This window comes from Legionella sp. PATHC039, assembly GCF_026191275.1.
Lineage (GTDB): Bacteria > Pseudomonadota > Gammaproteobacteria > Legionellales > Legionellaceae > Legionella > Legionella pneumophila.
In genome coordinates, this window is the sequence record NZ_JAPHOP010000001.1 from 1 (window position 1) to 57,671 (window position 57,671).

The window sequence follows — 57,671 nt, forward strand, 5'->3', positions numbered from 1 at the left end:
CTGGTACCATAAGCCTGGTAGCTGATGAGGACAATTTGCCAAGAGGCAATAATGACACAGCTTCAGGAGATGCTGCTCAAAGCAATTTAACTGGTACATTGCCTGTTAATTTTGGTGCTGATGGTGCAGGTAGCATTGATTTTCAAGGTATGCATGGTCTGAGTGCTGTCATAGGGAATGATAACATTACTTACAACTGGAATGCTTCTACGAATACGTTGACAGCCTATCGAACAGGAGGAGCCTTAGGGGTTAACGATGTGTTTAAAATAGTAGTTAATCCGACAACAGGTCAGTATACTTTTACTCTGCTGGCTGCTATTAATCATCATGCTGTTGCTGATAATACCGAAGGATTGGTTGATCCATTTGTGAATCTTAATTATCGAGTTATTGATGGCGATGGGGATAGTGCAATTGGAACTCTAAAAGTAACGATTGATGACGATGTACCTAAAGCAATTACACCTAAAGAAGGTTTTGTAAGCAATAAGGCTGGTGTTGTTAAAGTATTTAATTTGGATTTGGATAGCAATATTGGAAATAATGTAGGTGCAGATCAGCCAGGTTCAATTCGGTTCATTAATGTGGTTGATGGTCAACAAGCGCAAGGAATTATTGATGGTGAGTTGGTTAATCTTACGACAGTTAATGGCCAGTTAATTAAGTTATACATATCAAATGATGGAATGATCATTACGGGCTCAACAGCTACAAGTGAGGCCGCTGTTAATTCAGGCAATACCGTATTCAAGGTCACTATGCTTCCAGACAATGATTACAACCTGGCAAATGACAAGTACAGTGTTGAAATGTTTGGAAAAATAGGTGTTATCAATACGGTTAATTTTAGTGATCTCACAGGAGACAGTCCTGCTGGAAATGTAAATTTCAAGATCATTTCTGATCAAGATTTTCCAGGTTACGAGATAATGATTACTCCCAAAGATCGAGTTAACCCAGTTGATACTAGTGGCGGTACGGTAAATAGTTCCAGCTCTGACATTGGTATTAGTAATCAATGGATTGATCAGGGTAGTGGGGACTCTGAAATATTGCGTCTTGATTATGGTCAGTTTGCTATTATCAATAATAACTTCGATATTGAAAAGCATTTCACAGTCAATGGGGCAAGCTTTGAGATACACCAAATTCAAGGTACTCCATCCAATAGAGCCAGTATCAATGTGAAAGCCTTTGATGCAGATGATGATAATCAATTAAACGATGATCCTCTGGATGCAATTACAAGAATTGTTATCTTTACCTCAAGCGGTGGAGTTGAGACTGTAATAGCGGATGTTACTTCTGATGCATCATTGGGTGGTATGACATTTGATTTTCAGGGTGCAAATGGGGTAAATATTATAGGTTTGGATGACGGATATCGTGTAAGAGCTTATACAAATGATGGATATAATCGGTTGGAAGTTGACAATATATCAAGTACCCCATTTTCTATTGGAGGGCTAGGAATACAATCTCTTATTGATACGGAGAAAGAAGTTAAAATGAATTATGATGTCCGACTCACTGACAGTGACGGCGACAGTGTAGATTCCAGTCTTGAAATTAATATTGTTCCCTCCTTGTTTAAAGTTGGGGAGAATATAAATGACACTTCTAATTCCAATGTGTCTCATAATGTAGGAGGAGATGTTGGTGTTATTGATGGAGGTCTTGGGGCTGATGTGCTGGTTGGAGATGTTGGCGGTGTTGATGTTAGCGAAAAAAGCTATAATTTGATTCTTATACTGGATACTTCAGGAAGTATGACAGCACAGATACCTTTTGGTGATAGTGGTTCAATTCAACGCATACAAGCATTAAAAAATTCTGTGAATGAACTTATAGATCATTTATCTGAAAGTAATGCACTAAACATTCGTGTTCATATAGTCCAATTCAATACACACGCTTCAACGGTAGGAACCTTTAATTTGATTCAAAATGGTTCTGTACAAGCAACTCAGGTGAATAATGCTCATAGTGGTGTTAACAATTTAACTGCAGGTGGTGGTACTAACTATGAAGCAGCTTTCATACAGGCTTTGAATTGGGTAAATAACAATGGACCGCTAGCTGCAAGCGACCTTGTCAATCAAGTGTTTTTCTTGTCCGATGGAGTACCTACTTATCACTATGCTGGCAATGGAACCACTACATTGGGCGGCAGCGGTTCCAGCGCCTCTTTTGATACTATTTTTCAACCATTGGGAAGTAGCAGCACTGGTGGCTCATCAGCTGATACTCAGAGTGAAGTGGCTCAACTTGAAGCGAGTTTTGGGCAAATACAGGCTGTTGGAATTAATCTTAATCCTAACACTATAGTATATAATCCTGCAGGCACTGCTAATGATCTGACGGCAGTTCAAATTTTGGATAAAATGGAAGGAAGCAACCCTTCAAGCCTAAGTGATAATATCAGCACCGCTGAACAATTAACAAATGTTTTAGCGGACTTATCGCCAATTAATGAACTAAAAGATGCTGGTGGTGATGTTATCGCTGGAAATGAGGAAGATGATATTCTTTTCGGAGATACGCTAAATACTGATAAATTGGCTGTGGATTCAGGACTCAATTTGTTTGATTTCCCTAAAGGTTCTGGTTGGGCTGTATTTGAAGAATTAGAGGCCAATCATGGATGGAGCAGGCAAGATACCTTAGATTATATAACGAATCATGCAGATGAACTTGGTATGGAAACAGTACTTTCTACTGGTGATACTCGTTCTGGTGGGCATGATACAATCAGTGGAGGCCAGGGAAATGATCGAATTTATGGTCAGGAAGGGAATGATGTCATAGATGCCGGTTCTGGGGATGATGTCATTGTGGGTGGAACCGGTAATGACACGCTAACTGGCGGATCAGGAGCTGATCAATTCGTGTTTTTCAGGGGACATGGAAGTAATAATGCAGGAACAGCTCCAACTGATATTATTACAGATTTTGAAGTGAATATCGATAAGATCGTCATTAATGCTAATAATATTATCGGCGTGTCAGTTTCTAATCCTGTAAGTAATCCTGATTTGAGTAAGACATATACTATTACAGTAAATTATTCTGATGCACCTAGCATTGAACACTTTAAGATGACATTATCCAATGGGGCTTTATTGAATGACTCTGGAAAGACTCATTTGAACGGTGTCGTTATAAGCGGCGGCACTGCTACAATTGATGGGACAATCGTTGGCGCGGTTTTGTATTTGGATCTGAATGCCAATAATCAGGAGGATGAAGGTGAGCGACTTGGTATTACCAATCAATATGGTCATGTGGAATGGGTCGTTGATCTCTCTAAATTCGATGTCAACGGTGATGGTCAGTATGTTATAGGCGAGGCTCGTGCTGTTCAAACCGGTGGTTTTGATATAGATACAGGTCTTAGCTATGAAATAAATCTTTACGGGCCAGTAGGTTCAGCAGTTATATCGCCCTTGACAAGCCTCTTGCAAGCGCAGCTAGAAGCCGGTATGGATTATGATACAGCTAATGCTGCCTTGGTTGCTCACTTAGGGTTACCAGAGGGAACACAAATTATTAGTTTCAATCCGATTACTGGTAGTGGTGAAGTCCTAGCTCAAAACGCAGGTGTAATGACAGCTGCCATTCAGTTTGCTGAAATAGCCGCAATACACTATTCAACCGATGAAGGTCATGTATCATTCGCTGTCTTTGAGGCAATTAGCAAGGCATTGCTTGAACTTCCTGAAGGGGTAGTCGCTGATTTTGGCGATGAGGGTTTCTTGCAGTCCATTGCAAATTATCTGGGATTAGATGCTCTGGTTACATCTGATATGATTGACTATATGGCAACCAGCCAGAAAGCGTTAGAGGCCAGTATTTTGACTCTTGCGCCCGGAGAAGATGCTCTGACGGCCATCAGCAAGATACAGCATGTGACCCAAGGTATATATGCCCAAGCTATTGAACTGGCATTGATAGGGTATTTGCCATTAGATGCTCTTAAAAACATGAGTGCTGTTCTTAAGGCTTATGCTGATGGAGATATTACGGATGAACAACTCAACTCCTTTGAAGACAAGCTTTCTGCTGTGATTGTGAATTGGGAAGATAACAATGTTACAGACACATCTCATCAGGCTACATTGCAAACAGAGCGAACTGTTGATGACTCCTCAGTCAAATCAGAGGTGAATCATGAAATGGCGCAAGAAGTTAATGCTGTGATTAATGATTTTATGGATGAGCATAATATTTCTCTGTACTATTATGATCAACAGGCTCAAATGGCCCAAGAAACACAAGAAGAACAGCCATTAGAGGCCCAGGCTGAAGAGACGGTCATGCATGACGACGTTGTTCAAGATCTGTTGCTTGATGATCATAGCCTTACCATGTTAGCTAATAATCCCGAATTGAATGGTGGTAATGGCAATGATGTTCTGCATGGAACTACCGGAAACGATTTTATAAGAGGCGGTCAAGGAAATGATACGATGACAGGTGGTGGCGGTGTTGATACCTTTTTCTGGTTAAGTGGCGACGATGATGGTGGTGTGGATACTATTACCGATTTCAAAGCAAATCCTGTTGATCAATCATCAGATGCCAGCGTCCTTAACTTAAGTGATTTGCTATCTGATGCGGATCTGGAAACCAATAGTTTGGATAATTATCTGAATGTTTCTACCACAGAAGAGGGTGACACAGCCATTAAAGTAGATCCTAATGGCAATGGAAATTTTGACGCTCCAGCGCAAACGATTATATTAGAAGACGTTGATTTAACAGCTGTTTTCGCTACCAACAATTCGCATGATATTGTGAATCAAATGATTGCTAATGGAAACTTGATAGTAGAACAGTAAGATGAACTCATTGCATTGGTGAATATGAAATTCACCAATGTTTTATGAGTTGGAAAATATTCTCGCGACATTTTTCTCTCTGCTATATACTCATGCGTTCATTCGATAATAAGCCTTACAATTCATTTCACGTTATTAAAATGATGAAAAAAGGCAAAAAACCCTATGGAGCAGTATCATGTCTAATCCTTATATCTTGGTTTTATACTATTCCCGCACTGGCTCAACGGCACAATTAGCTCAATATATTGCTCGTGGGGTGGAAAGTGTGTCTGGGCTTGAAGCCAGGTTACGCACTGTACCTCCTGTATCTACCACTTGCGAAGCGGTGGATAAGCCGGTTCCCGATGCTGGTGCAATTTATGTTTCCTTGGATGATTTGCGTCATTGTCATGGGTTGGCTTTAGGCAGTCCTACTCGCTTTGGTAATATGGCTGCTCCAATGAAGTATTTTTGGGATGGAACTACTTCTTTGTGGCTGGGTGGAGATCTGGTGAACAAGCCTGCTTGTGTGTTTTCTTCTTCAGCCAGTATGCATGGTGGACAGGAGACTACCTTAATCTCCATGATGATTCCTTTGTTGCATCATGGCATGATTTTATTGGGTGTTCCTTATACTGAACCCGCCCTAACCAGTACGCAGTCTGGTGGTACGCCTTATGGTGTAACCCATGTGGCTGGTGGTGATAATGAGAATCCATTAAGCCAGGATGAGATCACATTGGCTAAAGCGATGGGGGAAAGACTGGGACGTGTAGCAATGGGACTGAAGGTTTGAGAGGGTTTTGCGGTTTTGGAATGATGATGTCTTATTGAGAACTGAAGATGTGCTTGAGAGTATTGTCAGATGTTTAGAAGAATCATAAATTTGGTAGGATTAATATTTAACCGTTCAGTAATGACAGCGGAGTAGCCTAAGTAATGAAAGTAATTAGTTTTAACGCCAATGGCATACGCTCTTCTGCCCGTAATGGATTTTATGATTGGCTTGCAGGGCAGGATGTTGATTTTGTATGTATTCAGGAAACGAAATCGCAAGTAGAGCAATTAATCCCGGAAGAACTTTATTTTCCAAGGGATTATTTTTGTGATTATTTTGATGCTGAAAAGAAGGGCTACAGTGGGGTTGCCATTTATTCAAAATATAAACCCGTGCGTATTGTGAAGGGGTTGGGGTTTGATTATTGTGATAAAGAAGGGCGTTATATCCAATTTGATTATCCTAAATTAAGTGTGGTTTCTCTTTATTTGCCCTCTGGAACAAGTGGTGAAGAGCGACAAGAAGTGAAATATGCTTTTCTGGAGCAATTTGCCAGACACTTGATGAATTTAAAAAATGAGGGAAGAGAGTTAATTATTTGTGGTGATTACAACATCGCGCATAAAAAGATAGATCTAAAAAATTGGCGAGGAAACCAGAAAAACTCGGGATTTTTACCCGAAGAACGCGCCTGGATGGATGAGTTATTTGGTTCGATGGGGTTTGTAGATGCCTTTAGGGTACATAATCAGGAAGAAGAGCAATATACCTGGTGGTCTTATCGAGCTAGAGCCTGGGAAAAGAATGTCGGGTGGCGGATTGATTATCAGGTGATTACGCCTGGTCTGACTGAATATGTCGCGGACAGCCGAATTTTTCGCGAAGCACGTTTTTCGGATCATGCCCCTTTAATGATTGAATACAAGGGAGACTGGTGTGTTTAAACTCGCTAGCTGGAATGTTAATTCATTAAAAGTCCGTCTGGAACAGGTTTTGCAATGGCTTGAGTCTTCACAAGTTGATGTGCTTGCCATGCAGGAGACTAAACTGACTGATGAGAACTTTCCTGTTGCTTCATTTACAGACAAAGGGTACCACGTCATTTTTTCAGGTCAGAAAACTTATAACGGAGTGGCCATTATTAGTCGATATCCTATGACAGATATTCAAACCGATATTCCAGAATTGGAAGATCCCCAGCGGCGTATCCTGGCTGCTACGGTAAAAGGAATCAGATTGATTAATCTTTATGTGCCCAATGGTGGAGAACTGACTTCAGACAAGTACCAATATAAACTGGATTGGTTAAACAAAGTAACTCGTTTCATTCAACATCAGTTAAGCATTTATTCTAAAGTAGCAGTTGTGGGTGATTTTAATATTGCGCCTGAAGATAGGGATGTCCATGATCCAGTTGAGTGGGAGGGTTATGTTTTGGTCAGCCCTGCTGAAAGGCAAGCATTCATGAAGATACTTGAATTGGGTTTACATGACAGTTTCCGTAACTTTGCTCAGGAAGAAAAGGCGTTTAGCTGGTGGGATTATAGAGCCGCAGCATTCCGACGTAATCGTGGTTTGCGCATTGATCATGTGCTATTGAGCCATGAATTAAACGCTTTATGCCGACAATCCAAAATCGATAAAGAACCAAGAAAAGCAGAGAGGCCTTCCGATCATGCGCCGGTTTGGGTTGAGTTAGAATTATAAATGTCTGAGGTGTTTGAGAAAAAATTGCTTTATGAGATCATTTCTGCTATTGTTTTGACTCATTTGTGTAGAGTATGGTGCTTGGCAATAGTGTCCAGGTGGCGATACTTATTTGAAACTAGAAGAGAGTGGTATTATGAAAGCATCAGTTCATCCTGATTATCAAACAGTTAAAGTAACATGCAGCTGTGGTGAAGTATTTGAAACTCGTTCTACTTTGTGTAAAGATTTGAACATAGAAGTTTGTTCAATGTGCCATCCTTTTTATACAGGAAAACAAAAGTTGGTTGATACTGGTGGCCGTGTTCAGAAATTCCGTGACAGGTATAATATGCGTACTGGGCAAGCCAAATCAAAAGAATAATATTTTAATTTTTGAGTTTTTAACAAAGGCACAAATTTTTTGTGCCTTTTCTCTAAGAGAGGATTAAAAATTCAAATTTTTGATATGATGTTTTCACCGCGTGATCTGAAATAGAGAGTATGCACTTTGGATAATGAAGTAATAAAGCAGCGGGCATTGGATTATCATGAGTTCCCTGTTCCAGGGAAACTCTCTGTTCATCTTACAAAATCGACTAATTCCCAGGACGATTTGTCTTTGGCCTATACACCTGGTGTTGCTGCTCCAGTTTTAGCCATAGCTGAAGCGCCCGAAAATGCTTATCGTTTTACCAGCAAAGGCAATCTGGTTGCGGTGATGACCAATGGCACTGCAGTGTTAGGTTTGGGAAATCTTGGGCCTTTAGCGAGTAAGCCTGTGATGGAAGGCAAAGCGGTATTATTTAAACGATTTGCCGATCTTGATGTCTTTGATATAGAAATCGATGCAGAGGATCCTCAGTCTTTTATTGCTACTGCAAAACGCATTGCCCCAACTTTTGGTGGCATAAATCTTGAAGACATCAAAGCTCCGGAGTGTTTTGAAATAGAACAAGCTTTGATTGAGCAGTTAAATATTCCTGTATTCCATGATGATCAGCATGGTACTGCGATTGTAGTTGCAGCTGGTTTGTTAAATGCTTTGGAACTACAGAACAAGAAATTAAGTGACATTAAAATTGTCTGCATGGGTGCTGGAGCTGCTGGTATTGCTTCTATGCGACTCCTTGTGGCATTAGGGGCCCCAAAAAGTAATATGCTTCTTCTGGACACGAAGGGAGTTATTCATTCAGGCCGCGAGGATTTAAATCCTTATAAGTTTGCTTTTGCCAGAAATACATCCTGTCGTACACTTGAAGATGCTTTGGTCGATGCCGATGTGTTTATTGGCGTTGCAAGGCCAGATTTGCTGAATGCGCATTTATTAAGTTTGATGGCGCCCAATCCAGTGATTTTTGCTTTATCTAACCCTGATCCTGAAATCAAACCTGAATTGGCTCATAGTGTACGTAAAGATCTGGTGATGGCAACAGGACGAAGTGATTATCCTAATCAAGTTAATAATGTATTATGTTTTCCTTATATTTTTCGTGGTGCGCTAGATGTTCGTGCCACTTGCATTAACCAGGCCATGCAAATTGCAGCTGTTGAAGCCATTCGTCAATTGGTGCACGAGCCTGTTCCTCTGGTAGTGAAGGACAATTACCCAGGAGTTGTGAATTGGGATTTTGGACCTGACTATATTATTCCAAAGCCTATCGATCCTCGCTTAAAAGAGAGGGTTCCTGCTGCTGTAGCGAAAGCTGCAATAGCCAGTGGCGCGAGTCAATTTAATAATTTATAAGGTAATAAATTCACCTTGTAGAAGTAAGCAGTTTAGGTCTTAATAGCGTTTAAACGAAGGATATCTTGGAAAATTCTGTAAAGCCACCAGCTGGTTTGCAGAGAGATTGCAAGATGAGCTTTTATGCGCTTACAAGATATGCTGGGATGCAGAAATGGGAACTAAGACAGGATTTAAAAATACTTGACTAATTGTTAAGGAGATAATTTTGCATACTGAAAACCGAACTAACTATGCAATGATAGGATGGCTACTTTGTGGGCTGGGAGCAATATTTTATAGTTATGAGTATTTGTTACGCATCGCACCAAGCGTAATGGAAAACGCGTTAAGGACTCATTTTAATTTATCGGCGTCTGGTTTTGGCTTCCTTTCTTCCATTTATTATCTAGCCTATGTTCCTATGCAATTGCCAGTTGGGGTTTTATTGGACAGGTATGGGCCGAAAAGACTACTAACAATGGCTTGCTTGGTATGTGTTATTGGAACGTATATGTTTACGGGGACAACTATTTTTTGGGTAGCTGCAACAGGTCGTTTTTTAGTTGGATTTGGATCTGCTTTCGCCTTCGTCGGTGTTTTAAAGATCGCAACTCTTTGGCTGCCTGAAAATCGATTGGCTATGATCTCTGGTATGACGTCGGCACTAGGCCCCATCGGTGCTATGCTGGGCGATAACTTTCTGGAATTATTCATCGTTAAGATGGGTTGGGTTAAGACACTTAACATGACCGCAGCTTTTGGTATTGTATTGACTTTAGTTTTGTGGGTTGGGATCAGGGACAGGAAGGGACAGCACAGGCAAAGCGGTACAGTTCCCACTCTTAAGAAGGGGTTAGTCGATCTGGGAATTATTATTACCAGCCGACAGATATGGGTTAATGGAATGTATGGTTGTCTGGTTTATCTGCCAACTACGGTTTTTGCAGAGTTGTGGGGTATTCCCTATTTACACCATGCCCATGGTTTAACTACCCAAGCGGCAGGATTAGCTAACTCTGTACTATTTTTGGGATTTATTATTGGTGCTCCAATAATGGGATATATTTCGGATCGTTTGTATCGACGTAAATTCCCAATGCTAATTGGGGCTAGCGGCGCTGCAATTGTCATGATGATGATTTTATATTTGCCAGGATTAAATGAATCCAATATTCAGGCTTTAATGTTTTTATTAGGATTACTTTATAGCGCCCAAGCTATAGTTTTTGCTGTGGGCAGAGAGCTGAGCCCTGGTGAGGCAGCGGGAACAGCAATGGCGGTGACTAATATGATAGTCATGCTTGGTGCAATGTTTTTGCAGCCGTTGGTAGGGCATTTATTAGACTTCAGCTTATCAACTCATTTAACTGATACCACTGGTATTGTTGTGGATAACATGAGTAAACTATATACCGTAGATGATTATCAGTTTGCCTTATCCATTATTCCATTAGGTATATTGATAGCGGCCATTTTAACTTTCTTTCTAAAAGAAACTCATGCAAAAGCACCTAAATAATATGACTACTAAAAAACAACTTTCATATGGCGTCCTGGTTTGTTTTATCGGGGCTGTTTTTTACTGTTATGAATTTATTCTCAGAATTGTTCCGGGAGCTTTACAAACAGAGCTAAGTACAGCTTTGGGACATATTTCTGCTACCACCTTTGGACAAATTTCAGCCCTGTATTATTTTGCATATTCACCTATGCAAATGCCTGTAGGGATGTTAATGGATCGCTATGGGCCGAGACGACTTTTGACTTTTGCCTGTTTGTGTTGTGCCTTGGGCTCGTGGATGTTTACTCTGACCTGGTCAATTGTGCTGGTTGGAATTGGTCGATTCCTGGTGGGATTTGGCTCATCCTTTGCTTTTGTTGGTGTCTTATCTCTGGCTTTGCATTGGCTGCCACGTCGTTATTTTTCTTTAGTGGCTGGTTTGATTACTACGCTAGGTATGCTAGGACTGGTTTATGGCGAAATCAAAATAACTGAATGGTCAGAGGTCATAGGCTGGGATCATGTCTTAATGCACATTGCGATGATTGGTTCTGCGCTGTGTATCTTAACTTTCTTTGTTGTTAGAGATGGCCCAGAAGGATATCAACCCAACAAATATCCTTGGCCCGAGTTTTTTCATAATGTGCTTAAGGTACTGACGTCCCATGAAGTGTGGCTTATTGGGTTTGTTGGAGCCTGCCTTTATACTTCATTATCAGTATTTGGAGAGTTGTGGGGTAAAACCTATTTGGAGCAAGCACATCATTTAACCAAAGTAGAAGCCGCAAAAACTGTTTCTGCTGTTTTTCTTGGGTGGGCGGTAGGAGCCCCCTTGGCTGGGTACATATCCGACATTACCCGCAGACGATTGTTGCCTTTGGTGATTGGTGCGATAGTTTCATTAATATGCATTAGTTTTGTTTTGTATTGCCCTGGCCTATCCTATCTTACCTTGAACATATTGCTATTCTTGTATGGTGTTTTCAGTGCAACTGAAATTATAGTTTTTATTATGGCTAAGGAATGTAGTGGAGCCAAATTATCAGGAACGGTTTTTGCAGTAACCAATATGATTATTTCTTTGGCTGGTGCTATTTTTCAACCGCTCGTAGGGAAGTTACTGGATACATTTGGCGACAGCGGTATAGTGGCAGGGGAACATATCTATACGGTTGATGATTATCAAGTGGCTCTTTCGATATTACCTATTTCATTACTTTTGGTAACTATTCTGGCTTTCTTTATTAAAGACAAAGACCATTCCAATAACTCTTAATCTTGTGATAAAGACTCTTTTTTGTCTTTGTCAAGATGGACAGTTGAATACTGCGACTAGCTCTTTAACCGGCAGTCGCATCTCACTTCTGCAGCTTATCCAGCGAGATACATAGAAACTCTTTATTTGTGCTTTTTTATAATGATGTCGCGTAAATTCAGTATCATGATTCGATATGATGACAGGAATCCCTTTGGAGGCTGTTTCCTGGGCCAATTCAGCCAACTCAATTTGATCTTCTAAAGAAAATAATTTTTGGTTATAGGGTAATGTTTGATTGTTTTCGGTCAGTGGCACATAGGGTGGGTCACAGTAAATGACATCACCGGGTTCAGCTAAGGCAAAAGTGTTTCTAAAATCGCCGTGAATGAACTGTGCTGAAAGGCATTTTTTATAAAACAGCATCATTTCCTTACGTGGAAAATAAGGTTTTTCGTAAAGTCCAAAAGGGACATTATATTTTCCTTTTGAATTGTATCGGCACAAACCATTATATCCATGCCGATTAAGATAGAGAAAAACCGCTGATTTTTGATTTGAATCCATTAAATTATTAAATTCTCTTCGCAATTCATAATATTTTTCTTTGCAATTGGCTTCGGGGGTAAAGTATTGCTGGCAATAGTCTATAAAGGATTCACCATCCAATTGTAGAATTCTATAAATATTAACCAAATCAGAATTGCTTTCAGCCAGTAGGTAAGATGAATAGCTGGTGTTCATAAACACCACGCCTGAACCTGCAAATGGCTCTATTAAACGCTGGCCAGTGGGTAAAGAAGAGATAATTTCATTTAAACAATTGTACTTACTTCCTGCCCATTTCAGAAAAGGTCTGATTTTTACCATAACTTATAAAATCAATATTTTAGGATGAAGTATCTCTTATTTTCAGGATAAAGAACAGGATAATTAATACATGATCGCAATGATAAGCAAACCAATGGCGATAAATCCTATAAGGCTTAAAGCTGGATTTCCTCCAGGAATCAAATGAGTTTCTGATGGAGATTGGCTACAGGTTTGTCTTCCTTTCCATGCCATGATAGAAGGTAATAACAGCAGTAAAATGACACAACAAACCCCGGCATAACTTAATGCATGCAGGTAGATACCCGGGTTAAACAACACCACGGCCAGTGGAGGGATAAAAGTGAGAGCCAGCGTATACTTGCCTTGATTACCAGATTTTTTAAGCTTTAATCCATCAGCAAGAAAATCAAATAATCCTAATGAAACTCCCAGAAATGCAGTAACCATACAGATAGAAGTGAAAAACCCAAAAAATCCACTGATCCACTGGCTGCTTACCGATTGACTAAGTGCTTCAGTGAGGCCGCTGGTTGCATGATCTGAGTTCATTAGGGACAATAAACCATTTTCTCCGTCGCGTGAGATAACGCCCATAATCACTGCATCCCAGACTATGTAGCAGAATAATGGGATAAGAGAACCAAACAAAATAACTCGACGTAAGCTACGTATATCATCGTTAAAATAATCACGTAAGCTCGGCACGATGGATGCAAATCCAAAAGAGGTGACCAAGATCATGAGAGTGCCAGTAAAGGCTTTCGCTGAGCCGCCTGTTAATCCTGCTGTGGATACATGGGGACTGATAATGATAACCAATAAAATATAGACGCCCAGTTTGCCAAACATAAGTCCACGATTAACGTAGTCTACAGAGCGTATACCACTATATACAATAAGGCTGAACATGGCAGTAAATATTACAGACGTTATCCAATTCGGTAAATCAATGTGGGCCTTATGCAGCAGACTGCTAAATACATCACTTCCACCTGAAATATAAGCCGCCAGGAGGGTATAAAGAAGAAGAAGGTAGGTTATCCAGGCAATTACCTGACCTGGCAGACCCAAGGTTGATTTCGCCATTGAAATCATGTTGCTTCCTGCCGGGAGTCGCAGATTTACCTCAAGAATTAATAAAGCTCCAGCGGTCATCACCAACCAGCAAAAAAACAGGAAAAATAATGAGTTAGTAAATCCCACCTCGGCTGTAGAAACAGGTAGCGCTAGCATCCCACCACCAATCGAAGTGCCTACTATGAGTAATATACCACCAATTAATTTTGAATTGATCACGAAGTATAACCCAAAAAACAGTACAAATACAGAACAAAATGATACTTTGTTCCTCAAAAAAAGTCAACTTCCTTATTGTAGACCTCAATCATTTTCTTTTCGCAAATGACCTGGCGTTCAATTTATACATCCTGTTTATCAGGTTTTAATGTTTTATTGCTATCAAAGTAAAAATAACGCCAGTAATAACATTAATCATTTTTATTTAAAAAGCGCAATAAATTCATGTGCCAATAAGACTACAGAAATAATAATCACTGCGAACTGTGATATTTTACCTCCTGGAACCCAAAAGGGTGATTTGTAACGCTTTCTGCCAAAATAACACATTAGGGCTGGCAATAATAGTAGTAATATGATGCAAAATATACCGGCGTAGCGCAGAGCATAAATATAAGCCCCTGGATAATAAATGACGATTAGTAAAGGCGGCAAAAAAGTCAAAACAAATAAGCCAATCCCATGGCGGCCTCGCTCTCGCAATTTTAAGCCATCAGCAAGAAAACTAAATAAACAAAGTGATACACCTAAGAAGGCAGTTAACATGCAAATGGAGGTAAAAAAATTAAAGAGGGCACTGATTATGGTATTTTCAACTTTATCAGTTAACAAACTGGCTAACGCGCTGGTTGTACGCGGATTTTGCATTAGACTTTCAAGTCCGCTAGTGCCTGCTGAAGGGAGTGAACCAATAATTACGGCATCCCAGGCTATGTAACATATCAAAGGTATTAATGATCCAATAAAAATGACTTTTTTTAATGTCTTAATGTCATCATCAAAATAATCTCTCAGATTTGGCACGATAATAGCAAAACCAAAGGAAGTAATTAAAATCATAATTGCGCCACCAATTTGTCGATAATCACCATGTTGAAAATAGTGAAATTCGATGTGTGGGGCAATCAGGATAACAAGTATGCAGTAAACGGCTAATTTACCGAACATGAGAGCGCGGTTAGCAACATCGACGGAATGGATGCCACCATATACCACCAGGCCAAAAATTAAAGTAAATAACGAACTTGCCTGCCAATCACTGAGATGCCAATTGACTTTGGACAATAGACTGTTCAATACATCAGCGCCACCGGAAATATAAGCGGAAAGCAAGGTATACAATAAGAAAAGGTAACTAATCCAGGCAGTAAGTAACCCATAATCGCCCAGAGTTGCCTTGGCCATGGAAACCATGTGTTTTCCTCTGGACAAATAGAGATTTGCTTCCAGGATGAAAAAGGCACCAAAGGTCATAAAAGCCCAGCAGATAAGAAGAAACAGAGAAGATTGCCAAAAACCGGTTGCTGCATTAGCTACTGGTAGAGCCAACATCCCTCCACCAATGGAGGTACCAACTATCAATAAGATGCCGCCTATAAATCTCGAACGCATTAATAAACCTTTATTTTACATAAGCCATTTGTGGTTGTGGAGGTTGAGCCGGGCTTGTAAACCACTGGATCTCGATTCTTCTGTTCTGAGCGCTTCCATGAATAATAGCATTGTCAGAAATTGCATTCTTATCTCCATAGCCTTCTGCTTTTAGTCTTTTGGCTGCAATACCATTAGCCCAGAGAAAAGTCATCATTGTTTCAGCTTGCGCTTGAGAAAGTTTTCTCTTATGGCTGCGTGATCCGACATTATCAGTAAATCCGGCAACATAAATCGTACTTTGAGGATAAAAATTTAACAGCCTGATGACATTGTTTAGGCCAGGATAGCATATTTCATTAAGGCGAGGGCTGCTAAACATGAAATATTTGTCTGTAGGAATAATTAATGTTCTTGTATCTCCATATTCAACATACTGAATATCCTGCTTTTGCAGATCTCTGATGATTTTGCGTTTGCTGTCACGGTAGATACTCGCAACCAGACCTACGGTACCACCAGCCGCTGCCCCAATAAGAGTTCCTGAAGCAGTACCACTGGCTATTACCCCAGCTACAGCACCAATCCCTGTATCTACTCCTACTCTCTTAACAGCTCGTCTATCGGGTTGAAAGTTGTTATAAGGGGGATGAAAGCAGCCCGCAAGAAAGCAAATCATTAATCCATAACCAAGGATTCGTGTTTTGGCTAATTTGCGTGACATATCCACTCCTTTAATCAATGATTTAATCATTATTAAGCATCTCATTAAATTTCGCAATCTAACACTTTATATTTTTACAGGACGTATAAAAAATAATTTTCTTCGTCTATAATTGAAATAGTCAAGGAAGAAACAGAGTGATGCACTGTGAAAGGAAATTCAGTGTGCTCACTAGCCCAAATGCAAGGAGCGGTATGCCTGGCTCATTACCCGGGTTACCGAAAAAGCTATGAAAATTCCAGTCCAACTCAAAAATATAGGCGGTAATATCCCAGAAAATGATATTGCTTTGCAAGTTTCTTATTTTATTAAATCTCAAAATGACGAATTGCTTCCCCAAAGTGACGCTTATATTGCTCCAGCTTCAGGCAAGATTGATGTCAGCTTTGCAAATAATCTCGCGCGAAATAAGGATGTTTTCTTTGCTGTAATCAATAATGCAGACAAGAAAATAATTTTGCTGAATGTTAAGGATGATAATTTGGTTTGATATGGGCATCCAGAATCAGGTAATGCAACTCTATGTTTATATGAGATACACCCTTTAGGGGTAAAGTGTCTGTGTAAATTTGGCTCCATTCCCTAACGGCCCTAGCTCTGATTATTAACCAGTATCAACTTGCTCTATGTCCCCGATTTAAAACTATTTTAAAATAATAAATTATGGCATTATGACTTTCTATTTATGCTCAATTGATAAGAACAGAACTTACGAAAAAAACCAAGGTCCAGGCAAAAAATGTTTGTAATGAGGGAGTTTAGATAGACTAAATGACCGCATTGAAAACATTTTTAACGAAGAGATTGGAGTTTTTTGTAATTCTTAAAAAAAATATAATGCGAACAAAGGGTTAGTACGCCAAGGAATTCATGGAGAACTATATGAGTAAAAAAGCGATAGCAATAAGTATCGTGATCGCACTTTTTTTCATCACAGCAATTTGGTTTGCGTACAGCTTTGTTAAACAGGAAGAAAATCAAAATTGGCTTACTCTTTACGGAAATATTGATATACGTGACGTTTCATTATCCTTTCGTGTCTCGGGGCGTATCCTGTCTATGGACGTTGATGAAGGTGCTCATGTTAAGAAGGGGCAAGTACTCGCCAGGCTTGATAAAGACACTTTTATAGCCAATCTGGAAATGGCGAAAGCCCAATTGGAACAAGCCATTGCCAGTCAAAAAAATGCAAGCAGAACTTATAAAAGACGTGAGCAATTAGTTGATGACGGGGCTGTTTCAAAAGCCCTTTTTGATGATGCCGTTGCGATGAAAGACTCGAGTAGTGCCGAAGTTTCTGTGGCTAAAGCGAATCTTGAGAAAGCTCAAATATCATTGAACGATACGGAAATTCATGCCCCGACTCACGGGACGATACTGACCAGAATTCAGGAGCCAGGGGCTATTGTGAATGTCGCGGAACCAGTTTATACCCTGGCTATTGATAATCCGGTATGGGTAAGGACTTATATTGATGAACCTTTTTTAGGTAGAATTTATCCTGGACAGGATGCTTTGGTTTACACGGATTCCAATCCGGAAAAGCCCTACAAAGGTCATATTGGCTTTATTTCCCCGCAGGCAGAATTCACACCAAAAATTGTTGAAACCACTCAATTGAGAACGGATCTTGTCTATCGTATAAGAGTCGTTATTGATCAACCGGATAATGGATTAAGGCAAGGAATGCCTGTTACTGTGAAAATCCATTTAAAAGCGAATTCATAGTAATGAATAGTTCAAAACCACTAGTCAGTATTAACGGAGTCAGCAAATGTTTTCCTGGAAACACTGATCCGGCATTAGATAATGTTTCTGCAACAATTTTTGAAGGGCAAATCACGGGTTTAGTTGGACCGGATGGGGCTGGGAAATCAACTCTTATGCGTCTTATATGCAGCCTGATGATGCCTACGCAAGGAACAATTACAGTAGATAGTCTCAATACCCGGACTGACTCGGAAAAAATTCATGCGATTACTGGCTATATGCCACAAAAATTTGGTTTGTATGAAGATTTGACCATTATAGAAAACTTGAGGCTCTATGCTGAACTTAGAAATCTGCATGGCGAGAAACGTGAAGAGCAATTTAGAACATTACTTAAATTTACAGCACTGGAGCCTTTTCAGAAACGTCTGGCTGGTAATCTCTCAGGGGGAATGAAGCAAAAATTGGGGCTGGCTTGTGCCTTAATGGGTGAGCCTAAGCTGTTGTTACTTGATGAGCCGAGTGTTGGCGTTGACCCAATATCCAGAAGGGAGTTGTGGACTATGGTTCAGGGGCTGCTTGGAAGGGGTATGGGCGTTGTTTGGTCAACTGCTTATCTTGATGAAGCTGAAAAGTGTGACCAAATTCTTTTACTCAATGCCGGCAAACCAATATACCATGGAAAACCGGGAGATTTTTTGCAAAAAACCAAAGACCGGACTTTTCTAATTTGCGGTGTCTCCTTGCTAAATCGTCGCCAAGCTCTGATGAATGCCCTTAATACCCCTGAGGTCATTGATGGTGTCATCCAGGGTAAGAATATTCGTATTGTCATTAGTGATAAAAAAATAAAGCCAACTTTGGATGGTATAACTCGGGAACCCGGAGTTCATTTTCAAGAAGTTGAATCGCGTTTTGAAGATGCTTTTATTGACAGTCTGAAAACTAAAATAAGTGGTCGCTCTTTGTTAGCCGAGCATATTACTGAAAAACCTCATAGTGACAAGCCTATCATCGAGGCTCGCAAGTTAACCAAACGTTTTGGCAGTTTTACTGCCGTTTCGAATAATGAATTTACAATCAAACGCGGTGAAATTTTTGGTTTATTAGGCCCTAACGGAGCCGGTAAATCAACCACATTTAAAATGATGTGTGGTTTATTGCAACCCACACAAGGACAAGCATTTGTAATGGGACTCGATCTAAAGACTTCATCCTCTGAAGCAAGAAGCCGTATTGGGTATATGGCTCAGAAATTTTCACTATACAGTCATTTGGATGCCTTGCAGAACATGCGCTTTTTTTCTGGTCTCTATGGGTTATCCGGAAAAAGGCAGGAAGCACAGATCAACAGCATGATTGAAATTTTTGATCTTAAAAAGCACTTAAAGCAAAATTCGGGTGATCTTCCATTAGGATTTAAACAACGTCTCGCTCTGGCTTGTGCCGTAATGCATGAGCCTGATGTGTTATTTCTTGATGAGCCGACTTCGGGGGTTGATCCATTGACCCGACGTGAGTTTTGGACACATATTAATGGTATGGTGAATAAAGGTGTGACGGTGATGGTAACCACTCATTTTATGGATGAAGCGGAATATTGCGATCGTATCGCTCTTATTTACAGGGGGAAAAATATTGCCACAGGAACACCTGATGACTTAAAGGATAAAGTACGTAACTCCACATTACCCAATCCCACTTTAGAAGACGCGTTTATCGAGTTAATCCGATTGGATGAGTTGAGTGAGCCGGTACATTAACACAGGGAGAATAGTGGTTGAATATTCGCTATCTAAAGGCTTTGGTCATTAAGGAAACTCTGCAAATTATCCGTGATCCAAGTACTATATTAATTGCCTTTGTATTGCCTTTAATTTTGCTTTTTATTTTCGGTTATGGTGTTAACCTGGACACTGATCAAGTCAAGTTTGGCCTGGCTTTAGAGAGTTATGATTCGTCGACTGTCAGTCTCTCTCAATCTTTTAGCAGTTCCCGATTTTTGGATGTATCCATTTCAACCAACAGACAAGAATTTCGTTATGGCTTGGTTAATGGGATAATTCGTGGTTTTATTGATATCCCTCAACGGTTTACTGCCAATAGCCTGAGTGGAAATCCCAAGCCAACTCTGCAAACTATAGTTGATGGCTCTTATCCGCAGGTTGCAGGTTTTGCAGAAAATTATGCGCTTGGCGCTTTGCAAACTTGGATTAGCTCTCAGGCTTATGAACATGGCCAACTAACGGTTAAGTCTGGTATTAATCTGGAGCCGAGATATTGGTACAACCAGGAGCTGAAAAGCAGGAATTTTCTTATTCCTGGCTCAATAGTTATTGTTATGACTTTGATTGGAACATTGCTCACCTCATTGGTCATAGCTCGTGAGTGGGAAAGAGGAACGATGGAAGCGATGATGGCAACGCCAATCTCTATTGTTGACATCATCTTGGGAAAATTAATCCCCTATTTTGTGTTAGGGATGGGCTCCATGTTTTTATGTACTATTATTGCAACATTGTATTATGGGGTGCCTTTCCAAGGCACTCTTTTGGCATTGACATTAGTTTCCGCTGTTTTTTTAGTTGCTGCTTTGGGACAGGGATTATTAATTTCCACCCTTGCAAAAGATCAGTTTGTGGCTTCGCAATTGGCTTTAATGTCTGCGTTTTTGCCTTCATTTATTCTTTCCGGGTTTATTTTTGAAATCAATTCGATGCCAAAATGGATACAATTACTCACTCATTTGTTTGCAGCACGTTATTTTGTGACAAGTCTGCAAACCTTGTTTTTAACGGGTAACATTTGGTCTCTTTTGATTCGTTGCCTTTTTGCGATTGCACTGATTGGATTTGCATTCTTTTTTATTACCGCGCATAAAACCAGAAAAAGGCTTGATTAATGGCAAAATTATCTCCAACAACAAGAATTTTTGCTCTTGTCATTAAAGAAATATTGACTTTATTCAAAGATCCCAAGGGGCGAATTGTATTGATAGCTCCTCCTCTCCTCCAGTTATTGATTTTTTCTTTTGCAGCGACGATGGAAATCAAAAATATTTCTATAGGCATTTTAAATCAGGATTCTGGAAAGCATGGTTATGAAGTGATTCAACGCTTTATAGGCTCACCAACTTTTTCAAAGGTGTTTTTTATTCAAAAACAATCCGATATCAAACCTATCATTGATAACCAGGAAGCAATGGTTGTAATGACCATCCCTCAAGATTTTTCTCGTAAAATCGAGTCGCATTCACAAGCGAATATTCAGTTAATTTTGGATGGCCGACGTTCCAACGCAACGCAAATTGTAAATGGTTATATAAGCAGTATTATTGAAAATTATGATCAGGAAATTCAAAAAACGAGTGGTTCAATCATGACCCCTCCGGTTATGGTGACTCGTAGTTGGTTTAACGAAAATTTACTTTATCTTTGGTTTACCGTTCCTTCATTAATTTGCATATTATCCATGCTGATTTCTCTTGTGGTTACCGCTTTATCGGTAGCCAGAGAAAGAGAATTGGGAACTTTTGATCAATTATTAGTGTCACCTCTTACCCCCTATGAAATTCTTATCGGCAAGACTATTCCTGCCATTATTATTGGGCTGGCAGAAGGTTTTTTGATGTGGATTGCTGCGGTTTGGCTATTTGCTGTTCCTTTTTATGGTTCTCCGTTACTGATGATTTATATTTTGTTTATTTTTATTATGTCAACGGTGGGTGTTGGCTTATTCATTTCTTCTATGTGTAAAACCCAGCAGCAAGCTATTTTGGGCGTATTTATCTACATGGTGCCTGTTGTGACGCTTTCCGGTTACGCTTCGCCAGTTGAAAACATGCCAGAGTGGCTTCAGGATTTAACATGGTTTAATCCATTAAAATTCACCTTAATTGCAGTAATTGGCATTTTTTTAAAAGGTATGTCGGCTTTAGAGGTTTTTATCACAACGTGGCCACTTCTATTGGTAGGGGCTGTTACATTATTTATTGCGGGCTGGTTTTTTAAACAGCGTATGGAGTAAGAAACAGTATGGACAGAAAATTAGTGCTACTATTCAGTATTTCTTTTTTATTTGGCTGTACTGTCGGCCCTAATTATCAACGCCCCGACATCAAAATTCAGGAAAAATGGCCAACAAGCAAAGTAGAGAAAAAAATTTCCAGTAGTGCCCCTGTTCATTTAACCTGGTGGAAGGCATTTCATGATCCATTGCTTGATCGATACATTAGCGAGGCAGCTACTAATAACCTTGATATCAAAGCAGCAGAAGCTCGTATCCGCCAAGCCCGCGCAATCAAACAAATTTCCCTTGCCAATTTTTATCCGCAGATCAATGGATCAGCAAGTGCTAATTCCTTGCAAATCAGTAAGGGTACGTTGGAGGGGATTTTTGCAAACTCTCCAACATATACTCTAATTGATAGAAATCAATGGATATATAATTTGGGTTTTGATGCACAATGGGAGTTGGATTTATTTGGTAAAACAAGAAGAAAAGTTGAAGCAAGCAAAGCAAGCCTAGAAGAGGCTTATGAATCACGCCGTACCATTTTGCTATCTACGATAGCCGAGATCGCAAGAAGTTATATAGAATTGAGAGGCGCACAACAGTTGTATGGTATTGCGCAAAAAAATGTGGAATTGCAAAGAAAAACGTTGGCTCTTGTCCGCCAACGCTATAAAGCAGGTGTTAGCGGCGAAGTCGATGTTTCTTTGGCCGAAGGCCAGTTAAAAAATACAGAATCTGTTTTACCCAATTATATTACCCAAATACAGGTAAATGCTTATCAAATTGCCGTTATGCTGGGTAAAGATCCGCAAACAATTCTCAAAGATATTGCAAAAATTCAATCTTTACCCAAACCACCGCAAAAAGTACCTATGGGATTACGTTCAGATATTCTGCGCCAACGCCCAGACATAAGAGCAACAGAGAGGCAATTGGCGTCTGCCGTAGCTGAAATTGGTGTGGCAGTTGCTGATTTTTTCCCGCAATTTAATCTTTCTGTTTCCAATCTTGCTTTTCAGAGCACTTCTGTTGATACGTTATTTCAATCCAGCAGTGGATTTTGGCTCATGGGTCCACAAGTCAGTTTACCCATATTTCATGGTGGCCAGATTAGAGCTAATGTTGAGAGTAAGAAGGCGGTTGCTCAGCAAGCAGCAATACAATACAAAAAAATAATCCTCCAGGCATTGCAAGAGGCTCAAAGTGCTCTTGTCCGCTATAGCCAATCGCTCGATACAAACCATAGCTTACGCGCTGCCATTATTGCTAACAAGCGAGCCGTGCAATTTGCCAAGAAACGATTTCAATACGGTGAGGATGATTATTTATCACTACTGCAATCAGAGGCTGCTCTTCTGAATGCCGAGACTCAAGAAGTTAATTCGGAGGTTTCTTCATTGACTGCGTTGATTAGTCTATATAAAGCGCTTGGCGGAGGTTGGGAAAACTTTGAGGCTTAAACATCCGCGCATGCTACCATGAAAATATCTCTTACAAAGGTGTTAGAAACCGATTCATATCAGGCTGTTGGTTTAAACGGTACTGATAAACAATATAAAAGGCCATTACATTTTTTAGATAATTTCGTGTTTCTTGCCAGGGAAGTGTTTCAATCCAGATATCTATTTCTTTGGGTGGGTGATTTTTAAGCCAATAGACTACTTGTCTGGGACCGGCGTTGTAAGCGGCGGCAACAAGAACCGGGTGGTTGCTGAAGCGCTTGGTTAAGTGCTGTAAATAAGCAATCCCTATATTGATATTCTTTTGAGATAAAAACAATTGTTTATGATCCGAATACGGTATTTTGCTGGTTTTGGAAACAGCGCTGGCTGTTTGTGGCATGACTTGCATTAGCCCTTTAGCCCCAGCAAAGGATGTTACATCTTCTCTAAAACCACTTTCCTGACGAATAATGGCATATACAAGCTCAGGCGGGATGGCGTATTTTGACGCATATACTTTTATTGTGTCTTTGTAGGCCAATGGAAATCTTAATACTAATTGATTATTGAGTGTGTCATTATTGCTTAAGTAAACTGATTTTCCGTGCCACTTTAGTTCGGTTGCTATCCAATAGACCAGAGCACTTGCTTCTTCTTTGGGTAATTCACTAATGAAGTCATTTAATAACCTTGATGCTTGCAGTAGCTGTTTGGAGTTGTAAAAATTTTTAACTTGCTCTATGACAGGTTGATAGGGTTTGAGAATCTCTGTGTTGGTTGTTGGTTTTTCATTGTCAAAGCTGGGCCTTTTTTTCAGGCGTTTGCTGGCTAGAAAACCATAATAATGTCTGTTTTTAGCTAGTGGCTCATAAATTTTAATCGCCTCTGCTTTTTTCCTTTGTTCTTCCAGGGAGCGGGCCAACCAATATTGCCAGCAAGGCATCTCTTTATTTGGTGAGTTGTTAATTAATTTCTCAACTTGTTTCCAGTTTTTATTTTTCAGAGCAAAGCGGATTTGCCAGTCGACTAATACATCGGTGTAGTACTCAGGTTTGATTTTGGCAAACCATTCCTGAGCATCGGCATGATTTCTCATGGCCTTGTATAATGCCAAATGTGCAAGAAAATCTTGTTTTTGTCGCTCATTTAACATGACGTTGGTTTTTTTCTCTTGCCATAATTTCACGGCTTTATCCATGTTAATGGATACTAATCTTTTTAATCCATAAAGATAGAAATAATCGTTCAATTTGCCAGGATTCAACTTGGAAATATTGGAAGGATTCTCATATACACTGGTTAAGTTTTTTATTTCTGTGTCGTGAGGTGTTTTGTATTGTTTTAACAGGTAACGAGCGAGGAGAACATTACGTTTGTCTAGTGCAAGTGTTATGCGTTGCGTAATGAATTTCTGATCAAAATTATCCTGTTTTAACAATAAAGCAAATAGGGTATTGCATGCTTGTGGTCTGGATTCTCCTGTTAACCAGATTGGAATAGAGCCTGCAATAGCCTCCTTGTATAATCCTAAATTAAATTTGGCAATTTGTGCAAAGCATCTGAGGTTTATGTCGTTTGTGGGTTGATAATACTTATTATAATTTGCCCAATCCTTTATCCTGGCCAGTTCATATAGCCATTTATCTCGTAATTTATTAGCAAGCGGCGTGCTTTCTTTTACAAATTCCAAAAATTCTGGTGAAGGATTAATGGGCAGGTGTTCATACCATGCGAGATAGCGATTAAATCTGTCCATGTAGGCTTGTCCAGATAAAGCAAACAAGTTGAAAGAACAGAGAAGCCCACATAAAAAAATTAATAATCTTTTCATAATTCCTCTTAATAAGGCTTGAGGGCAATTATTTGGCACTTTTAAATGCTTGCTAATTGTTCACGCATACGTTTAATGGTTTCACTATAATTACTGCTATTGAATATAGCAGAACCTGCAACAAATTGGTTAGCTCCGGCATGTGCTAATGAAGCAATATTCTGGGGGGTGACTCCACCATCAACACATAGATCGAGATTTGGGTGCTGTTGCCGAATTTTAGAGAGCTTGGGTATAACCTCCCGGATAAGTTTTTGACCGCCAAATCCTGGGTTAACTGTCATGACCAAAACAAATTTTAGATTATGGGCACACCAGGTTAATGTGTCGATTGGCGTAGCTGGGTTGAGCACTAAACCCGCTTCACATCCAAGGTTATTGATTAACTGCAAACTCCTGTCTAAATGAATAGTAGCATCTGGATGAATACTGATACGTTTCGCACCTGCTTTGGCAAATGCTTCGATTAGAGTATCAACCGGGGTAGTCATCAAATGGACATCAATCGGCAAATTTGGAAATTTTTTGATTAAAGCGTCACAGAAAGCGGGGCCAAAAGTCAGGTTGGGTACATAATGGTTATCCATGACATCAAAATGAATAAAATCAGCGCCGGCTTTCATAACGGCATCTACTTCCTCTCCTAAACGGGTCATGTCCGCTGACAGTAAAGAGGGTAAAATTTGGAATGTCATGATTTAGTAATTCAACGGTTTGCTTTTACATATAATAAGCTGACTTTGGTAAACATTCCAGCATTACGATTTGGATTCATATCGAGTTTTATTGATTTAATCCTGAATTTAGACTGGAGCAAATCAAGATAACAAAATTCCATCCTCTCTGATTCGTTAGAGAGAGGATGGTATAGAATGCTTGATGTTTCGAGCTATGGAGTTTAAAGATTCAATTAATTGTCTAATTTCAAATAAAATCGTCTGATTAAATAATCAATTGATAATTTCCCTGGCCCGGTACATAAAAGCATTAAAATCATGATTCCCCATTGCATGTGATCGTTAAGACCAACGGCACCATCCGGTGTCCATAGGAATTGATAAGAGAAAACAGCAAATAAGTTAAATAGAAAAAGTCCAAATAAAACGAGCCTGGATCCAAGCCCTAATGTAATCAATACAGGAAAGCCCAGTTCACAAGCTGTTCCCAGATACGCGGCAAAGGTAGGCGACATAACGGGAACCATGTATTCGTTTTGGAATAAAGAAAGAGTAGCCTGCCAATTACTGATTTTGGTTAAGCCAGATAGAAAAAAAACCTGGGCAAGATAAAGGCGGGTTAAAAGGATAAAAATTGGGGCAAGTAAATCAAAAATTTTATCAGCCAGCAGATAGGTTTTTGCTATAAGTGCTTTCATATAGCCTCCAGTGAAAAATGATTAATCCATTGATAACGAAGGGCCTTGGTTAGAGTGTCACCAATTTTTTCCTCGCTAATCCATTTACTTAATTCTGTTACCACTTTTTGCCATGGTGTCTGGTTTCCAGAGGATAAGAGTTCCAGAAAAATATATTCCTCCTCAATAATTAGCATAATACAAGGTAAATCATTATGCTGATAAATAACAACTTTTTCAGGACAACCTGATATTTGTATTTGTTTATCCTGCTGAAAATAGTTCATAGCCCAAATTTGGTAAATAGGATACTCAGAACAGAGAATTTTTAAATTGGGCGTCAGATGAAAACATAAAGATTGAAAGCTAATCTCATCTATGCCCGAAAAAGACTCAAAATCAAAAGGTTTAACAGGGGAAAGAAGCTTTAAGGTGTGCCAGTGCCATTCAATAGCGCATAACTGCTGCAAATAAGGCAGCTCTTTAGCAGGTTCAAAATTCGCAATAAATTGAGGAAGGCTATCTCCGTACTGATTAATGTCATATTGAGTGGATTCGCAATTATTGATATAGCGATGCAATAAGGCGTACCAGAAGTTTTCCCCGACCAAACGCATACAGAGAGGAAAAGTTGATTTCAAATGATTAAATAAAGTAGCATGGTGGCTTTCCATGTAGACACTAATACCATCAAAATTGGATCGAGCGAGCCTGTTTTTTAAGGGGCTTGCTAGTGCCTCCTCTTTGAATTGTGCTATCCATTCCTTTTGAATTGTTTCAAGCAGAGTATTACGCATAATGATTCATACTCCTTTCTGCCACACGCTTTATTATGGTTTTTGCTTTACACATTTCGTCATACAGGAGTGAAAAATCTGGCAAGTCATTATCCCACTCGATAACTGTTGGCGTGTTTATAAAGAGATTTTGAGCCTTTTCATAAAGTTGCCAAACGTCTTGGTATACTTTATCACTATGACTATCCAGCAAATATCCCTCTTGTTTTGAAAATCCCCCAAGATGCATCTGCCATACGTTTTTGGTCTTCATCGAATGAAGATACTTATCCGGGTCATCACCATGATTATACCAATTCACGTATAAATTATTGATATCCAATAAGATACCACAACCTGTAGTAGTGCTTAACTCATTGAGAAACTCGGCTTCAGATAATGTATTTTGTCGATAAGTGACGTACCTTGATACGTTCTCGTACATTATTGGCTGGTTTAGGTATTCCTGAATGCGGTTTGTTTTTTCAATAATGAATGAGAGCGTTTCTTCAGTATAGGGAAACGGTATCAATTCATGGGTAAAAAATTGATTGGCATGGGTCCAGCATAAATGATCTGATATTAGCTTGGAGTTTAAACAATGAGCCAAATCTTTTATTTGCTGCAAATATTGATAATCAGGTTCAGAGGATGTAGCGATAGATAAGCCAACGCTGTGTAAACTCACTGGATAAAATTCTGCAATCTTGAGCAATTGTTTAAATTGAACTCCTGATTGTTTCATGTAGTTATCAGCCAGGACTTCAAAATAATCAACTGTGGGCTGTTCCTTTAAAATATCGTCGATGTGTTCAAGCCGCAATCCAATGCCTGAACATCCAGAATAAGGCGCGGCTTGATCGATAGAATGATTTGAATACATTCTAATTAGCTTTTAACTGTGCCGTTAACCAGCTTTTCACAAGTACCTTTGGGCAGATAAATCCAGTCAGTTGTTGAACCATCTGTTTTAGATTGGCCAGCACAGGCATGTTGAGCTGTACCACAATCATTTTTTCCAGCTTTGGCCACGCCTTGGCATTTTTCCATATCATTTGGAGTATCTGCATTAGCAGGTATGGTAGCCATTGAAAGTCCAGCAGCCATCACGGCAGCCATTGTTATTTTAGAAATATTATTCATGATACCTATCCTTTGTTATATGTGATTAATCCATATGTTATTTAATAAACCCCTTGCCTAACCGGGCTCTTTCATTGTATTCCTGCATGCAAACACAGCTCCTCAAAATGCTTGTTTCTTGCTCTAAAAAATTAATCAGGTTAGGCAAGAGGTCTAATAAAATAACGTAGTTAGTATAGTACCATTTTTCGATTTGTGACAGGACATCAACTTATTTCTCAAAGATGGAAAAATATTTAACATGGTTTGTTTTTATTCCAAATAGGATAGAAAACATTTCTTGCATCTTTGCCTTATACTTAATAAATCACAGCAAAAGGAACAGGAGTATTGTATCATGGCAAAGGATATCAAAATAATTAATCTTGCTTTACAAGGAGGTGGTGCTCATGGTGCCCTTGCCTGGGGTATTATTGACAGACTTCTTGAAGATGGTCGTATTAATTTTGATGCCATTTCTGCAACGAGTGCTGGTGCTATGAATGCTGCCGTACTTGCCTATGGATTTGCAACCGGCGGAAAGGAGGGGGCTCGAGAAGCTCTGCATCAATTTTGGAAAATGGTGAGCGATGCCGGGCAGATATACAATCCACTTAAAAAAACTCCTTTGGAAGAACTATTGGGCATAGGGATTGAAAATTCAATGTCCTTTTTTATATTTGATTTGATGACCAAAATTCTTTCCCCCTATCAATTTAATCCCTTAAACTTTAACCCACTTAAGGAAATATTAGAGAAAATTGTTGATTTTGAAAAAATTAAATCCTGTAAAAGCATTAAAATATTTATCTCAGCTACTAATGTTCGCACAGGTAAAATTAATGTATTTGATAATAAGAAAATTTCTGCTGATGCGGTTATGGCCTCTGCTTGCCTGCCTTTCATGTTTCAGGCAGTGAATATTGGCGAGGATTATTTTTGGGATGGTGGTTATATGGGGAATCCAGCTATTTTCCCTCTGATTTATAATTCCGAGTGCAGGGATATTTTAATTCTTCATATCAATCCTATTTATCGAGAGCATGTCCCGGATACTGCAGCCGAAATTCTAAATCGAGTGAATGAGATCAGTTTTAATTCTTCATTAATGCGGGAAATGCGGGCAATCGCTTTTGTTACCAAATTGATAGACAGTGGTTGGATTAAGGATGAATACAAAAACAATCTCAGGAAACTTTATTTACATGCCATTCGCGCAGATGTATCAATGGAATCCGCCTCAGTAGCCAGTAAGCTTAACCCCGAGTGGTCTTTTATTAGTCATCTTTATGAAGAGGGGCGCAAAAAGGGAGAAGAATGGTTGAAGAGTAATTTTAAACATCTTGGAAAAGTGACCACTATTGATCTGGATGAATATTTATAATTTTATTATCAGAATGATAGTCCACAACATAATTTGAAATTTACAGCTATAATTAAATCCAAAGTTATTAGAAATACAAAGATATTTTAACAACTTTATTGAAAGGGATTTTGATATGCAGCAAGAAGATCAGGCACAGATACCTCAAAACAGTCGTTCGTTTTCAAGAAACACCGCGAGGTGTTTTGACACTTTTATGGACACTGTTGACTTTCTTGGCCGGATTGGATGGCCTGTTATTGATTTGGCATTTCGAATATGGATAGCCCAGCAATTATTAGTTTCCGCAATACTTCTAACAAACCACTGGGATACTGCTGTTTATCTAGCTAAAAATGAATATCCGGTTCCATGGCTATCACCTGAATGGGAAGCTTTGTTAGGCATATTGGCGCAGTTTGTAGGGGGGATTTCCCTGCTTTTGGGTTTGTTTACCCGATGCGGAGCGGCAGTTATTGTTGGATTCGCTGTCATGACTCAAGTCTATTACCAGCCTATCGATCTTAATTTGCTTTGGATTGCATTAATGTTGGGTTATGTGTTGCGAGGCCCTGGTCCATTTTCTCTTGATAATTTATTTGAGCATGGGTTTAGTCGCAGCCCTTTGCCGTTTGCCATGTTGATTGTGACATTTGTAGATAGGACAAGAGAGTTTTTTTCAAGTTTGTATTTATTTTCTTTACGTATGTGGTTAATGATTTCACTTTTACTCATCAATCAACACATACAACTGATTTCTTCTGATGCGCTGCCGCTATTGATGCCATGGTTGCCATTAAATTCAGCTTCTATCGTTTTTAACAATGTTTCACTATTCATGGCTATTTTTTTGGGACTTGGTTTAGCGACTCGAGTTGTTGCAATTTTTGGATTAATAGCTGTTCTTTTGAGTTTTACGCCCGGAGTAGCCGGTTTTTATTTATACTGGATGGTGGTGATGGCTATTTTATTTATTTCAGGTCCAGGGATCTTGTCATTGGATCATTTGATCTTTCATGCTTTGAAGAAACATTATCCTCAGCTTTCTGGAAAACCGGCATTTAGCCTGGATGGTTTGCCCCGAGTAGTTATTATAGGCGCAGGTTTTGGGGGGATTGCTTGTGCAAAGGCGCTACGTCATATGCCAGTCAAGATTACTTTGATTGATAGACACAATTATCATCTTTTTCAACCTTTTTTATACCAGATTGCTACTGGAAGTTTATCGCCAGCCGATATTGCAATTTCGATTCGCTCTATATTTTTGGAACAATTTAATGCGGAAATATTATTGGGTAATGTAACAGATATTAATAAAGAGGAACGCCTTGTCATAGCTGATAATTTCACAATTCCATATGATTATCTGGTCATCGCTACAGGAGCAACGCACAGTTATTTTGGAAAGGACAGTTGGGCCCCCTATGCTCCCGGGTTAAAAACAATTAACGATGGAACTTCTGTTCGTAGCCGTATAATAAAGTCGTTTGAACTGGCCGAGATCGCTGAAAGTGATGAAGAACGCAAGCAATTTTTAAATTTTGTGATTGTAGGTGCCGGGCCTACTGGAGTGGAACTTGCAGGAGCCATAGCAGAACTGGCTCGATTTGGGATAGTAAAGGAGTTTCGTCATTTTGACCCAGCATCAGCAAATATTATTCTGGTTCAGGCAGCACCGCGGATTTTGCCTACCTTTTCAGAACAAATATCGCAAAAAGCGCAACGCTATTTGGAAAGCATGGGGGTTAAAGTTTTAGTGAATAGTATGGTTGAGCAAATTGATAGCGATGGTGTGATTATTAATAAGGAAAGAATTTATTCAAAATCAGTTTTTTGGGCAGCAGGTGTTGCTGCTTCCCCTGCATCAAAATGGCTTCAGCTCGAAGCTGATCCGGCCGGTCGCGTGAAAGTGAATGATGATCTCACCGTAGCCGGTTATTCTAATATTTTTGTTATTGGGGATACGGCTGCTTCGAATGCCTGGAATGGTAAGCCAGTGCCTGGTATTGCCCCTGCTGCAAAACAAGGTGGTGCCTATGTAGCTAAAGTCATATCGAAAAGAGTTTATAATAACAATTCAAGATATAAACCATTTAAATACATTCATTACGGTAGTTTGGCTACAGTGGGTCGTAAAGCGGCTGTTGCAGAATTTGATCGTTTTAAAATCAGTGGGGAATTAGCGTGGTGGTTTTGGGGAGGTGTCCATGTCTTTTTCCTGGTTGGCTCTCGAAATCGTTTAAGTGTCATTTTAAATTGGCTTTGGTCTTATTACACTTTTCGTGCCAACAATTTGCTGATTACCGATGATTCATTGAACAAAAAAAATAAATCTGGGACGAGTGAGGTTTAGGTCTCATTGAAGATAATAGGGAAATACAAAGGGAGTGATTAATGGACAAGAATCTTTCAGCAAACTCTTTACAAGGCGTTATCGATAATGAATTTAATATGCCAGCTCCACGTTGGCTAAATACTTACCCGGCTGGCCCATATCGATTTATTAATCGTGAATTTTTTATTATTGCTTATGAAACCGATCCAGATCTTTTGCAAGCTATTTTACCTCCTGATATGGAGTTATTGGAGCCGGTAGTCAAATTTGAATTTATACGCATGCCTGATTCAACAGGATTTGGTGATTATACCGAGTCAGGGCAAGTGGTTCCGGTGAGATATAAAGGAGAAGAGGGCGGATTCACCATTTCAATGTTTCTCGATTGCCATGCCCCTATTGCTGGTGGCCGAGAAATTTGGGGTTTCCCAAAGAAGCTAGCCAAACCCAAATTGTTTGTTGAAGAGGACACGCTCATTGGCATTCTCAAATATGGAAGTATTGATATTGCCATCGCAACTATGGGATATAAACATCGTCCGCTGGACGCGGAAAAGGTATTGGAATCCGTTAAAAAGCCTGTATTTTTACTTAAAAACATTCCTAATGTAGATGGAACTCCTTTAGTGAATCAGTTGACCAAAACCTATTTGACTGATATTACAGTGAAAGGAGCATGGACCGGGCCAGGTAGCTTGGAGCTTCATCCTCATGCACTGGCTCCTATCTCTAATCTTTATATTAATAAAATTGTATCCGTTTCACATTTTATTACTGATTTGACTTTACCGTATGGCGAAGTGGTAGCAGATTATTTGGCCTAGAATAAAAAGCGATTCCTAAAATAGTGGAAAGTCATATGAATAAACGTCCGATACAAAACACGGCCGTCATAGCAGCTGCTTTGGGAGCTGCTCTTGCTTCTATATATACCTATACAGATTGGCTTTCATCAGATGAAATCACGGTAAAAAGAGAGCGTTGCTATAATGTGGCGAGAGCGGGCAAAAATGATTGCGCTACTTCCCAGCATTCTTGTGCTGCGCAATCAACGGCCGATCGTGACCCTGAAGCATTTATCATGTTACCTAAAGGGTTATGCGAACGCATAGTGGGGGGAAGGAGTGGATAGTTACTCTAAGTTACCGCTTCGCATCAGGAAAGAGATAGAAGCCCAACAATACACTGGTGAACTATTGGTTGCCGGTGTGCAGTTGGGTGTCATTGTATTATTAAGCATTATCAATATATTTTCTTCAGCTGGCTATTCGCCTGGTGCGCCGGTGCAGTCTTCATCTCTAGGCTTATGGCTATTTGCTATTTTGATATTACTAAGGCTGTGGTTTGTCTATACTAATCAATTAAATCCAGTATTCTTGGGATTTTTTATCGTTGCCGAAATGGCTTTGTTATTATTTATTATTTGGACTTATTATTTGCAGTTCGAAACCACACCTACCATTAATCTTAAAAATCCGCATATTAACTATGTTTATGTTTTAATTGCTTTGCGTGCGCTTCGATTTGAACCAGTATGGGTAATTCTCTCTGGCTTCACTGCGGCTCTTGGCTGGGGAATTATTGCCTGGCAAACTTTATCCAGTTCAGGTATGAATGTTATTACATGGGATTATGTGACATTCGCATCAACTCGGAGTGTCTATTTGGGAGCTGTATTTGATGTCATATTGTCCGTTTTACTGGTTACTACCATCATTGCCCTGGTGTTGATGCGAGCGAAACACACTCTGTTTCAAGCAGTGGAACAAACTAGCGCTGCAAAAGATTTATCACGGTTTTTTGATACAAGTGTGGTCGAAAAGATAACAACATCTGAAAAGTCATTACAAGCTGGATATGGTGAGCTTCGTCAGGCTGCAATTATGTTTATTGATATGCGAGGATTTACCAAAGCATCGGTGAAACTGTCTCCCAGTGAATTAATCGGACTGTTAGCGGAATACCAACGTTTACTGGTTCCGATTATTCAAAAGAATAATGGCAGCATTGATAAGTTCATGGGAGATGGTATTTTGGCAAGTTTTGGCGCTGTGACCCCTTCCAATACTTATGCGGCAGATGCATTAAGGACTGTGGATGAAATTGTCGCATCGGTAGACGTATGGAGTGAAAATCGCCGTAAAGAAGAACAGATAGTGGTTGGTGTAGGAATTGGTCTTGCTTCAGGTGAAGTGGTTGTTGGTGTCATTGGTTATGAAAATCGTTTGGAATATACCGTAATTGGGGAAGCTGCCAATTTGGCTGCGAAGCTTGAAAAACATAATAAAGAAGAAAAGACCCAAGCTTTGACCACCCGGGATACATTTCTAGAAGCGATGAAGCAAGGTTATGAGAACAAGATACCTAAAAAGGAATTGAATGCAAGAAATGTAGGTGGTGTGGGAGAAGCATTGGATTTAGTGGTTTTGGCAAAATAACGTGCTCTTATCATCACTGTCATTCAGGACAGTTGTTAGTGTGGCTCATATGATAATTGGAATTAATAAAACAATCTTCTAATAGTTCATTCCTTAGTAAAAATTGTAATGCAGTGAGCAAATCAAAATCAGGGTTATTTTCCAGAACATTTTCGTAGGCGCTCCCTAGTGAGATTCCTGCTTTTATATGGCATAAGAATTGAAACAAGTCTTCAATAATCCAATGAGTAATTATTTGATCATTTTGACGAGATATCACTACGTAACTTGGTATTTGTTGAAAATCAATGGAATCTGTTTCCTGGGGATTTTCTATCAGGTCAAAAATACTTTTTAAGTAATAAGAGGATGAGTATAAAAACACGGAAGGATTAAATAGCAAAATTAATTTTTCTACTCGCTCATTTAAGTGGTTTTGCAGTATTCTGGGATAAAAAACAGGATAATCCCGCGAGCAATAGCTTAAATGCTTTAACCATTCTATTTCTGCGATATCTTTCAAATAAAGAAGATGGCTAACGGTTGGATTATTTTTTAAAAACAGAGGAAATTTTTCGCCCCAATCATCCAAACAATTAGTTGTTGGCAAATTATTTTTATCCTGGATAAAGTGTAATGCCAAACCATCCGCACATCCTTTGCCAACCAATTTCCAAATGGCTGGAAAAGTAATTTCGAGTGAATGACGCAGATTCTGCAAAATGGTATTACGATAAATGTCGAAACGGAATTCATTAGTAATTTCGTTAGGGCAAAAGTACTCAAAAATGGCAGTATCTTGTTGATTGAATAACGTGTTTAGAAAAGATTCCTGTATTTGTTTAATTGTAGGCATAACAGGTAGATTTCCTGGCTTCATTTAATAAAATATCTAACGAGGGGATTTCTGTATCCCATTCTAACAACGTGGGAACAAGACCTGTATAATTTATTGCATATCGATACAAATCCCATACCTCGGGACACACATAATTATTATGTGTGTCTATCTGCAAGAAATTCGTATTGTCCTGATAGACAATGGAATGGCCGGCCAAATGAATTTCTTGTACTGCTTCATGCGGGATTCTTTGGATATATTGATAAGGATCTTGTTTGTTATTAGAACAGGAAACATAGATATTATTTATATCCAATAAGAGCCTGGCTTCAGTACTCTTGATTATTTCTGCTAAAAAATCGGGCTCTGAATACGATGAAGTCTGATATTCCAAATAAGAAGAGGGGTTTTCTATTAATAAGGTTCTCTTTAAATAATTTTGTACTTTATCAATATTATTGCTAATAATAGTTAAACTTTCCTCGTTATAGGGAATAGGTAATAAATCGGGTAAATAGGTGTTTCCGATGGTGCTCCAGGATAAATGATCAGAGAGCAAAGCTGGTTGAAAGCGGTCAATGAGAGTTTTAATGCGATTTAAATGCGCTATACAGACTCCCTCAGCAGACCCTAAAGATAGCCCGATTCCATGAAAGCTCAGTGGATAATGTTGGCTTATAGAATCTAGAAGCTCTAGTAAAGGCCCACCCTCGGCTAAGAAATTTTCTGTATGTACTTCCAGCCAATCAATATCAGGCTTTTCCTCTAATATTTGGGCATAATGTGGCGCTCTTAGGCCAATACCTGTCATAGCACCATTTATGATTTTATGCATGATATTTTTTTATCCGATTTGAAGTTGTATTGAGCGAGTAAAAAACTATGCCAAAGATTTAATGATATATTAATGTACTCTTGAGAAGTTTCGAACGCAATGGTCTTGGAGAAAGCTATTTTCAATGGGTATTTTAAACCATTAATGTTTTTAATTCAGTGTAAAAATTAACCGCAATATTGAGTATTTAATCACTTTATGAGATAATATTTATTTATTTCACAACTTGCAATTTTGAAAATTGCCTCCATGTTGTAGAAGTAACAACAGTCTTACTCATGTTTTTAGGGAGTGTCTTATGAGTCAAAATTGGCCTACCAGAGATAAAGATTTGCAAACGGCGCGAGTCATAATGGAAGAGTATGCTAATGAACGTGATAGTGATTCATTAGGTCTTTTTGAGATTGTCGTTGATCAAAATGAAAAACGCATGAATTTCCGTTTATCTGGTTGGGTAGTTATTTTGGCAAAACATTTTACTTCTTTATATGGAGTTAGTCAGGGTGATTACGTTACCAGGCAGGTGATTAGTCGCTGCATTACTCAAGGTCAAACTCTGCATTAAAAGCTAGAGATGAGCCATTCAATTGGAATGGCCGTATTGGGTTTATATTGAAAGAAAATAATCCTTCGAAATGCCCACATAGTCATCTATGCTTTGCTTTTTCATGATTATTTTCATCCAACCTGGACTCAGATCCAACCCTTACAGGATAGTTAAATATCAGGGTGCTGGCTTATTAAGCCTTAAAATAATTATTCAGCTATTGATGAATGACTAAGAGCAATTTTTGTAGCAATTGCCCTAACCATAGCAAGCTTAAAAATTCATCATGTATTTATTGTAAATTTCCTTGTATTTGTCAGAACGCTGGTATTCTACCAAGGCGTCATTTAGAGATTTGAGTAATTGGGAGTTTTCCCGATTGACTGCAATCCCCAAACCATAACCAATCAACATGGGACTGCCAGTCACCAAAAGTCTCCCAGATGAATTGGCTGACCAGTATAAAGCAGCAGGATTATCCATTAGAACAAAATCAATTTCATTTGTACTCAATGCCTCGAGCATTTCTTCAGTTCTGTCAAATTCCACTATGACGGGATCTATTATCCCCATCCTTCTGATTTCCTGGCTAAATACAGTATTTTGTTCCACACCGATTCGTTTACCTTTTAAGAGTATTAAACTAAACGGTTGATGAGTATCGTGTATCTTATTTGTAAGAAACCTGGAGTAACTCAATAAATAGGGCATGCTGAAATTTATCAAATTTGCGCGTTCTGAAGTAATAGACATGGCGCTGATCGCTGCATCAATTTGTTTGTCAATCAGAGCAGGAATTAGTTGTCTGAATCGCATGACTCGAAAATTACATTGGCGTTTCATTATCTTACACAGTTCTGTCATGGTAGCGATATCATAGCCAAAAAGCTCATTATTTGTTCCTTGCATAATAAAGGGAGGGTAAAAGCCTCCTACACCTACTATTAAAGGTATAGGCTCGTTTTGAGCGTGGAGAGGTGAAACTAGAAAAAAGAAAGAAAGCAATAATCCCTGAATAAATTTCATTGGTATCTTCACTAAAATATTATTAGAGTCTTTTATAAGAGTATAACGTCCAATAGGAGTTTTAAAGTATTAAATGTAAAATTAATTGATTAATCCTATGATATGTTTAGGTTTTTATATTAAGAATAGTATATTTTATGTCTCCACAAAGCGATATTGAAACATTGATTTCTACAAAATCCTGGTTAATTGAAAAATACGTTGCTCCTTTGCACCATCCATTGAAAGAAAGTGCCGAAAAGTTGATATTGGTAAGTGACTATGTCTGCAGACAAATTAGATTATTGGTCTCTCTTTTAGAAAGTGATTCCTGCTGTTCCTTATGGTCTCGCGAAAGCTATTTTTATGCCATTCAGCAAATCAGCCTGCAATTATCTCAAGCCCAGTATACGCAGGAATTGCGTCGGTTTCGCCATACCCATTTTTTGCGGTTGTTATTACTTGAAATAGCCGGTTTGGCTTCTACTCAAGAGGTTATGCAATCTTGGTCTGATCTGGCAGACTCTATCATCTTGCATACTTTAAAATATATTGGATTTACCGTGTTGAGTCGTTACGGGGTTCCCAGAAACAGTGAGGGTAGAGAGATTCAATTGTATGCTCTTGCCATGGGGAAACTTGGGGGAAGAGAACTTAATTATTCGTCCGATATTGATTTGATTTTTGCCTTCAATGAAGTTGGCTGCACTGATGGTGAGGAGCAGATTACCAATCAGCATTATTTTAGCAAGATGGTGCAAACTTTTGTTCATTTATTACAGAGTGTGACGCCTGATGGTTTTGTATTTAGAGTGGATTTAAGATTACGACCTAATGGAGATAGTGGTCCATTGGTTTCCAGTTTTGCAGCTATGGAAACCTATTACCAGGAACAGGGACGTGATTGGGAACGTTATGCCATGGTTAAAGCGCGAGTTATTGCTGAGTCTTTGAATGAACCATTTCCATGGTTTGAGCGTTTAATCATCCCGTTTGTTTACAGGAGGTATGTGGACTTTGGAGTGATAGAGTCCTTGCGAGGGATGAAGGCAATGATCGAGCGTGAGGTGCAACTTAACCCCTTATTGAATGATATTAAACGAGGCCGGGGTGGTATTAGGGAAATAGAGTTTATTATTCAGAATGTTCAATTAATTCGCGGAGGCAGATTACCTCAATTGCAAGTTCAAAATGCCATGTTAGCACTGGCTGTGATAAAAAAGGAGAAATTACTACCCAGGTGTGATGCTTTAAAACAAGCGTATCTTTTTTTGAGAAAATTGGAAAATGTTCTACAGAGTTTGAACGATCAACAAACCCATTCTCTACCTGAAGACCAGTTAAAAAAAGCGCAGATAGTTTATGCCATGGGATTCACTGACTGGGAACAATTTTTCAATAAATTACAACAATATCAACGAATTGTTAGTAATTTCTTTCATTCCATTCTTGGCAAGGTTGATGATTATGAAGACGAAAAGAGATTGTTAAACAATCAATTATTTAGCCTTTGGCAAGGTCATGTTGAAAGTAATATGGCAGTGAATTTATTGATTAGTTTAGGGTATGAAAATGCACAACATTGTTACCAAATGCTCCATGCTTTTCGACATGGACCACGGTGCAGAAGATTATCACAGGGCGCTCGCATTCGCCTTGATCGTTTTATGGTTTTATTACTTACAGAATTGACTTACTGCCCTAAAACGGATGAGGTTTTATTACAAGTAATTCATTTGCTTGAAAATATTGTGGGGCGAAGCGCTTACCTGGCTTTACTCACTGAAAACCCCCATGCGCTAAGAGAATTATTATTTTGGTTTGTGAATAGTCCTTTTATTTCTTCCCTGTTTGTTAGCCAACCTTTTTTGTTGGAAATCTTGTTGGAGCAGGAAAAGGATTGGCATCCTGATTCATTATCCCAAATGGAACAGACAATAGTTGAAAAATTAGAGCATACTAATGATGTGGAAGTGCATGAGGAAATCCTGCGTCAGTTTAAATTAACGAATTGGATGGTGGCTGCCAGAGCGGAATTGTATGGATTATGTGACGCTGTGCGCATTGGGAAATTTCTATCTGATGTGGCGCAAGTCATTGTCAGTCAAGTTTTAATTATTGCAAGCAAACAGTTATGTGGCCGTCACCCTGAAATAGCTGAAATTCAATCGCGATTTGCCATTATTGCTTATGGAAAACTGGGCAGTCGAGAGATGAGTTATGCGTCTGATCTCGATTTGGTCTTTTTACATTCTGCCAAACCATCTGAAGAAGCTTTAGTGACCCGATTAACACAAAAAATATTGCATATGCTGACTACTCGTACTCAAATGGGGGTTTTGTATCACGTTGATACTCGTTTAAGACCCTCTGGTGCTGCAGGCTTGTTAGTCAGTCATGTGGATGCTTTTGTTGAGTATCAAAAAACACAAGCTTGGACATGGGAACATCAAGCTTTGTTAAAGGCGAGGATATTATCGGGAAATTCAAAAATCAAAAATCAGTTTTCCCAACTAAAAAAATCAGTCCTGTTGCTAGAGAGAGATAGTAAATTATTGCAAAGGGACGTATTAACCATGCGATCTAAAATCGATCAATTTCAAGAGTCAGATGAAGTAAAGCTAGCTCGGGGCGGATTATTGGATCTGGAATTTTTGGTTCAATTTCTTATATTGAATCTTAGGGATCCCAAATTTTCAAGTTATACCAATACACTAAACCAACTTAAGCATTTGTTTTTATCGAATGTATTAACGAAATCTCAATTCACAACTTTAAAGAAAGCTTATAAGTATTTTCATTATTTGATGCATCAGAAAATTGTGCAGCCAGATGTTATTAATGATGACGAAATGCAAAACGCAGTGTCTTCAGTTTGCAAAGATCTTTATCGGTATTAGATGGTGTTTAGACAGCACTCCCTTGAAAATGAATCCTACAGACTTGCAACCCACCCAATCTCGTCGTTAAAAAATGTTTTTAATTCAGTGATTTAGTTTATCTAAACTCCCTCATTAAAAACATTTTTTGCCTTGACCTTGGGGTTTTCGTAAGTCTGTCCTAATATCATTTAGGATAATTCATAGCCCTGCGCGTAATATACTCTGGCACATGGCAATCCATTTTACTTTCAGTTACTCTGTAATTTTTAGGGAATTTTTATACTGTTATGTATGCTAATTATTATGATATGTATCAAAAAAAAGGAATTTTCAGTGATGAATTTTTTGGACAGTTTTTAAGAACTCTTGGTAAATGTTATGTGCAGTGTGCTGATGTTGGTGAATGTTATGCAACCTTGTCCAAAATCACTGATAAAGATGGGGACAGTTGGTATAAGGCATGGTATGAGATGGCAAATACACTTAAAACCAAAGCCAATAACAGTTGGGAGGCCAATCATTTTATAACAGCAGCATACGCTTATCTGCGTGCTGCAGAATATTACCGTGCAAGTGAGTTTTTTTTACGTGCCAATCCTGATGATCCGCGTGTGATTCCTTGTTTTGATCAATTGCAGTTTTGTTTTGAACGAGCAATGCATCGATTGCATCCTGGATCTCAAAAAATATGGATCCCTTATGATGATCAAACATTGAGCGGTTATTTATTTTTCAGCGATCAATCTCCCAAAGCAACTTTGATAGTACCTGGAGGATATGACAGTACTTTTGAAGAAAATTATGCTCTCGTTCCTGCTGCGCTTTTACATGGGTATCATATTTTGATTTTCGATGGTCCGGGACAAGGGCATGTTTTGCGTCGACAAAAGCTGTATATGAGAGCTGATTTCGAACATGTTATTTCTCAGGTTGTGGACTGGCTGGATGAACAAAGTGAACTGGGGACTTCCAGTTATGTGCTCATTGGCAGAAGTTTTGGCGGTTATCTAGCACCAAGGGCGGCCTGTAGTGAAAAACGATTAGCTGCATTAATTTGTGATCCAGGACAGATGGATATTGCAGGCTCACTCAATAAAATGCTACCTCCAAACCTTATGATGTTATTAAAAGAAGGAAAAGCTGATGAACTTAATGCCTGTTTTTATCAATTGTTCTCAGAAAATCCAATGAAAGAATTTTATTTCAAATCAAGAATGTATACACACGGCTTGGTTACTCCTTTTGACTATTTGCAGGCATTATCTGCATACACCTTTGTTGATAGGGTGCAAGAGATCACTTGTCCCACACTAGTCTGCGATAATCCAAGCGACAGGATATCCAATCGTGGGAGTACGCTATATGAAGCTTTGCGTTGTGAAAAAACCTATGTGATGTTTGATGCCAAACTGGGGGCTGGTATGCATTGTGAAGCAGATGCTAATGGTCAGTTTCAGCAAGTTATTTTTGATTGGCTGGATGAGAGATTTACCCAATAGTGGATATCCCGATCGTTATTGCTTTGCTGATAGTATAACTAATACTGATGACAAAAGGATAAGAGGTATGAGAATAGGGATTGCAATCCTGGTTGTATTAATTTGCTGCACATTGCAAGGTTGTAAAAAAGAAAAATCACCGTATCAAACGACAAGCTATGTTGAATCTCAGTTATTTATTGTGTCAAGCCCGGATGGTGGATACATAAAAGAATGGTATGCTGATGAAGGTCAATTACTGCATAAAGAGGATAAAATTGTAACCCTTGATGGGGTAAATTCAATCAAAGCGCCCGCAGACTCTGTTATGACTGAACGTTATTATTTAAAGGATGAGTACGTACCTCCTAATTCCCCTATTGCGAGTCTCTCTCTGCCTTCTCAAATGAAAATCTTGTTTTATGTTCCCGAAAGCCATTTGGAAAAAATTAAATTAGGTAAAAAAGTTCGAATTTTGCTTAATGAAAAAAAATATTCAGGCAAAATAAGCTTTATATCCAATCAGGCTGAATATACTCCTGATGTTATTTTTAGTGAAAAAAATCGTTATAAATTAGTATACAAAGTAAAGGCGGATCTATCTCAGGGATTAAGGGATTTACTAAAAATAGGTCAGCCTGTGGAAGTCAATTATGAGTAAATGGAACTCAAAGCAAATTATTATCGATGTGTCCGGATTAGCAAAATCATTTAATGGAATCAACGCAGTAGTGAACTTGAATTTGCAAATCGAGGAAGGGACAATTTTTGGTTTTTTAGGGCCAAACGGTAGTGGTAAAACGACCATTTTACGATTATTAAGTGGATTAATAATTCCCGATAAAGGCCAGGGTAGATGTCTGAATCTCGATTTAATGACTCAAACCAAGTTGATACAGGCTCAAATTGGCTATATGCCACAAAATTTTTGCCTCTATCAAAACCTGACTGTTTATGAAAATCTGGATTTTATCGCAAGAATATATCAATTAAAAAACAAGAAAGAGAGACTGAAGGAAATCATTGAATTACTGGCCTTAAGTGACAACCAAAAACGTATTACTGCTACTTTATCAGGAGGTTGGAAGCAGCGGGTGGCATTAGCGGCTGCTTTGTTGCATAAGCCTCGTCTACTTTTGTTAGACGAGCCAACTTCAGGCATTGATCCACAATCGCGTTTGTTAATTTGGGAGCATATACAAAGTATAGTATCCAAAGGAGTTACTGTTTTACTCAGCACGCAGCATATGGATGAGGCAGAAAGATGCCATCAATTGGTTTATATGTCCGCCGGAGAAATCATAGCACGTGGCTCAGTGATTGAAATTATTCAATCGACAGGCTTGCACTCCTGGGTTGTTAAAGGTGAGAGTTTCTCCAGATTAAAGGACATATTATTAAATAACCCCGCTATTCAAATGATTGAAAAGGGTAATGAAATGCGCATCAGCTCAATAGTTGATGATATATATCAAGTATTGGATCCTTTCGTGTTGAACAATTATGAAATCAAAAAAATAGATACTACTTTAGAAGACGCTTTCATTTATAAAATTATGAAAGAAGGGAATCCAAAGTGAAGCGTCATTTTTCAATGCAACGTTTGTGGGCTATCATCCGCAAAGAATTCCTATTGATGAAACGTGATCCTGCTACTATCGTGATTATGGCAATCTTACCTTTGATTTTAGTTTGTATAGCCGGGTATGCCATAAACACCTATCCTCAAAAAGTTCCTACGGTGTTAATCAATTTGGATAATACGGATGTAACACGTGAACTGGTTCGAGAGATACAAAATACAGGGTATTTTTCAATTGTGGCTTCGACGAACGATTCAGAATCAGCCTATCATTTATTGAAGACAGGGAAGGCTATCCTGGTATTGACTATTCCTGTCAACTTTACCAAAGCACTTCATCGAAACCAAAATCCAGCTCTTTTATTGGAAGATGGCAGTATCGATGCTATTGCCTCAGGTAGGGCTATCATTGCTTTGGCGGGATTGAAATCATCATTTATAAAGAAAATGGGTATAGAGAAAATGGGCCAAAAGGATATTAATATTCCCTTGCAGAGGCCTGATTTTCAAATCATAAACCACCGATTATTTGATCCGGATCGCGTAACTCAATTTTATGTAGTTCCCGGGATGATAGGCTTGGTGCTCATGTTAACGATGCTGCTGATAACCGTGGTTGTGGCATTTAGAGACGTTCAGGGTGGTACGATTGAATATTTATTAGCCTCACCGACCCGCCCATCAGAAATTTTATTAGGCGAAATTTTTTCTTATATCCTCATTGGTTATTTACAATTAAGTTTTGGTCTTATCTTGTCCTACTACTTATTTCACGTTCCGTTTATTGGCGCCCCTCTTCTTTTATATTTATGCACCCTACCTTATATTGTGGCGGAATTGTCGTTGGGTTTAACTATAGCCACTTTTTGTACATCCCAGTTTGAAGCAGTGCAAGTGATCAATGTTTTTATTGCTTTTTCTATTTTGTTAACTGGATTTACTTTTCCGATATTTGGAATGCCTGAATGGGCGCAATATTTAGGATTATTTTTGCCATTGACGCATTTTTTTAAGATTATGTTTGGCATTATGCTAAAAGGAAATAATTTTGGTGAAATTTGGGCTAATTTATGGCCACTACTCGCGTATTGCCTTACCATGATTTCTTTAGCAACATGGCGATTTAAAAGGCATTTTGTGCGCTAGGGACAAGAAATATTCTCTCTTGTCGTAATCGTTCGCGCCCCCTGTCATGTAAGTATATAAAACTATGATGTTTTTACGACGAGGGGTTTTTATTATCATCAAAAATTGCTATAAGGAGTCAAAAGATAAGACTCTGATTTTATCACTGATTTATGCCAAATCAATTTAGCTCCGAAGAATCTGGAAGAAGCATTAGAAACAATAGGCCATTTAGCAAAAATAATCATTGAGTTAAAAGAAGAAAACAAGTTACTGAAAGAGGAAAATGCTCGATTAAGAGAGCAGTTGAATACCAACTCCAAGAAGTCCTCATTGCTCCATCTCAAGACCTTAAAAAGAAAAAACAGAGTAACCCTAAGAGTGCTCGTCCATGAGGAGGACAACTGGGGCATAAAGGTCATCAAAGATCATTGGCGCCTATAGATAAAGTCAATTCTGTGATTGTTTGCCCACCTCAAAGCCATTGTGATTGTGGTAAAGAATTAGATGTTTTAGGACAGTTTGAACGGCACCAAGTTTTTGAACTACCCTCACCAGGTTAGGAAGTAATCGAATACCAGCTTCAAACAGGACGTTGTAAAACATGCCGTCGTCGCTATCAGGGAAACTTGCCATCAGGCGTGAGTCGTAAGGGACTTGGACCAATAGGCAAGCGATGGTGAGTTTATTGACCAGTAAATATCGGTTGATTAAGCGCTTGTTCATGCATGGCTTTCTGATGTTTATCTAATGCCCATTTGCCTGGGAAGTGTGTCGAATGTTGAGCATAAGGTGAGTCAGTCACTCGAGCAAGCACATGAAGAAATTAAAGCCCAAGTTCAAAATAAAACAGTGATTCATTTAGATGAAACAGGTCATAAAGAATGCTACCAAAATGGTTGGGCATGGATTATGAGCACACAGGATGATGTGGTTCAAATGACCTGATTTAAAATCTCATATAAATGCTTTATCTTTATATTATCAACAATAATATTTAAGTGAGTTTTCTTATGATTTTTGTATTTATTGGAGGCGCATCTGCTTCTGGAAAAACCAGCGTCTCTGAGCGGCTTTTGCTTAAGCTTCGCGAGCTAGGAATCAGCAGTCAACTGCTAACAATGGATGATTATATTCTTGTGAAACCAGAAGATGTGGCTATTGATTATTATCGCCTTCATACAAACTTTGACACTCCTGATATTATGGATTTTGACTTACTGCGAGAACACATCCTCAATTTAAGCAAAGGTAAAGCAATCAATAAACCCAAGTTTTCATTTTTATCATGTAACCATATAGGGCATGACATGATTGATAAGGCTGATGTCGTTATTATCGAAGGGATTTTTGCTCAATATTTTGCTAAAACGCAGCTACCAAAAGAAATTGATCGCCTCAGTGTAAACGTAGCCACAGAATCTTATAATGACATTATAATACGACGCATTGAACGAAATGTTAAGGAGCGTGGCCAAACACGAGATACCGTGATTCAACAAGAGAGAAATTTTGTTGGGCCCGGATTTTTTTCGTATACTGCTACTGCTGCTAGTGGTTCAGACGTTTATATTGTTAACAAAAGGGCTTCCAAAGCAGATAAACTTAAAGTTTTAGATGCCGCTGTAGATGAAATTATTGAGGCTTTAAATATGAAAACCAAGGCTGCTCTTAACGCTTAGCCAGCTGGCGGACATCAATGACTATAGTGCGTTTGCGAATGTTCCATACGCTTCATATACTCGGCGGCATTTTCTATAAGGACATCAAAGTAAGACTCATTAAAATCAGGTGCTATTGTACCTGGTTTCTTTAGAGTCCAAAGTCTGATCGTAAGTTTTGATAGGTCCATTCCTTGTTCCTGTAAGGCTATTAAGAGTGGTTTAATTTGGTAGGCAGAAGGAAAATAATGACCGGAAGTATTCTCAAGTATCCAACCAAGATTTTTATCGAATACAATTGAGCCAGCAAATGAAACCTGCTGCCCTTGAGAAAATGATGAGTGATAGACACCAATAGCGCCTTTTTTTATAGTAGGATCTTTCGCTAAATCAGGCATTACTTCATGATAGACACGCCCTGGGAGTGCGCGAATTTTAGGGTGAACATAAACATGGCCCTCAAATAACACCACACAATTTTGCTCGCCATCTTTACATAAGGCGGTGCCTCCTTTGTTTATAATCTCAGATAATGAGCTTTCAGTAGTGGATTTGACATCTAACTCGTAGTCCTTAAGGTTTTGAGATGAAAAGAATCGAGTTAATCTTACTTGTGCTCTCTCAATATGATTTAATTTTTCTAGTGTTCCCAATTGACTAAAATCAGAAATGCCTTGGTTTTTTAAATAGGTGATTAATATTGTATAGTCTGATTGATAGAGTGTAAGTGGATTTCCCAGGGCATCTGTCATCTTTAATAGATATAATGCAACCAGTTCAAAATAATATCTTTTATGAAGCCGCTGTTTGAATAGCGATTGCTGATGGAACAATGCTCTCATTTAATCTTTCCATGTTGATGGGCCTGTCTCGGACCAATGAATTATTATTATTCACTTTATATTTTATTTTTATGATCCAATCAACATCATTGTTTATCTTGCTTTATTCCATGAGAAACTGATGATAACAGTAATGAGTTTTAATTAACATTATCGAATCTCTTTGGAAATGACATGTTTAAGTATGAAATCTTTGTTTAAATAGCGGTTGCTGATGGAACAAAGCTCTTTTTTTGGAATTTCTTTTATTGAAATATTAATTGATTAGGTGTATAAAAAACCTGCATAGAAATAATCAATTAAGGAATGAAAGGATTATGACAACAGTAGCTGATCTCAACGCCCATATCCATGAAGCTAGCCAACAAGTTCTTGCATGGGATAAAAATCCTGAGCTGATGCCTGCAATCTCTGATACATTTGAATGCCATATTTTTGTTGCACCATTAAATCCTAGCGAAGAGTTGCAGGTGAAATTTGCGCAAGTTTGTAAAGAAAATGGAATGCGTGCGCTCAATGTTGGTCTGAATTTTGAAAAAATTGGGATGGCCACGGTTTTACAAAGTACTAAATATTATAAAGTTGCGAACGCAAAAATTGCTGTTGAACGCATGATTGAAGATGCAAAAAAGTTAAACGAGCATTTTGAGGTCATTCGCTTGAAGCTTGAATCCCTTGCTACTAATGAAGGTGTGCCGCAAACTGATGAGGAAGCAAAGAATATCCCAGGTGATACCTATTTTGAATACCACATCAAAATTAAAGATGCACCCATGTCTGAAGAGAGTGATAAGGTATTAAAAAATCTATCCTATCAACTTACTGAAGAGCTGCAAATCCGTGTTCCTTTTAGTTGTAACAATCTAAAAGATTATCAACGATTCTTAAATGCTAGAACTTATCACATTGGCTTTCAAAACTCCTTTGATAAGATAAAAAAAGTTAAAGCAGCTATTGAGAGTAAAGGTTACGAAATTGAGCGCGTAATAAGCGAATTTATTGTCTACGATACCAACAAGAAGCTCGATACAGGTTGGTTAGAATATGAAGCCGCATAAGTACGAAACACTTATAATAGGTGGAGGGCCGGCAGGGCTAGCCATTGCCAATGCTTTATCGTTTCGAGGGGACAACGACTTTCTTCTTATTGATAGCGGCAAGCCCTTAACAGAAAGAGATAGGCTTACTCCCGGAGGGATTTCATCCGGTTTGGGAGGAGCAGGTTTATTTTCTGATGGTAAGTTTAGTTTTTTCCCCTCGGCGTCGAAACTGTGGCAATTACCAGATAAAGAGAGTTTAGATAAAGCCTATCAATGGTTAACTAAACTTTTTGCTCAATATAACAGAGATGTTCCACCTATCGATCTGAATCATACAAATTATGCCATACAAGCCAGTGGGTCTTTAAAATATTATCCTTCATTTTATCTTGAACTAGACGCCCGATATCACCTTATTAACCATCTAACTAAAGAATTTCAAAATAATATCCAGCTTAATACTACATTGATAGACATTATCCAAATGGATGATGGTTCTTATAAAATAGTAACTAATGGCGATCCACTTTTTTGTAATAAAATTTGTTGGGCCTCTGGAAAAATGTCGCCTCTTCTCATGCAAGAACTGTCTATTCACGTAGCACATCAATTTCAGCGCACTGAGGTAGGCGTTCGTATTCAAGGACATTATCAACATCCTTTTTTCGATGAACTTCTTGCTGAGCAAAATACTTTAGATCCGAAATACATTTTTTTTGACCAAGATGCCCCCGTATCATGGAGAACTTTTTGTTTTTGCCAACGAGGGGAAATCGTGAACTCGGGAACAGAAGAGTTTGTTTTGTATTCGGGACGTTCTGATTGCGAACCAACTGATTTGAGTAATATTGGATTTAATACACGTATAGAGGGTGGCTTAGCAGGTATGCAGCGCTTACCAAAATTGCCAGATTCCTTCACTCTTTGCTTAAAGAATCTCTTTGCTGAACCTCATAGCTTAGAACGCTATTTTCCTAAAGAATACGCCATCTACATTACGAAAGGACTTCATGAGCTCGCCAATAGATTTCCTAGTTTAAGGGAAAACAGCGATGGTATAGAGCTCATTGGTCCGACCATCGAAGGAGTAGGAGCTTATCCAATTGTGGATGGGCAATTAAAAATACCAGAACATTCTATCTATGTGGCTGGAGATGCCGTAGGTTCATTTCGAGGTATTACAGCGGCTATGTTAAGTGGGTACTATATTGGTAGGCAAATTACCAACCACAAATATACCCCTAGGAGATTAGATGAATATTTACAATCTGCATGAGCATTCCTACAACCAATTAACAAGTTATTATGATACGCTTTCAGAGTCCATGCATGCTCTACGTACGGAAATAAACTCTCTTATTGTTGGGAAAACGCAAGGTCCTTTTGTAATACACTGGTTAGGGCCGAAACTGCCTGGAGAAAACAAGCTACCTGAATTGAGCCCAGACTGTAAAATTATCGATGTTGGCTGCGCCAATGGCGATAATCTAGTTGTTTTTACTGAGCTAGGTTTTCACAATCTGGAAGGTTTAGATATCTCTCCTGAGATGGTTAGCTATGCAAAAGCTAAAACCAATGCCCATGTTCAAGTTAAAAATTTTAATGAATACCATGGTGAATCAGTCGATATGGTGTTTGCGCAAGCATTTATTCATTTATTTCCTAAAAATGAAGTGTCAGCAATTATTAGCAAAATGCTCAGTCATGCAAAGAGACGTGTTTATTTTTCCACAACCGTTCACGAATTTTCTAAAGAAGGGATAGAGCAGAAAGATAAGACCGATGTGGTCCGTTATCGCAGCCGTTATCAGGCGAATGAATTATTGGCTATTATTAAACAATTATTAGACCGTCAGGCTTCTGGTGATTTTCAGTGGCGAGTCGTTTATTTCTTTGCAACAGATACATTGGGAAAGCAATGGATCAATGTGGTTTTTGATAAAATAAATATTGCTGCTTTATATAATGAATATGGATATATCTCATATAAGCATTTTTTCTCCGAGTCTTGCATTACTAATTTGTACAATGAAATTAACTCTCTTGCTCAGGCAGAAGCTCCATCTAACTCATACATACGATATCAAGATGGTGCTGTGTTTGATCGCCTTGAATATTTTATGGAGTTTCTCAGTCCTGAAATCCGATCACAATTAACTAGCCCTATCTTGTTGCAACTAGCAGCCAGCTGTTTTGGGCAATCCGTAAATCTACTTAAGGATAAATGTAATTTTAAGCCGCCGGGTATGAAAGCGTTCCCGCTACATCAAGATGCTGCTGCTGGTTGGAAGGAAAGAGGTTATGGTACTAAGCACCTAACGATTGCAATTAGTTTAAGCCAGACCAGTGTGAATAATGGTGTTTTATATTTTGCGCCTGCTAAACACAAAGAAGGTTTGTTTAGTGAGTACCAAAAACCTATTGATGAACATTATAAAAATATTTGGAATTTTGAAACGGTTCTTATGCAACCAGGTGATATTCTCCTATTCGATAGTTTTACTCCTCACTACTCCAATGAGAACACCACTGCCGAAAATAGAGCAATTATTTTTCTAACCTACAGTGACTCTGATGAAGAACATCTTCGAGAGCGTTTTTTTAGCGCCAAAAGAAAACAACAACCATCCATTGATGAACGACAGACCGATTCCAAGTTAATCCGCAATGAGTTTGGTAAATGGATTGAGGAACATTAAGTGGATTCAATCGTTTTTGCCAGTAATAACTCTGCAAAAATTGCGCTTGTTAAAAAGGTGTGCTCAGTCTTGCCTATAAGAATTAAAGATCAAGGTTCATGCGGTATTGCTGAGGTTATGGAAGACAAGGAAACCTTTATCGAAAATGCTCTGCTTAAGGCGCGAAATGCCTGCTTCCACACTCATCTCCCTGCTATTGCTGATGATTCAGGCTTACTTGTTCCTAGCTTAGGAAATAGGCCCGGGGTTAGGACCAACAGATATGCTGGTGAAGGAAAAACAAAAGAGCAAGCAATGAGCAAATTACTGACTGATTTGCAAGGAATGGCTGGAGTGCAACGGGTGGCTAAATTTATTTGTACTATGGTTTTCCTAAATCATGCTTCAGATCCTACCCCAGTCGTATTGCAGCATGAACTCATTGGAGAGATCGCTTTGCAGCCACAAGGGCAAGGGGTGTATGGTTTTGATAGTATTTTTTATCTGCCATCATATGGCGCAACATTTGCGCAATTATCGCCCGAAATTCAAGAAAAAGAAGATCCCCGCAACCATGTTTTAAAACAACTGGTTGTTCATTTGAATAACGTATTGAAATTATAAAAGTGAGTTGTTATGGCAAAAGAATTATCGATTTTGTTGAAAGATGCTTTGTTGTTTGCGCATGCTCGGTATCTTTCTAAGCCTTATACTGACATCTTTACAGAAGAAAACTTACTCCACTATAACAATCTAGCAAAAATTCAGCTGGAGCATGGTATCGTCCACAGACCAAATCATAATATTGTCCATACACTACGCAGTTTGAGATATGTACCCTATATCATTGACACTCTTTTAAACTATGGGATTCCCGCATTGCAATCGCAACTTGTTGCCATGAAGAAGGATGGAATATTAGAGGCATTTTGCGAAAAAATTGAGTTGGCAAGCGTATTTAAAGTGGTTGGGCGCGATAGTGAGGTATCACGTCCTGACTCTGTCGAATTGTATACGCGTTATCGAGTTCAATCTGCACAGGCTTTTCGTGAGTTTGTTGAGCACTCACCATCGGCTCGCCAACTTTTTTCTACAGTGGAAGAACTAGATTTTTATCAAAAAAAAGTAGTAGAAGATTTAGGAAATCCTAATAATAAGGAGTTAGCACAACTTGTTTTGCGTTTAGCTCATGATCTTGAGTTACAACGTTGTCGATCAGATGAATCCATGCGGAGCATGCATAGCATGTATGACAGTCAATACCTCCAGTCGGGTTATACCTTTGAGCCCTTGTGGCAGTTTGCAAAATCATGCATTCATGACACAGGCGGAAGTGTCATTGGTGGTTACACGAAGCAGCTATATGAGTTTACAGAAAATCCAATGGCCTGTTGGCAAGTTCTTGCAACAAAAGAGCCCTATGATGAGCCTCTTTACCGTGAGTCCGTTAAGGGAAATCTTAATTTAAACGAGGTTTCTCGTATTATTCGCGCTGGAAATGGCATTGCAAGGGTAGTTACCTTATCAGATCTAGAGCTTAAAATGCTCAGTGATCCAAGGCACGTACGTCCTGTCATTGAAACAACAAAAGACAGAGCACACTATACAGATCAACGCAATGATCGAACCGGTGCTAGACAGTGTATTAAGCGAACTCGTAAATCATACCAAGCGATTGAAAGACAACCGGTTGTTTTAAGCACATCATTCTTTGAAAAATACAGGGATGAGGCGGGTAAGCTTTTACCAAGAAGTATTTCATTTGATGAAGATAGGGGTAAGCCAAAAGAAACCCCGTACACCAAAAAAATGGCTGTTTCATCGGTAAGTACTAATGGACTGTACACGCCGTATGCGGATAACCGGCTGGGGTTTTTATTTGATGATGCTTTATTACATCATAAGGGAGATAGATACATATGGCCCAAAAATGCTGGCTCAATCACCAAACCATGGTTAAATGGTTTGCTAACTCATAGCATCACAAAGTCTGCGTTGCAGACCCATATGCGAATCAATGCAAATGATAAAATAAATAACGAGCTTTTAAGAGGACTAACACGACATGGTCTAAGAGCATTATTTTATTCGTATCACAGTACAGAGCGGATAAATTTGTTTTATGAATATTTAATCGCACGAGACTCTTATCATAATTTCCCCAGAATCCCATTGCTTTTGTGGGATTATGGTACAGGAGATATTCACTTCTATAGCCTTGATCTTATTCGCGCTGATCTGGCTAAGGCCATGCAAAACAATATTCTGTCAGCTGAACGCTTACAAAAGATGTGTTCAATTTTGGGCATAACGCTACCAGCTGTTATCGTACCAGAGCAACTAGTGGCTCAAATTATTGAGCATTTTGTTAGTTGGGAATATTCTTCATTCATAGACACAGATGAAAAAGCAAAAGAACTTCTATTTCAGCAGGTTGTAGCTATATTATCGGGCAGCAAATCTCAAGAAGAGTTAAACTCTTTAGGCTTGTTCTGCGGTGCATCTGGGACATTATTGCAACAACCAGTCGAGCTCAACTGTGATAGCTCTCATGTTGTAAATTTTTCAGTGCTCATGAATGCTGAGCAGGCTGATGATTGTACGGATACAGTATGTCCGCTTTGTAAACAAAAGATAACCCAAATTAATATGGCTCATGCCACAATGAATAAAATGTACTCTGTGGTAGCGGACATCATCCGTACGGGTGGTTTGAAGGCGATACTTCCTCATAGTGCATGTACGATTAGGCTGGGTTCTTTGAGCGCGTTATTTAATCGAAATGATAAAAATACAGTTGATCTCTTGTGTTTAGTAGCCCGTCATTTAGCGGAACGAGCAATTAAAAAAGGAGCTGTAGATTCATTAATCCGGCTCATTAATCAGGCTCACTTAAAAAAGTCTATTTGTACGAGCAGTAGGTTACTTTATATTGCTGCATTGAATAGTTCTAGCGCTACGCTCAATTGTCTTATACAGCACGGTGCAGTAGTTAATGGAGTTGATGAGGACAAAGGAACAGCATTTCATTATGCAGCCTTTGATAATTCAGGCTTGGCAATTCAACAATTATTAGCTCAAGGTGCTAATCCAAATGTACGAAATCAAGATGGCATAGCTGCGCTACATGTTGGCGCTCAATATGGTAATAGTGTGGCGGTTGACGCTTTGTTGAGTTTCGCTTCAATTGAAGTTGATATAATCAGTTCCAGTGATGGAGCCACGCCATTTCTTACTGCTGTTAAATATGGGCAAGAAGCCGTGGTTGGTAGTCTCATCCATGCAAGGGCAAACATAAGTCATGTAAACAACGTGGGTGATTCAGCTATGCATATTGCAGCGGAGTATGGCCATGACCGAGTTATTAACTTATTATTAACAAGCGGTGCTGTTGCAAATCACCTGGATAAATCTGGGGCAGCCCCATTCTTTCGAGCGGCTGCTTATGGACGTGAAAGCGCATTGCGATTGTTGTTGAAAGATAACCTGCAGTCTATTGATATGCAAAATAATTCAGGTGACACGGCGCTGCACATGGCCGTTAAATTTGGTCGAATAGCTACAGTGAGAATTCTCTTAGCCAACCACGCCAATACAGAATTGTGTAATAAAGATGGTGAAACCCCCTTACACTTAGCAATAAAATTTAATCGTCAAGATGTAGTGCGTGAGCTGATGCAACATGGAGTTGATTACACCTGTAAAAATAAAAATAGTGAAACACCATTCATGCTTGCCCAAAAGAACTTTGATAAAAGTTTATTACAATGTTTTATTAGCGAACAAGAAAAGAGGGAAGCTCAAAGAGCTAATAGTCTAATCCATTAACCTTGAGAGTTATTTTATGTTAAATGTAGAATTTATAAGCGACCTTACTCGGTCATCAAAAGTGGAGCAACTAAAGCATGTTGCCGCACCTTTGCAAGAGCGATTAATTAATCACCCTCTATACACCGCTATAAAATCACTTACGGCGCTACAACTATTTATGGAATACCATATATTTGCAGTTTGGGACTTCATGAGTTTATTGAAAGCCTTGCAAAATAAGCTTTCTTGTACTCAAGTGCCCTGGATCCCTGGCACGAATGTAAGGTTAAGCCGTCTTATTAACGAGATTGTTTTGGGTGAAGAGTGTGATGAAATTGATGGCTCTGTATACAGTCACATGGAATATTATGTACTTGCGATGAATGATTTGGGTTGTGATACATCTCTGATCACAAAACTGCTTGATAAAGTGGGTGAATGTGGTAGCTATCGTCAGGCTGTTGAGGGATTACCAATTCCACAAGCAGCCAAGCAGTTCATGGATAATACCTTTTCGATTATTGAGTCCAATGATGTTGTTGCAATTGCCGCTGCATTTACTATGGGGCGTGAGACATTAGTTCCTGAGATGTTTATTGAGATAGTCAAAGGGATCAAGAACATTGGATCTATTAACCCTGAAAAACTAATTAAATATCTTGAACGTCATATAGAGTTGGATGGTGGAGAGCATGGGCCCTTAGCGTTTCAGATGGTCACTGATCTCTGTGGTAACGACGATGCATTATGGGATAGAGCGGCAGACTCGGTCGTACGTTCACTTCAAGCGCGAATTGCCTTGTGGGATAGTATAGTCCTTGCAATAACCGGTGTTAACACGGATAAAAGACAAATAGCCCAGGTACTTGATGGTATTTTAGGATGAGGACAATGAGTAGTGCGATGTCTATATGTGTTTTTTTAGGGGCAATGGAAGGAAAAAATCCTGCTTATCGCTCCAGTGCTAAATTATTAGGATTAGAGTTAGCGAAACAAAATTGCACTCTAGTTTATGGAGGTGCTCGTAATGGCTTAATGGGTGTGCTTGCGGATGCTGTATTAGAAGCAGGAGGAACTGTTGTAGGAGTCATGCCAACAGCTCTACCCAGTGAATTGCAGCATACTAGTCTCACTGAGCTTCATCTAGTAGAGACAATGCAAGATAGAAAAGCATTAATGCTAAAGTTGGCTGATGCTTGTATAGCGTTTCCTGGTGGTCTTGGGACGTTTGAAGAGGTATTTGAAGTCTGGAATGCAAAAAAAATAGGCCTTCATAATAAACCGATTGGGTTCTTGAATATCAATGGATACTACGAGTTGTTGCTGAGTTTTCTCAATAACTGTTCAGCAGAGCGTTTTATTACCGAAGATCATTTACAGCTTGCTCTTATCATGGAGAACCCCAAAGATTTAGTCACCCAACTGAAAGGGCACTATGAGCACGGCAAATAAACAGATTCGAATTGCACGACCTAGTGATAACATTGATGATTTAAAGAAATTTTATATTGAAGGTCTTGGGTTTAGTACTGTATCTGAGTTCGACTTGGATGGATATCGCGGCATTATCCTCAGCCACAAGAATCATGGTTATCATCTGGAATTCATTCAAGAATATGGTATTCACTATGGAAAAGCACCCAGCCATGAGCATTTATTAGTCTTTTATTTTAGCGATACCATTGCATGGCAGTCTGCGATAACTAGGATGAAGAGTATAGGGGTTTCGCCAGTAGAGCCCTATAATCCTTACTGGGTCAAATCGGGAGTCACTTTTGAGGATGCAGACGGATATCAAGTTGTGCTACGAAATTCTCATTGGCAATTTTAACCTAGAAAAAGCTTTCAATTTCAGTACACTAGGAGCTCGTAGTAGCTTCAACTGCTTTTTCTAGGTTAAACCCTATCCTAATTAATAAAAACGTGGGGATGTATTTTTATGAAGTTATTTGCCTATGATCATTGTCCATTTTGCGTCAAAGTAAGAATGATTCTTGGTATTAAGAAAATTGATTATGATCTAATCATTCTTCAGCACAATGATGAGAGCACACCCATCAGTATGATCGGCTGTAAAATGGTACCAATTTTAGAAATAGAGCCAGGTAAGTATCTTTCAGAGAGTTTAGATATCATCTCTTATATCGACAATTCATTTGGACATCAAATTATTACTTCACATCCCGAACAGCAAGAATACGCTGCTATTGCCAAGCGTTTGAACAAAGCAACAATGAAGCTTGCTTTTCCTCGATGGGTTTCTGCCCCATTAAAAGAGTTTGAGACCGAGGATGCGCGGCAGTATTATATTGAGAAAAAAGAGCAATTGTTTGGGGTTTTTAGCGAGCTCTTGGCAAAAACAAATGAACTATTGAATGAGGTACACTTGCAGTTAAAATTAATAGGGCCATTTATTCAACATCAGAGTGCTGTTCATGGAAACCTTACTATTGATGATTTTAATTTGTTTTCAACATTAAGAAGCTTGTCGATTGTCAGGGGAGTAAGTTACCCGCAGGAAGTTGAAATATATCGACAGACTATGTCAGAAATTACTGGAGTTTCATTACATGACAAGCTCTATCAAAATGAAGGTATTCTGTGAGTGCATTAAGATGCGCACCCAACGCCCATTAATAACATTTATGCCGTCGTGCTCCTGCTACTATGACTTCAAACAATGTATACAGAGTACATAAGATATGCTAAAAACACGGCCTCGTTTTTGGTCGCCCTCAAATTATATGCTTTACACTGTAAGTGAGTATATTCGTAATGTGATAGAATTTAAAAGGGTTAATGGCCAATCATCATGGTGAAATAATGGAATAATTTGTGTGCCTTCACTGGCTCTAAGAACTCGTTTCCAGCTAGTACTTGGCTGAGAATCATGGGGCTGGCTTCAAGTATTTGGGCTAGATCTTTACAGTCCAATTCACTGTAGGACAAGATATAATTAATCAAATATTTCTGAGTATCTT

At 38.9% G+C, this 57,671-nt stretch carries 52 protein-coding genes; 37 read left to right on the forward strand and 15 right to left on the reverse strand.

Features of this window, described 5'->3' with window-relative positions:
- The 9 genes from OQI99_RS16145 to OQI99_RS00050 all read left to right on the forward strand — a co-directional run.
- The coding region (locus tag OQI99_RS16145) for a type I secretion C-terminal target domain-containing protein (RefSeq protein WP_322783686.1) at positions 1–4,844 on the forward strand (4,844 nt) is incomplete at its 5' end.
- Positions 4,845–5,022: 178 nt separating this feature from the next.
- Positions 5,023–5,622 carry an NAD(P)H:quinone oxidoreductase gene (gene wrbA, locus OQI99_RS00015; RefSeq protein WP_265730960.1) on the forward strand — a complete coding sequence of 200 codons (600 nt, stop codon included), beginning with the start codon at positions 5,023–5,025 and terminating at the stop codon, positions 5,620–5,622.
- Between the two features lie 7 nt (positions 5,623–5,629).
- The gene (locus tag OQI99_RS00020) at positions 5,630–5,710 is read left to right on the forward strand and encodes a hypothetical protein (protein WP_265732329.1); all 81 of its coding nucleotides are present in this window, start codon (positions 5,630–5,632) and stop codon (positions 5,708–5,710) included.
- Between the two features lie 55 nt (positions 5,711–5,765).
- Positions 5,766–6,548: an exodeoxyribonuclease III gene (locus OQI99_RS00025; RefSeq protein WP_265730961.1), complete on the forward strand. Its 783-nt coding sequence runs from the start codon at positions 5,766–5,768 to the stop codon at positions 6,546–6,548.
- Positions 6,541–7,311 carry an exodeoxyribonuclease III gene (xth, locus tag OQI99_RS00030; protein WP_265730962.1) on the forward strand — a complete coding sequence of 257 codons (771 nt, stop codon included), beginning with the start codon at positions 6,541–6,543 and terminating at the stop codon, positions 7,309–7,311. Before OQI99_RS00025 ends, xth begins: the two co-directional genes overlap by 8 nt.
- Positions 7,312–7,447: 136 nt before the next feature.
- A complete protein-coding gene (gene rpmE, locus OQI99_RS00035; protein ID WP_010946387.1) occupies positions 7,448–7,675 on the forward strand; it encodes a 50S ribosomal protein L31 in 228 nt (75 codons plus the stop codon).
- 126 nt (positions 7,676–7,801) lie between these two features.
- A complete protein-coding gene (locus OQI99_RS00040) occupies positions 7,802–9,037 on the forward strand; it encodes a malic enzyme-like NAD(P)-binding protein (RefSeq protein WP_265730963.1) in 1,236 nt (411 codons plus the stop codon).
- A 208-nt stretch (positions 9,038–9,245) separates the two neighbouring features.
- Positions 9,246–10,538, forward strand: a complete 1,293-nt coding sequence (locus OQI99_RS00045; RefSeq protein ID WP_265730964.1) for an MFS transporter — start codon at positions 9,246–9,248, stop codon at positions 10,536–10,538.
- Entirely contained in the window at positions 10,519–11,796 is a 1,278-nt protein-coding gene (locus tag OQI99_RS00050) for an MFS transporter (protein ID WP_265730965.1), read from the forward strand. The genes OQI99_RS00045 and OQI99_RS00050 overlap by 20 nt, the downstream gene beginning before the upstream one ends.
- Before the next feature lie 30 nt (positions 11,797–11,826).
- On the opposite strand, the gene OQI99_RS00055 is transcribed toward OQI99_RS00050, so the two are convergent.
- From OQI99_RS00055 to cmpA, 4 genes are all read right to left on the reverse strand, one after another.
- Positions 11,827–12,645: a Dam family site-specific DNA-(adenine-N6)-methyltransferase gene (locus OQI99_RS00055; protein WP_265730966.1), complete on the reverse strand. Its 819-nt coding sequence runs from the start codon at positions 12,643–12,645 to the stop codon at positions 11,827–11,829.
- Between the two features lie 63 nt (positions 12,646–12,708).
- The gene (locus OQI99_RS00060; RefSeq protein ID WP_265730967.1) at positions 12,709–13,905 is read right to left on the reverse strand and encodes an amino acid permease; all 1,197 of its coding nucleotides are present in this window, start codon (positions 13,903–13,905) and stop codon (positions 12,709–12,711) included.
- A gap of 201 nt (positions 13,906–14,106) precedes the next feature.
- Positions 14,107–15,297, reverse strand: coding sequence for an amino acid permease (locus OQI99_RS00065; protein WP_265730968.1), 1,191 nt, complete (start codon positions 15,295–15,297; stop codon positions 14,107–14,109).
- A 10-nt stretch (positions 15,298–15,307) separates the two neighbouring features.
- Positions 15,308–16,000 carry a C-OmpA-like family protein CmpA gene (gene cmpA, locus OQI99_RS00070; protein ID WP_011213243.1) on the reverse strand — a complete coding sequence of 231 codons (693 nt, stop codon included), beginning with the start codon at positions 15,998–16,000 and terminating at the stop codon, positions 15,308–15,310.
- A gap of 229 nt (positions 16,001–16,229) precedes the next feature.
- On the opposite strand from cmpA, the gene OQI99_RS00075 reads away from it, so the two are divergent.
- From OQI99_RS00075 to OQI99_RS00100, 6 genes are all read left to right on the forward strand, one after another.
- The gene (locus OQI99_RS00075; RefSeq protein WP_265730969.1) at positions 16,230–16,490 is read left to right on the forward strand and encodes a hypothetical protein; all 261 of its coding nucleotides are present in this window, start codon (positions 16,230–16,232) and stop codon (positions 16,488–16,490) included.
- Between the two features lie 392 nt (positions 16,491–16,882).
- Positions 16,883–17,728, forward strand: a complete 846-nt coding sequence (locus tag OQI99_RS00080) for an efflux RND transporter periplasmic adaptor subunit (protein ID WP_265730970.1) — start codon at positions 16,883–16,885, stop codon at positions 17,726–17,728.
- A 2-nt stretch (positions 17,729–17,730) separates the two neighbouring features.
- Positions 17,731–19,473 (forward strand): ATP-binding cassette domain-containing protein, encoded by a 1,743-nt coding sequence (locus OQI99_RS00085; protein ID WP_265730971.1) that lies wholly within the window; start codon positions 17,731–17,733, stop codon positions 19,471–19,473.
- Positions 19,474–19,490: 17 nt separating this feature from the next.
- Positions 19,491–20,612, forward strand: coding sequence for an ABC transporter permease (locus OQI99_RS00090; protein ID WP_265730972.1), 1,122 nt, complete (start codon positions 19,491–19,493; stop codon positions 20,610–20,612).
- Positions 20,612–21,736 (forward strand): ABC transporter permease, encoded by a 1,125-nt coding sequence (locus tag OQI99_RS00095; protein ID WP_265730973.1) that lies wholly within the window; start codon positions 20,612–20,614, stop codon positions 21,734–21,736. The genes OQI99_RS00090 and OQI99_RS00095 overlap by 1 nt, the downstream gene beginning before the upstream one ends.
- Before the next feature lie 8 nt (positions 21,737–21,744).
- On the forward strand, positions 21,745–23,184 hold the full coding sequence (locus OQI99_RS00100; RefSeq protein WP_265730974.1) for an efflux transporter outer membrane subunit: 1,440 nt from the start codon (positions 21,745–21,747) through the stop codon (positions 23,182–23,184).
- A 31-nt stretch (positions 23,185–23,215) separates the two neighbouring features.
- Here OQI99_RS00100 and OQI99_RS00105 read toward each other — a convergent pair whose 3' ends face one another.
- The 6 genes from OQI99_RS00105 to OQI99_RS00130 form a co-directional block, all read right to left on the reverse strand.
- Positions 23,216–24,997 carry a lytic transglycosylase domain-containing protein gene (locus OQI99_RS00105; protein ID WP_265730975.1) on the reverse strand — a complete coding sequence of 594 codons (1,782 nt, stop codon included), beginning with the start codon at positions 24,995–24,997 and terminating at the stop codon, positions 23,216–23,218.
- Between the two features lie 41 nt (positions 24,998–25,038).
- On the reverse strand, positions 25,039–25,692 hold the full coding sequence (gene rpe / locus OQI99_RS00110; protein WP_061513918.1) for a ribulose-phosphate 3-epimerase: 654 nt from the start codon (positions 25,690–25,692) through the stop codon (positions 25,039–25,041).
- Positions 25,693–25,907: 215 nt separating this feature from the next.
- A complete protein-coding gene (locus OQI99_RS00115; RefSeq protein WP_061513917.1) occupies positions 25,908–26,372 on the reverse strand; it encodes a DoxX family protein in 465 nt (154 codons plus the stop codon).
- On the reverse strand, positions 26,369–27,148 hold the full coding sequence (locus OQI99_RS00120) for a putative DNA-binding domain-containing protein (protein ID WP_265730976.1): 780 nt from the start codon (positions 27,146–27,148) through the stop codon (positions 26,369–26,371). The genes OQI99_RS00115 and OQI99_RS00120 overlap by 4 nt, the downstream gene beginning before the upstream one ends.
- Positions 27,141–28,010, reverse strand: a complete 870-nt coding sequence (locus tag OQI99_RS00125; protein WP_265730977.1) for a DUF692 domain-containing protein — start codon at positions 28,008–28,010, stop codon at positions 27,141–27,143. The genes OQI99_RS00120 and OQI99_RS00125 overlap by 8 nt, the downstream gene beginning before the upstream one ends.
- Before the next feature lie 5 nt (positions 28,011–28,015).
- A complete protein-coding gene (locus OQI99_RS00130; protein WP_010946406.1) occupies positions 28,016–28,270 on the reverse strand; it encodes a DUF2282 domain-containing protein in 255 nt (84 codons plus the stop codon).
- Positions 28,271–28,607: 337 nt separating this feature from the next.
- Here OQI99_RS00130 and OQI99_RS00135 point away from each other — a divergent pair, with 337 nt between their 5' ends.
- From OQI99_RS00135 to OQI99_RS00155, 5 genes are all read left to right on the forward strand, one after another.
- Positions 28,608–29,633 (forward strand): patatin-like phospholipase family protein, encoded by a 1,026-nt coding sequence (locus tag OQI99_RS00135; protein ID WP_265730978.1) that lies wholly within the window; start codon positions 28,608–28,610, stop codon positions 29,631–29,633.
- 115 nt (positions 29,634–29,748) lie between these two features.
- Positions 29,749–31,965, forward strand: coding sequence for an FAD-dependent oxidoreductase (locus OQI99_RS00140; RefSeq protein ID WP_265730979.1), 2,217 nt, complete (start codon positions 29,749–29,751; stop codon positions 31,963–31,965).
- 41 nt (positions 31,966–32,006) lie between these two features.
- On the forward strand, positions 32,007–32,771 hold the full coding sequence (locus OQI99_RS00145; protein ID WP_265730980.1) for an acetoacetate decarboxylase: 765 nt from the start codon (positions 32,007–32,009) through the stop codon (positions 32,769–32,771).
- Positions 32,772–32,806: 35 nt separating this feature from the next.
- Positions 32,807–33,079: a DUF2282 domain-containing protein gene (locus OQI99_RS00150; RefSeq protein ID WP_011213259.1), complete on the forward strand. Its 273-nt coding sequence runs from the start codon at positions 32,807–32,809 to the stop codon at positions 33,077–33,079.
- Complete coding sequence (locus OQI99_RS00155; protein WP_265730981.1) at positions 33,072–34,385, forward strand: adenylate/guanylate cyclase domain-containing protein; 1,314 nt, start codon at positions 33,072–33,074, stop codon at positions 34,383–34,385. Before OQI99_RS00150 ends, OQI99_RS00155 begins: the two co-directional genes overlap by 8 nt.
- Positions 34,386–34,404: 19 nt before the next feature.
- On the opposite strand, the gene OQI99_RS00160 is transcribed toward OQI99_RS00155, so the two are convergent.
- Both OQI99_RS00160 and OQI99_RS00165 read right to left on the reverse strand, forming a co-directional pair.
- Positions 34,405–35,220, reverse strand: a complete 816-nt coding sequence (locus tag OQI99_RS00160) for a DNA-binding domain-containing protein (protein ID WP_265730982.1) — start codon at positions 35,218–35,220, stop codon at positions 34,405–34,407.
- Positions 35,207–36,040 carry a DUF692 domain-containing protein gene (locus OQI99_RS00165; RefSeq protein WP_265730983.1) on the reverse strand — a complete coding sequence of 278 codons (834 nt, stop codon included), beginning with the start codon at positions 36,038–36,040 and terminating at the stop codon, positions 35,207–35,209. The genes OQI99_RS00160 and OQI99_RS00165 overlap by 14 nt, the downstream gene beginning before the upstream one ends.
- Positions 36,041–36,338: 298 nt before the next feature.
- Here OQI99_RS00165 and OQI99_RS00170 point away from each other — a divergent pair, with 298 nt between their 5' ends.
- A complete protein-coding gene (locus tag OQI99_RS00170; protein ID WP_010946414.1) occupies positions 36,339–36,605 on the forward strand; it encodes a hypothetical protein in 267 nt (88 codons plus the stop codon).
- 255 nt (positions 36,606–36,860) lie between these two features.
- Here OQI99_RS00170 and OQI99_RS00175 read toward each other — a convergent pair whose 3' ends face one another.
- A complete protein-coding gene (locus OQI99_RS00175; protein WP_265730984.1) occupies positions 36,861–37,613 on the reverse strand; it encodes a transporter substrate-binding domain-containing protein in 753 nt (250 codons plus the stop codon).
- A gap of 137 nt (positions 37,614–37,750) precedes the next feature.
- Between OQI99_RS00175 and glnE the strand changes: the two genes are divergently transcribed.
- From glnE to OQI99_RS00200, 5 genes are all read left to right on the forward strand, one after another.
- Positions 37,751–40,492 carry a bifunctional [glutamate--ammonia ligase]-adenylyl-L-tyrosine phosphorylase/[glutamate--ammonia-ligase] adenylyltransferase gene (gene glnE / locus OQI99_RS00180; protein WP_265730985.1) on the forward strand — a complete coding sequence of 914 codons (2,742 nt, stop codon included), beginning with the start codon at positions 37,751–37,753 and terminating at the stop codon, positions 40,490–40,492.
- A gap of 269 nt (positions 40,493–40,761) precedes the next feature.
- Positions 40,762–41,973, forward strand: a complete 1,212-nt coding sequence (locus OQI99_RS00185; RefSeq protein ID WP_265730986.1) for an alpha/beta hydrolase family protein — start codon at positions 40,762–40,764, stop codon at positions 41,971–41,973.
- Positions 41,954–42,613 carry an HlyD family secretion protein gene (locus OQI99_RS00190; RefSeq protein ID WP_265730987.1) on the forward strand — a complete coding sequence of 220 codons (660 nt, stop codon included), beginning with the start codon at positions 41,954–41,956 and terminating at the stop codon, positions 42,611–42,613. The genes OQI99_RS00185 and OQI99_RS00190 overlap by 20 nt, the downstream gene beginning before the upstream one ends.
- The gene (locus tag OQI99_RS00195; protein ID WP_265730988.1) at positions 42,606–43,532 is read left to right on the forward strand and encodes an ABC transporter ATP-binding protein; all 927 of its coding nucleotides are present in this window, start codon (positions 42,606–42,608) and stop codon (positions 43,530–43,532) included. The genes OQI99_RS00190 and OQI99_RS00195 overlap by 8 nt, the downstream gene beginning before the upstream one ends.
- Positions 43,529–44,680, forward strand: coding sequence for an ABC transporter permease (locus OQI99_RS00200; RefSeq protein ID WP_265730989.1), 1,152 nt, complete (start codon positions 43,529–43,531; stop codon positions 44,678–44,680). The genes OQI99_RS00195 and OQI99_RS00200 overlap by 4 nt, the downstream gene beginning before the upstream one ends.
- 429 nt (positions 44,681–45,109) lie before the next feature.
- Here the strand turns inward: OQI99_RS00200 and OQI99_RS00205 are convergent, their stop codons facing one another.
- The gene (locus OQI99_RS00205) at positions 45,110–45,385 is read right to left on the reverse strand and encodes a hypothetical protein (RefSeq protein WP_265730990.1); all 276 of its coding nucleotides are present in this window, start codon (positions 45,383–45,385) and stop codon (positions 45,110–45,112) included.
- A gap of 24 nt (positions 45,386–45,409) precedes the next feature.
- On the opposite strand from OQI99_RS00205, the gene OQI99_RS00210 reads away from it, so the two are divergent.
- A complete protein-coding gene (locus tag OQI99_RS00210; RefSeq protein ID WP_265730991.1) occupies positions 45,410–45,607 on the forward strand; it encodes an IS66 family transposase in 198 nt (65 codons plus the stop codon).
- Positions 45,608–45,672: 65 nt separating this feature from the next.
- Positions 45,673–46,341, forward strand: coding sequence for a uridine kinase family protein (locus OQI99_RS00215; protein WP_265730992.1), 669 nt, complete (start codon positions 45,673–45,675; stop codon positions 46,339–46,341).
- A 14-nt stretch (positions 46,342–46,355) separates the two neighbouring features.
- Here the strand turns inward: OQI99_RS00215 and OQI99_RS00220 are convergent, their stop codons facing one another.
- A complete protein-coding gene (locus tag OQI99_RS00220; RefSeq protein WP_265730993.1) occupies positions 46,356–47,162 on the reverse strand; it encodes a hypothetical protein in 807 nt (268 codons plus the stop codon).
- Positions 47,163–47,479: 317 nt separating this feature from the next.
- On the opposite strand from OQI99_RS00220, the gene OQI99_RS00225 reads away from it, so the two are divergent.
- From OQI99_RS00225 to grxB, 9 genes are all read left to right on the forward strand, one after another.
- A complete protein-coding gene (locus OQI99_RS00225; protein WP_061513899.1) occupies positions 47,480–48,220 on the forward strand; it encodes a hypothetical protein in 741 nt (246 codons plus the stop codon).
- Entirely contained in the window at positions 48,207–49,478 is a 1,272-nt protein-coding gene (locus OQI99_RS00230; RefSeq protein WP_265730994.1) for a hypothetical protein, read from the forward strand. Before OQI99_RS00225 ends, OQI99_RS00230 begins: the two co-directional genes overlap by 14 nt.
- Entirely contained in the window at positions 49,456–50,901 is a 1,446-nt protein-coding gene (locus OQI99_RS00235; protein WP_265730995.1) for a phytanoyl-CoA dioxygenase family protein, read from the forward strand. Before OQI99_RS00230 ends, OQI99_RS00235 begins: the two co-directional genes overlap by 23 nt.
- Positions 50,902–51,504 (forward strand): non-canonical purine NTP pyrophosphatase, encoded by a 603-nt coding sequence (locus tag OQI99_RS00240; protein ID WP_265730996.1) that lies wholly within the window; start codon positions 50,902–50,904, stop codon positions 51,502–51,504. It abuts the gene before it with no gap.
- A 12-nt stretch (positions 51,505–51,516) separates the two neighbouring features.
- Positions 51,517–54,708 (forward strand): ankyrin repeat domain-containing protein, encoded by a 3,192-nt coding sequence (locus OQI99_RS00245; RefSeq protein WP_265730997.1) that lies wholly within the window; start codon positions 51,517–51,519, stop codon positions 54,706–54,708.
- A 16-nt stretch (positions 54,709–54,724) separates the two neighbouring features.
- Positions 54,725–55,576: a DUF3050 domain-containing protein gene (locus OQI99_RS00250; RefSeq protein ID WP_061513894.1), complete on the forward strand. Its 852-nt coding sequence runs from the start codon at positions 54,725–54,727 to the stop codon at positions 55,574–55,576.
- Positions 55,577–55,581: 5 nt separating this feature from the next.
- The gene (locus tag OQI99_RS00255; RefSeq protein WP_265730998.1) at positions 55,582–56,142 is read left to right on the forward strand and encodes a TIGR00730 family Rossman fold protein; all 561 of its coding nucleotides are present in this window, start codon (positions 55,582–55,584) and stop codon (positions 56,140–56,142) included.
- Positions 56,126–56,521, forward strand: a complete 396-nt coding sequence (locus OQI99_RS00260; protein WP_265730999.1) for a VOC family protein — start codon at positions 56,126–56,128, stop codon at positions 56,519–56,521. Before OQI99_RS00255 ends, OQI99_RS00260 begins: the two co-directional genes overlap by 17 nt.
- Positions 56,522–56,629: 108 nt before the next feature.
- A complete protein-coding gene (gene grxB / locus OQI99_RS00265; protein WP_265731000.1) occupies positions 56,630–57,295 on the forward strand; it encodes a glutaredoxin 2 in 666 nt (221 codons plus the stop codon).
- Positions 57,296–57,671 lie beyond the last annotated feature (376 nt).

Coding starts and splice junctions, on each gene's coding strand:
- OQI99_RS00190 (WP_265730987.1), top strand. CDS start 41,954: ATGAGAGATTTACCCAATAGTGGATATCCCGATCGTTATTGCTTTGCT.
- OQI99_RS00260 (WP_265730999.1), top strand. CDS start 56,126: ATGAGCACGGCAAATAAACAGATTCGAATTGCACGACCTAGTGATAAC.
- OQI99_RS00100 (WP_265730974.1), top strand. CDS start 21,745: ATGGACAGAAAATTAGTGCTACTATTCAGTATTTCTTTTTTATTTGGC.
- OQI99_RS00125 (WP_265730977.1), bottom strand. CDS start 28,010: ATGTATTCAAATCATTCTATCGATCAAGCCGCGCCTTATTCTGGATGT.
- OQI99_RS00130 (WP_010946406.1), bottom strand. CDS start 28,270: ATGAATAATATTTCTAAAATAACAATGGCTGCCGTGATGGCTGCTGGA.
- OQI99_RS00160 (WP_265730982.1), bottom strand. CDS start 35,220: ATGCCTACAATTAAACAAATACAGGAATCTTTTCTAAACACGTTATTC.
- OQI99_RS00225 (WP_061513899.1), top strand. CDS start 47,480: ATGACAACAGTAGCTGATCTCAACGCCCATATCCATGAAGCTAGCCAA.
- OQI99_RS00210 (WP_265730991.1), top strand. CDS start 45,410: ATGCCCATTTGCCTGGGAAGTGTGTCGAATGTTGAGCATAAGGTGAGT.
- OQI99_RS00135 (WP_265730978.1), top strand. CDS start 28,608: ATGGCAAAGGATATCAAAATAATTAATCTTGCTTTACAAGGAGGTGGT.
- OQI99_RS00095 (WP_265730973.1), top strand. CDS start 20,612: ATGGCAAAATTATCTCCAACAACAAGAATTTTTGCTCTTGTCATTAAA.
- OQI99_RS00165 (WP_265730983.1), bottom strand. CDS start 36,040: ATGCATAAAATCATAAATGGTGCTATGACAGGTATTGGCCTAAGAGCG.
- OQI99_RS00080 (WP_265730970.1), top strand. CDS start 16,883: ATGAGTAAAAAAGCGATAGCAATAAGTATCGTGATCGCACTTTTTTTC.
- OQI99_RS00245 (WP_265730997.1), top strand. CDS start 51,517: ATGGCAAAAGAATTATCGATTTTGTTGAAAGATGCTTTGTTGTTTGCG.
- grxB (WP_265731000.1), top strand. CDS start 56,630: ATGAAGTTATTTGCCTATGATCATTGTCCATTTTGCGTCAAAGTAAGA.
- OQI99_RS00075 (WP_265730969.1), top strand. CDS start 16,230: ATGAAAATTCCAGTCCAACTCAAAAATATAGGCGGTAATATCCCAGAA.
- OQI99_RS00105 (WP_265730975.1), bottom strand. CDS start 24,997: ATGAAAAGATTATTAATTTTTTTATGTGGGCTTCTCTGTTCTTTCAAC.
- rpmE (WP_010946387.1), top strand. CDS start 7,448: ATGAAAGCATCAGTTCATCCTGATTATCAAACAGTTAAAGTAACATGC.
- OQI99_RS00220 (WP_265730993.1), bottom strand. CDS start 47,162: ATGAGAGCATTGTTCCATCAGCAATCGCTATTCAAACAGCGGCTTCAT.
- OQI99_RS00145 (WP_265730980.1), top strand. CDS start 32,007: ATGGACAAGAATCTTTCAGCAAACTCTTTACAAGGCGTTATCGATAAT.
- OQI99_RS00025 (WP_265730961.1), top strand. CDS start 5,766: ATGAAAGTAATTAGTTTTAACGCCAATGGCATACGCTCTTCTGCCCGT.
- OQI99_RS00170 (WP_010946414.1), top strand. CDS start 36,339: ATGAGTCAAAATTGGCCTACCAGAGATAAAGATTTGCAAACGGCGCGA.
- OQI99_RS00195 (WP_265730988.1), top strand. CDS start 42,606: ATGAGTAAATGGAACTCAAAGCAAATTATTATCGATGTGTCCGGATTA.
- OQI99_RS00205 (WP_265730990.1), bottom strand. CDS start 45,385: ATGAACAAGCGCTTAATCAACCGATATTTACTGGTCAATAAACTCACC.
- rpe (WP_061513918.1), bottom strand. CDS start 25,692: ATGACATTCCAAATTTTACCCTCTTTACTGTCAGCGGACATGACCCGT.
- OQI99_RS00120 (WP_265730976.1), bottom strand. CDS start 27,148: ATGCGTAATACTCTGCTTGAAACAATTCAAAAGGAATGGATAGCACAA.
- OQI99_RS00185 (WP_265730986.1), top strand. CDS start 40,762: ATGTATGCTAATTATTATGATATGTATCAAAAAAAAGGAATTTTCAGT.
- OQI99_RS00215 (WP_265730992.1), top strand. CDS start 45,673: ATGATTTTTGTATTTATTGGAGGCGCATCTGCTTCTGGAAAAACCAGC.
- OQI99_RS00150 (WP_011213259.1), top strand. CDS start 32,807: ATGAATAAACGTCCGATACAAAACACGGCCGTCATAGCAGCTGCTTTG.
- OQI99_RS00055 (WP_265730966.1), bottom strand. CDS start 12,645: ATGGTAAAAATCAGACCTTTTCTGAAATGGGCAGGAAGTAAGTACAAT.
- OQI99_RS00250 (WP_061513894.1), top strand. CDS start 54,725: ATGTTAAATGTAGAATTTATAAGCGACCTTACTCGGTCATCAAAAGTG.
- OQI99_RS00140 (WP_265730979.1), top strand. CDS start 29,749: ATGCAGCAAGAAGATCAGGCACAGATACCTCAAAACAGTCGTTCGTTT.
- OQI99_RS00065 (WP_265730968.1), bottom strand. CDS start 15,297: ATGCGTTCGAGATTTATAGGCGGCATCTTATTGATAGTTGGTACCTCC.
- OQI99_RS00085 (WP_265730971.1), top strand. CDS start 17,731: ATGAATAGTTCAAAACCACTAGTCAGTATTAACGGAGTCAGCAAATGT.
- OQI99_RS00115 (WP_061513917.1), bottom strand. CDS start 26,372: ATGAAAGCACTTATAGCAAAAACCTATCTGCTGGCTGATAAAATTTTT.
- wrbA (WP_265730960.1), top strand. CDS start 5,023: ATGTCTAATCCTTATATCTTGGTTTTATACTATTCCCGCACTGGCTCA.
- OQI99_RS00230 (WP_265730994.1), top strand. CDS start 48,207: ATGAAGCCGCATAAGTACGAAACACTTATAATAGGTGGAGGGCCGGCA.
- OQI99_RS00235 (WP_265730995.1), top strand. CDS start 49,456: ATGAATATTTACAATCTGCATGAGCATTCCTACAACCAATTAACAAGT.
- OQI99_RS00175 (WP_265730984.1), bottom strand. CDS start 37,613: ATGAAATTTATTCAGGGATTATTGCTTTCTTTCTTTTTTCTAGTTTCA.
- glnE (WP_265730985.1), top strand. CDS start 37,751: ATGTCTCCACAAAGCGATATTGAAACATTGATTTCTACAAAATCCTGG.
- OQI99_RS00255 (WP_265730998.1), top strand. CDS start 55,582: ATGAGTAGTGCGATGTCTATATGTGTTTTTTTAGGGGCAATGGAAGGA.
- OQI99_RS00050 (WP_265730965.1), top strand. CDS start 10,519: ATGCAAAAGCACCTAAATAATATGACTACTAAAAAACAACTTTCATAT.
- cmpA (WP_011213243.1), bottom strand. CDS start 16,000: ATGTCACGCAAATTAGCCAAAACACGAATCCTTGGTTATGGATTAATG.